This is a genomic window from Sphingomonas sp. LC-1, assembly GCF_025371035.1.
GTDB classification, from domain to species: domain Bacteria; phylum Pseudomonadota; class Alphaproteobacteria; order Sphingomonadales; family Sphingomonadaceae; genus Sphingomonas; species Sphingomonas sanguinis_E.
The window spans coordinates 277,873-335,543 of sequence record NZ_JANZXB010000002.1 but is presented as its reverse complement, the minus strand read 5'-3'; the positions used below and the strand labels follow the sequence as shown (position 1 = coordinate 335,543).

The window sequence follows — 57,671 nt, the reverse complement described above, 5'->3', positions numbered from 1 at the left end:
TGGCGTTCTGGCAACCGATCGTCGCGTGTTGCGTTGCACAACGGGTCGGACTTGGCGCAGCCACGGGGGATTGCCCGTCCATCGCAGGAGATGCTGGAACCGATGATCCACGCCAATCGTCGAGAGCTGGTCGCGGCCTTTGCCCTATTGGGCCTGTCCCCCGCATGGGCGGCCCGTGCCGCCGCGCAGGTCGCTTCGGGCGGGGCGAAGATGAGCACACCCAAGCCCTTTTCCTGGTCCGCGCTCCAGTCGCAGGCCGAAGCACTGGCCCGCCAGCCCTATCGCTCGCAGGCCAAGATCGAGGCCGCTGCCGCGATCGACTATGACGCGGTCGGGACGATCCGCTATCGCGACGACCGGACACTGGCCGGGGGAATCCGGCTGTTCCCGCTGGGTCGCTATGCGCCCCATCCGGTGGGGATCAACATCGTCGAGAATGGCCAGGCGCGCGCCGTGCCCTTTTCGCCTGGCCTGTTCACTGCCGAGGCGGGCCATGCGCCGCCACTCGGCATTGCCGGCTTCCGGGCGATGACGGCGGACGGCAAGAGCGACTGGCTGGCCTTTCAGGGCGCGTCCTATTTCCGGACGGCGGGCGCGCAGGACCAATATGGCCTGTCGGCGCGCGGCATCGCGATCGATACCGGCATCGACGGGCGCGAGGAATTTCCCGCCTTTACCGACTTCTGGATCGAGCGGACGGGCGCGCAGGCCTATACCGTCCATGCGCTGCTCGACGGGCCGAGCGTGACCGGCGCCTACAGGATCGAGTCGCAAAAGGGCGCGACCGGGGTCGAGCAGCGGGTGTCGGCCGTGCTGTTCTTCCGCCGCGATGTCGAGCGGCTGGGCATCGCGCCCGCGACCAGCATGTTCTGGTACGGCGAAGGCAATCGCGCGGCGGGCAGCGACTGGCGACCCGAGATTCACGATTCGGACGGCCTCGCGCTCCTCACCGGCGCGGGCGAGCGGCTGTGGCGGCCTTTGGTCAACCCGCCGCGCCCGACGTTGGACAGCTTCGCCGACACCAATCCGCGCGGCTTCGGCCTGCTCCAGCGCGACCGCGACTTCGACCATTATCAGGACGACGGGGCCTTTTACGACCGCCGCGCCAATTTGTGGGTCCAGCCGCAGGGGGATTGGGGCCGGGGCCAGGTGATGCTCTACGCCTTTCCCACCGCGTCGGAGACGGTCGACAATATCGTCGCCTTCTGGAACCCCGCCGACGCGCCCAGGGCGGGCCAGAAGCGGCAGTTCGATTACCGGTTGAGCTGGGGGTCGACCGACCCGACCTTGGTGCCCGCCGTCGCCCATGCGGTCGACCAGTGGACCGGCGCCGCTGGGCGGCCCGGAGCGGAACCCACGCCCGGCGCACGCAAGCTGGTGGTCGATTTCGTCGGCCCGGCACTGGCGGGGCTGGACCGGCAAAGCGGCGTCACCGCCGATATGTCCGTCACGCGCGGCAAGCTGCTGACCCAGGCCGCCTATCCAGTGGTCGGGCAGGTCAATCGCTGGCGAATCACCGCCGACATCGCGCCCGAAGGGCAAGGTCCCGCCGATGTCCGCCTGTTCCTGAAGCGCGGCAGCAAGGCGCTGACCGAGACGGTGCTGGCCCCTGTCTTCCTGCTATGACCGACTCGCGCGCCATGATGCCGCCGCCGGCCCCGCTGACCATGGTAGTCCAGCGGTTCGACGGCCCGCCCCCGCCCCATGATGCGCCCGAACCGCGCGCCGGGGTCAATCTGGCGCCCGACGACATATTGACGCGGCGTCTGCTGCTCGTGCTGCTGACCGGACTGCTCGCCACCGCCGCCTCCGCCTCGGTCAAGGAAGCGTTGCTCAGTGACGGGTTCAGCCTGCTCGACGGTGTGTTGCTGCTGCTGTTCTTTCCGCTTTTCGCCTGGATTTCGTTCGGCTTCGTGACGGCGGCGATCGGGTTCGTCCTGCTGATCTCGCGCGCGCATCCCGGCATCGTGGCGGCCCCGCGCCACGGATCGCCGCTGACCGCGCGCACAGCGGTGCTGGTGCCGGTGCATAACGAGGATGTCGACGCCGTCTTCGACCGGATCGCGCGGATGGCGGTCATGATCGACCGCGCCGGCGCCGCCGACCGCTTCGCCTTTTTCGTCCTGTCCGATTCGGGCGAGGCGGCGGAAGCGGAGGAACGCGCCGCCTGGGCCAGCCTCGCCCCCCGGCTGCGCGTGCCGCTCTATTATCGCCGCCGGACCGAGAATGTCGGCCGCAAGCCCGGCAATGTCGCCGACTGGATCCGCAACCAGGGTGCGGCCTACGACTTCATGCTGATGCTCGACGCCGACAGCCTGATGGGCGGTGATACCATCGTCGGCATGGCGCAGATCATGGAGCAGCGCCCCTCCATCGCGCTCCTCCAGACCGTACCGATGATCATCGGCGCGACGACCTTCTTCCAGCGCTGGATGCAGTTCGCCAGCCGTTTCTACGGGCCGATTTCGACGGCGGGCCTCGTCTGGTGGTCGGGGTCCGAATCGACCTTCTGGGGGCATAATGCGCTGATCCGCATTCAGGCCTTTGCCGAAAGCTGCGGCCTGCCCGACCTGCCCGGACGCCCGCCCTTTGGCGGCACGATCATGAGCCATGACATGGTCGAGGCCGCGCTGCTGCGGCGGCGCGGGTGGCGGCTCCACATGCTGATGGTCGAGGACAGTTTCGAGGAATTCCCCCCCACGCTGATCGACCAGGCGGTGCGCGACCGGCGCTGGGCGCAGGGCAATACCCAGCATCTCAAGCTACTGGGATCGAGCGGTTTTCATTGGATCAGCCGGTTGCAACTGTTCATCGGCGCGCTCGCCTATCTGATGTCGCCCGCCTGGTTGATCCTGATCGCCACCTCGATCACGCAAAGCCTGTCCGATGATGCCGCGACGGTACGCGCGGTCACCTCGACCCAGGTACTGGTGGTGACGTTGGTCCTGTTGTTCGGGCCGAAGATCCTCAGCATCATCTGGGCCGTGACGGACCGCGACCGGCGGGCGAGCTATGGCGGCGCACGGGGCATTTTCGCATCGGTGGCGCTCGACGTGCCGTTGTCGATCCTGACCGCACCCGCCATCGCGCTGACCCAGACGATCGACCTGATCAACATCGTGCGCGGCAAGCCGTCCGGCTGGAACCCGCAAAGCCGGGTGCGCGACGGGCTGGCGGCGGCGGACGCGATGCCGCGCTATCGCTGGCATCTGGGGGTGGGTGTGGTTCTGCTCGGCGTGTCGTTTTTGAACCCGATGCTAGGGGCGTGGCTGTCACCGGTGACCTTGGGGCTGTTGCTGGCACCGTGGCTGGCGATGCAGACGGCGAAGGTGCGGCCGGGCGAAAGGCTGGCGAAGAAGGGTGTTTTCGCCGTACCGGGGTCGGCGGTGGCGGAACCGGCGCGGCCATTGGCATTGGTGTGAAGGTGGGGCGTGGGCTTCGACTTCGCTCAGCCTGAACGGGGTTAAGGGACAAATCTCCGTTCAGCCTGAGCGAAGTCGAAGGCCACGCTACGCCATCTCAATCATCCTCATCCTCGAACCCCACCAAGGCCAAGGCTCGCGCCTTCATCTGCCGCGTCTCGCACCAGTGGACCAAGGCCTCCTCGCGCCCATGCGTCACCCACACCTCGCGCGGCGCGATCTCGGTCAGCGTGGTCGTCAGCTCATCCCAATCGGCATGGTCGGACAGGATCAGCGGCAGCTCGACATTCTTCTGCCGCGCGCGCTGGCGCACCCGCATCCAGCCGCTGGCCATGGCGGTGATCGGATCGGGCAGTCGCCGCGACCAGCGATCGTTGAGCGCCCCCGGCGGGCACATCACGACATGCCCCGCCATCTCCGCCTTGGGCGTGTCGGCCACCATGCGGAGCTCGCCCAGATCGACGCCCAATTCCTGATAGAGTGCACATAGCCGCGCCAGCGCACCGTGGAGATAAATGGGCGCCTCATGCCCCCGCACGCGGAGTTCGGCGATCACCCGTTGCGCCTTGCCCAGCGCATAGGCGCCGACCAGCACGCAGCGCGTCGGATTGGCGTGGAGCCGCGCGATCAGCTTGTCGATCTCGTCGCCCGTTTCGGGGTGGCGAAAGACGGGCAGCGCGAAGGTCGCCTCGGTGACGAACACGTCGCATTTCACCGGCTCGAAGGCGGCACAGGTCGGATCGGCGCGGCGCTTGTAATCGCCCGACACCACCACCCGCTCGCCCCGATAGTCGAGCACGATCTGCGCCGATCCCAGCACATGCCCGGCGGGGACGAAACTCACCTCCACGTCACCCAACCGGATCGTCTCGCCATACCCGACCGGCACGCCGGTCTGCGGGCCATAGCGCGCCTCCATGATCGCCAACGTCTCCGGCGTCGCCCAGACGGTGCCATGCCCGCCGCGTGCATGGTCGGCATGGCCATGGGTCACGAGCGCGCGTGGCTCGGGTTCGGAGGGATCGACCCACACATTGGCGGGGGCCACGTAAATCCCATGTTTATGGGGCTGTATCCAGTCGCCGAGCTTGGCCATGCTACCTATATCCTTGGATATGCCTCCCGGTTCCCTTCCGCCCGCCCTGACCGACTGGTTCGCCGCCAAGGGCTGGCACCCGCGCACCCATCAGCTGGCGATGCTGGAGGAAGCCCGCGCAGGCCGCCACGCGCTGCTGGTCGCGACCACGGGCGCGGGCAAGACGCTGGCGGGGTTCCTGCCAACCCTGACCGAGTTGATCGCGCAGCCGAGCGAGGGGCTGCACACCCTCTACGTCTCGCCGCTCAAGGCGCTGGCGGTCGACATTCGCCGCAACCTCGTGACCCCGATCGAGGAAATGGGCCTCGACATCCGGGTCGAGACGCGGACCGGTGACACCTCGTCGGACAAGAAGGCACGGCAGCGGGTGAAGCCGCCGCAGATATTGCTGACCACGCCGGAATCGCTGTCGCTGCTGCTCAGCTATCCCGATGCCGAAACGATGTTCGCCGGGCTGAAGACCATCGTGGTGGACGAGGTCCATGCCTTTGCCACCGGCAAGCGCGGCGACCTGCTGTCCTTGTGCATGGCGCGGTTGCAGCGGCTATCGCCCGGTCTGCGACGGGTCGCGCTGTCGGCGACGGTGGCGGACCCGGACGGCTATCGCGCCTGGCTCGCCCCCGATGGCGATATCGACGCGGTCGGCCTCGTCACCGGCGAACCCGGCGCACCGCCGGACATCTCCATTCTGCTGCCCGAGGACCGCGTCCCCTGGGCGGGCCATTCGGGCCGCTATGCCGCCGCGCAGGTCATGCGCGTCATCGAGGCGAACCGGACGACCATCGTCTTCTGCAACACGCGCAGCCTGGCCGAGCTGATCTTCCAGGATCTGTGGAAGGCGAACGACAAGAGCCTGCCGATCGGCGTCCATCACGGCTCGCTGTCCCTGGAAGCCCGCCAGAAGGTCGAGGCGGCGATGGCCGATGGGCAACTCCGCGCGCTGGTCGCGACCGCCAGCCTCGACCTGGGCGTCGACTGGGGCGATGTCGATTGCGTGATCCAGATGGGCGCGCCCAAGGGCTCGTCGCGCCTCCTGCAACGCATCGGTCGCGCCAATCACCGGCTGGACGAATCGAGCCGCGCGATCCTGGTCCCCGGCAACCGCTTCGAATATCTGGAGGCGCGCGCCGCGCTCGACGCGGTGGAGGCGGGCGAGCTGGACCCCGACCTCTTCCGCCCCGGCGCGCTCGACGTGCTGGCGCAGCATGTCATGGCCTGCGCCTGTGCCGCACCGTTCGAGCAGGGCGCGCTGCTCGACGAAATTCGTTCGGCCATGCCCTATTCGGCGTTGGACAATGCGACGTTCGACCGGGTGCTGCGCTTCATCGCCGACGGCGGCTATGCCTTGCGCGCCTATGACCGGTTCAAGCGGCTGGTGCAGCAGCCGGACGGGACGTGGCGCGTCACCCATCCACAGTTCGTCGCTCAGCACCGGCTGAACGCCGGGATCATCGTGGAAGCGACGATGCTGAAGGTCCGCTTCCGCAACGGCCGCCAGCTCGGTCGAGTCGAGGAGGGTTTCGCCGCGACCCTGGCACCCGGCGACACCTTCTTCTTCGCCGGATTGAGCCTGGAGGTGGAATCGATCGATGGCGAGGATTTGATCGTCCGCGCTACCTCCCGCCCTGCGCGCATCCCGACCTATGGCGGCAGCCGGATGCCGCTGTCGACCAGCCTCGCCGACCGAGTGCGGGAGTTTCTCGCCGACCGGGGCGAGTGGGATCGCTTCCCAGCGGACGTGCATGCCTGGCTGGAGATGCAGGATCGCCGCTCGGTCCTGCCCCGCCCCGGCCAGTTGCTGGTCGAGACCTTCCCGCGCGAGGGGCGGCATTACATGGTGGCCTACAGCTTCGAGGGGTGGAACGCGCACCAGTCGCTGGGGATGCTCGTCACAAGGCGGATGGAGGCGCAGGGGCTGAAACCGCTGGGCTTCGTCGCCAGCGACTATGCGCTGGCCTGTTACGGGCTGGAAAAGGTGACCGATCCGGCGAGCCTCTTCTCCCCCGACATCCTCGAAAACGAGTTCGTCGACTGGGTGCAGCAATCGCACCTCCTCAAGCGCGCCTTTCGCGAGGTGGCGGTGATCGGCGGGCTGGTCGACCGCCAGCATCCCGGCAAGCGCAAGACCGGGCGGCAGGTGACCTTTTCGACCGACCTGATCTACGACGTGCTGCGCAAGTACGAGCCTGGCCATCTGCTGCTTCAGGCGGCATGGGACGATGCCCGCGCGCGGATGACCGATGTGGGGCGACTGGCGAATTTGCTCGACCGGGCGGGCGGCACGATGCTGCATGTCGATCTGGAGCGGGTGAGCCCGCTCGCCGTGCCGGTGCTGGTGCTGATCGGGCGCGAGCGCGTGGCGACGGGGAGCGCGGACGACGACCTGTTGATCGAGGCGGAGGCTCTGGCGGCGGAGGCGATGGGAGACTGAGGCCGGTGGCCCTCAACCCAACAAATCATCCGATCACCCTGATCGCATCAAAAATCTTGCAATGCGTACCCCTACCCCGCAAATCTGATTTCGTGCTCCGCCAGTATGAACTCGTCGACCGCGTGCTCGACTATGACCCCCAGGCCGATGAGGCGCTGTTGAACCGCGCCTATGTCTTCTCGATGAAGGCGCATGGCAGCCAGAAACGTGCCTCTGGCGATCCCTATTTCAGCCATCCGATCGAGGTGGCCGGCATCCTGACCGACATCCATCTGGATGACGAGACGATCGCCACCGCCATCCTGCACGACACGATCGAGGATACGGTCGCGACCTATGAGGAGATCGAACGACTCTTCGGCCCCAATGTCGCGCGGCTGGTCGACGGCGTCACCAAGCTGTCCAAGATCGAGGCGCAGACCGAAAGCGAGCGCGCCGCCGAAAATCTGCGCAAGTTCCTGCTCGCCATGTCGGACGATATCCGCGTCCTCTTGGTGAAGCTGGCCGATCGCCTCCACAATATGCGCACCCTCCATCACATCGCGAAGCCGGAGAAACGCCGCCGCATCGCGAAGGAGACGATGGACATCTACGCCCCGCTCGCCGAGCGGATCGGCATGTACGAGTTCATGAAGGAGATGCAGATGCTCGCCTTCCAGCAACTCGAACCCGAGGCGTATGAGTCGATCACGCTGCGCCTCGCCCAGATGAAGGAGGGTGGCGGCGACCGGATTTCTCGGATCGCGTCGGGCCTGAAACTCCTCATGTCGCGCGGTGGCGTCGAGGCCGAGGTGACGGGGCGTGAGAAGTCCGCCTTCTCGATCTTCCGCAAGATGAACGAGCGGCACATCAGCTTCGAACAACTGTCCGACGTCATGGCCTTTCGCGCGATCGTGCCGACCGAGGAGGATTGCTACCGCGCTCTGGGGCTGATCCATCGCCGCTGGCCGATGGTGCCGGGGCGGTTCAAGGATTATATCTCGACGCCGAAGCGCAACGGATACCGATCGCTGCACACCAGCGTCATCCATGCCGACAATGCGCGTATCGAAATCCAGATCCGCACGCCGGAAATGCATGCCGAGGCCGATTTCGGTCTGGCGGCGCACTGGACCTATAAACAGGCGACGCGCCATGATGCGCAGGTCAGCTGGATTCGCGACCTGGTCGAAATCCTCGACACCTCGGACAGCCCCGAGGAGCTGATCGAACATACGAAGATGGCGATGTACCAGGATCGCATCTTCGCCTTCACCCCCAAGGGCGAGCTGATCCAGTTGCCCAAGGGCGCGACGCCGATCGACTTCGCCTATGCCGTCCATACCGATCTGGGCGACCAGGCGGTCGGGGCCAAGCTCAACGGCCGCGTGGTGCCGCTATCGACCGTCATCTCCAATGGCGACCAAGTGCAGATATTGCGCTCGGCCGGACAGACGCCGCAGGCTAACTGGCTGAACCTGGCGATCACCGGCAAGGCGCTGGCCGCGATCCGCCGTCACCTGCGCCATGCCGAGCGCGCCGAGCAGGTGACGCTGGGCACCAAGCTGTACGAGGACATCGTCCGCCGCCTGCCCGCCCAGATCGGGCCGGATGCGCTGACCCATGCGCTGCAACGGCTGAAGATGCCCGACGAGGCGCATCTGATGATCGCGATCGCCAGGCGTACCGTGTCCGACGCGGCGGTGATGGAGGCACTGATGCCCGGATCGGCGGGCGCGGATGTCGTCGCCCTGCCGCCGCAGTCGAGCGCGATCTCGATCAAGGGGCTGACCCCGGGCGTCGCCTATGACCTCGCGCAATGCTGTCACCCGGTGCCCGGCGACCGCATCGTGGGCCTGCGCCGCCCCGATGCGGGGATCGAGGTGCACGCCATCCAGTGCCCGGTGCTGGCCGAATTGGCGGATCGGACCGACGAGGAAACCGACTGGGTCGACGTGTCCTGGGGCGACGACAGTGAGGGCGCGACCGCGCGCATCTCGGTGATGGTCAAGAACGAACCCGGCGCGCTGGGCATCCTGGCGACGATCATCGGCCAGCATAAGGCGAACATCATCAACGTCCGGCTGGATACCCGCGACACGCGCTTCCATACGAACCTGATCGATGTGGAGGTGCATGACCTGCAACATCTGATGCGCCTGATCGCGGCCCTGCGCGCGGCGGATGTGGTGAGTTCGGTCGAGCGGGTTTAGGTTCGCGCGGAGGCGCGGAGAACGCAGAGAGGTCCGGCGCGCGGAAAGCGCGTCCTGTTATCTTCGACGCTGCATGATGACCGTCGCCAAGGTGGTTGAACGAACCCCCTCTGCGTCCTCCGCGCCTCTGCGCGAACTAAATCTTCTTCGTTCCCCGGCGAAGGCCGGGGCCCAGTAGGGGTGAATGATCGAGAACGCGGGGCGTTTGCCTCCCACGCATCGTTTCGCGCGCCTTTGGCCGCGGGGAAACTGGACCCCGGCCTTCGCCGGGGAACGATGCGGCATTGGATTTCCTGACACCCGGATGACGCCTGCGTAACAAAAAGCTGGAACCCCCGACGCGCCTGCGCTTTGGAGACCCCGAACAGGGGAGCCTTAACATGCGTTTCGTCACCGCCGCCGCCATGCTCGCGCTCGTCGCCACCCCCGTCGTTGCCCAGACGACGCGCGCCATCTCCGCCTCGGACAAGGCGCAGGGGGCACAGGCCAACCCGGAACTCGTGAAGCAATATGGCGGCCGCTACACCGGCCCGCAGGCCGCGTTCGTCGAGCGGGTTGGAAAGCGGGTCGCAGTCCAGTCCGGCCTGTCGAACGCGCAGGGCGACTTCACCGTCACGACGCTGAACTCGCCGGTCGAGAACGCCTTCGCCATTCCCGGCGGCTATATCTATGTCACCCGACAGCTTCTCGCGCTGATGAATTCCGAGGCCGAACTCGCCTCGGTGCTGGGCCATGAGGTCGGCCATGTCGCCGCGCGCCATTCGCAAAGCCGCAATACCCGCTCGACCATCGGCTCGATCCTGGCGGCGGGCGCGGGGCTGCTGACCGGCAGCAATATCGCCACCCAGTTGGTGGGCACCGGCGCGCAGCTCTACACGCTGAAATATGGCCGCGATCAGGAATATCAGGCCGACGGCCTCGGCATCCGCTACATGACCGCCGCGGGATATGATCCCTATGCCTCGGCCGACATGCTCGCCTCGCTGGCCGCGTCGAGCAACCTCGCGGCGCGCACATCCGGCAAGGACGCCAACGCCATTCCGACCTGGGCCTCGACCCATCCCAACAGCGCCGACCGGGTCCGCCGCGCCGCTTCGCTTGCACAGCAAACCGGCCGCCCGGAGACTACGCCGCCCCAGGACACGGCATTCCTGCGGATGCTCGACGGCATGCCTTACGGCGACGATCCCAAGGAAGGCATTATCGACGGCCAGACCTTCCGCCATCCCGGCCTCAAGCTGAAGTTCACCGCGCCCAGCGGCTATGCCATCGCCAATGGCAGTGATGCCGTGACCATCGTCGGCCAGGGCGGACAGGCGGAGATGCGCCTCGGGCAAGGCAGCGATCTGGGCCAGGCGATCACGCAGCGTTTCCGCCAGCTCGGCACCGGCACCCCCTCTGGCCAGTTGCAGAACGGGACGGCCAACGGCATCCCCTATGCCTATGTGACGACCCGCGCCGCCGCCAATAATCGCGCGGTGGATGCGACGGTGGTCGCCTATCGCTTCCCCGCCGCGACCTATACCTTCACGCTGGTCACCCCCGCTGGCAGCGGCATCGGGCCTTTCCAGCCGCTGCTCGCCTCCGTCGCGCCGCTCTCGACCGCCGAAGCCAATGGCATTCGTGGCAAGAAGATCAGCATCGTCACCGTCCGCCAGGGCGACACGATCGACAGCCTGTCGGCGCGCATGGCCTTTCCCGATTACAAGCGCGAGCGGTTCGTGACGCTGAACGGGCTCGATTCGGAACAAGCGCTGATGCCGGGTCGTTTGGTCAAGCTGGTCGTGAATGGGTGACGGACGCGCTCGACGCCGCTAAACCGGCGGCGTCATGAAGCGCCCTGCCCTGTCCGTTGTCGTCCCCTGCTATAACGAAGCCGCATGCCTGGACGTGCTGCACGCCCGTATCTCCGGCGCAGCGCGTGCGGCGGTGGGCGAGGATTATGAGATCGTCCTGATCAACGACGGCTCGCGCGACGATAGCTGGCCGGTGATGCAGCGGCTCGCCGCCGCCGATCCGCATCTGGTCGCGATCAACCTGTCGCGCAACCACGGCCACCAGCTGGCGCTGACTGCGGGTCTCGACCTGTGCGCGGGCGAGCAGATCCTGATCATCGACGCCGATCTTCAGGACCCGCCCGAACTCCTGACAGACATGCGCGCGACGATGGCGGCGCAGGGGGCGGACGTGGTCTATGCCGTGCGCCGCAAGCGGGCGGGCGAGACATTGTTCAAAAAGGCGACGGCGGCGATCTTCTACCGGATGCTCGACCGGCTGACCGACACGCCGATCCCGCTCGACACCGGCGATTTCCGCCTGATGAGCCGCCGTGCGCTCGACGCGTTGCAGTCGCTGCCCGAACAGGCGCGCTTCATTCGCGGCATGGTCGCCTGGGTCGGCTTCCGCCAGGTCCCCTTCCCCTATGACCGCGCCGAGCGCCATGCGGGCGAGACCCATTATCCGCTGGGCAAGATGATCGCGCTCGCCTTCGACGCGGTGACCGGTTTCTCGACCGCGCCGCTTCGCTGGGCCAGCCATATCGGCCTGGCGCTGACGGCGGCCTCGCTGTTGCTGCTGGTCTATATCGCGATCGGGTGGCTGACGGGGACGGCGGTGCAGGGCTGGACCTCGACCATGTTGGTCACCGTCATTCTGGGCGCGGTGCAGATGTTCGTGCTGGGCATGATCGGCGAATATCTGGGGCGGCTCTATATCGAATCGAAGCGGCGCCCGCTCTATCTGGTCGCCGATGTGGCAGGGCCAGTGCAGGGCCATGCCCGGCTAGGCTATAGCGCGCATGAGGGGGCGAAAGACCCGGCCTGACCGCCATCGCGCGGGTCCGGCGCGGGCGCTTCCGCTCCTGCGGGACTCCCCCGGCGTTCGTCGGGGTGGTGGTAGCAGGCTAACTTTCGGACGGGAATCTTGACTCCGGGACGCACGCGGCGGGGGTCGGGGCGTGGCCTTCGAATTCGCTCGGGCTGAAGGGTTTTTGGTGTCCAGGCCCATTCTCGACCGCCGTTCAGCCTGAGCGAAGTCGAAGGCCACGGGACGCTCCCAACGAAAAAGGGCCCGGGGTTTCCCCCGAGCCCTTGTCCGTCATCCGAAGATAAGGATCAGTCGCGATCGCCGGTCAGGAAGGCCGGAGCGGCGAATTCGGACGAACCGCCCTGCTCGCCGCCTTCGCGACGGGGACGGTCGCCACGGTCGCGACGCGGACCGCTGCGGCCTTCGCCACCGCGCTCACCACCACGGTCGCCACCGTCACGGCGCGGACCGCGACCGCCTTCACGGTCACCGCGCGGACCACGGTCACCGCGCGGTTCACGCGGTTCGCGGGCCGGACGATTGTCCTCCAGCTCGGCACCGGTTTCCTGGTCGACGACGCGCATCGACAGGCGGACCTTGCCGCGCGGATCGATCTCGAGGACCTTGACCTTGACTTCCTGGCCTTCGGTCAGGACGTCCGAGACCTTCTCGACGCGCTCGTTCTTGATCTCCGAGACGTGGACCAGACCGTCCTTGCCGCCCATGAAGTTCACGAACGCACCGAAATCGACCAGGTTGACGACCTTGCCGTTGTAGATCTTGCCGACCTCGGCCTCTTCGACGATGCCCTTGATCCAGTTCATCGCGGCTTCGATCTGCGCACCGTCCGACGAGCTGATCTTGATCACGCCCTCGTCGTCGATGTCGACCTTGGCGCCGGTCGTCGCGACGATCTCGCGGATCACCTTGCCGCCGGTGCCGATCACGTCGCGGATCTTCGACTTGTCGATCGTCATCGTCTCGATGCGCGGGGCATGGGCCGAGAGCTCGGTGCGGGTCTCGCCCAGCGCCTTGTTCATCTCGCCCAGGATGTGCGCGCGGCCTTCCTTGGCCTGCGCCAGCGCGACCTTCATGATCTCCTCGGTGATACCGGCGATCTTGATGTCCATCTGGAGCGAGGTGATGCCCTCGGAGGTGCCGGCGACCTTGAAGTCCATGTCGCCCAGGTGATCTTCGTCACCCAGGATGTCGGACAGGACCGCGAAGTCCTTGCCTTCCAGGATCAGGCCCATGGCGATGCCCGAGACCGGACGCTTCAGCGGAACGCCCGCATCCATCAGCGACAGCGAGCCGCCGCAGACGGTGGCCATCGACGACGAGCCGTTCGACTCGGTGATGTCGCTGGTCACGCGGATGGTGTAGGGGAATTCCTCCTTCGACGGCAGCACCGGGTGCAGCGCGCGCCAGGCCAGCTTGCCATGGCCGATCTCGCGACGGCCCGGCGCGCCGAAGCGGCCCACTTCGCCGACCGAATAGGGCGGGAAGTTATAGTGCAGCATGAAGTGCTGGTACGACAGGCCGTTCAGACCGTCGATCATCTGCTCGGCATCGCGGGTGCCCAGCGTCGTGGTCGCGATCGTCTGGGTCTCGCCGCGGGTGAACAGCGCCGAGCCGTGCGAACGCGGCAGGAAGTGAACCTCGGCCTCGATCGGGCGAATCTGCGTGGTCGAGCGACCGTCGATGCGGCGGCCGTCCTTCAGGATCGCGGTGCGGACGATCTCGGCTTCCAGCTTCTTGACGAGCTTGGCGGCGACGAGCTGCTCCTGCGGGGTGCGCTCGGCCATGGCGGCCTTCGCCTTGGCGCGGGCCTCGCCCAGCGCGGTCTGGCGCGCCTGCTTGTCGGTCAGCTTATAGGCGGCGGTGATGTCCTTGCCGACCAGCTTCTTCAGCTCGGCCTTCACGGTCTTCTGGTCGTCGCCGACCTTCAGCTCCCACGGGTCCTTGGCGGCCTGCTCGGCGAGATCGATGATCGCGTCGATGATCTGCTGCGACGCCTTGTGCGCAAACATGACCGCGCCCAGCATGACCTCTTCGGAAAGCTCCTTGGCTTCCGACTCGACCATCATCACCGCATTGTGGGTGGCGGCGACGACCAGGTCCAGGTCACCGGCCAGCGCCTCGGCGTCGGTCGGGTTCAGCTGATACTCGCCATCGACATAACCGACGCGCGCGGCGCCGATCGGGCCCATGAAGGGCACGCCCGAGATGGTGAGCGCGGCCGACGCGGCGACCAGCGCCAGGATGTCGGGCTCGTTCTCGCCGTCATAGGAGAGCACTTGGCAGATGCAGTTGATCTCGTTGTAGAAACCTTCGGGGAACAGCGGGCGGATCGGACGGTCGATCAGGCGGCTGATCAGCGTCTCACGCTCGGTCGCACCACGCTCGCGCTTGAAGAAACCGCCGGGGATACGGCCCGCCGACGAGAACTTTTCCTGATAGTGAACGGTCAGCGGGAAGAAGTCCTGCCCTTCCTTCACATTCTTCGCGGCCGTCACGGCGCACAGCACCACCGTCTCGCCCAGCGTCGCGATCACCGCGCCGTCGGCCTGACGGGCCACCTTGCCGGTTTCGAGGGTCAGCGTCTTGCCGCCCCACTCGATGGCCACTTTCTTGGTATTGAACATGGAATATCCTTCACTCCGACGGGCCTATCCCGCCGGGGCCTATGGGTTGAGCCAAAATTGGCTCTGGAGGTCGACCGAATTGCCGATCCTCCGATCCTACCCGACCCTGTCGTCGGGTTTCATGACATAGAGGCTTTGGGGATGCGCCTTTGCGGCATCCGGTCGGCCCGGTGCTTCATACACCAGCCGATAAAAAAAGGGCACCCCCGCAGGGGTGCCCTTTTTCGTGGCTTTCGCCCGTGGCTTACTTGCGCAGGCCGAGCTTGGCGATCAGCGCCAGATAGCGGTCGCCATCCTTGTGACGCAGATAGTCGAGCAGCGAGCGGCGCTTGTTGACCAGCATCAGCAGACCACGGCGCGAATGGTTGTCCTTCGCATGGGTCTTGAAGTGGCCGGTCAGGTTCTGGATCCGCTCGGTCAGGATCGCGACCTGGACTTCGGGCGAACCCGTGTCACCCTCGGCTCGGGCATGATCCTTGATGATTTCCTGGCGGCGTTCAGCGGTGATCGACATCGTGATCCTTTCTTCAATCGAGGTTGAAGCCGCGTACGACCCGGACGTTTCCTTCCAGCGCCTCTACCAGCGCCACCGGGGTATCCCCCAGCATCGCGAAATATTGGCCATCGTCCACGGCGATCCCGGCCAGCACACGCCCCTGACGGAGCGCCCCTGCCTGGTCGGGGTCGAGAGCAAGAGCCGGGATGTCGTCCAGCCCCGCCCTCAGCGGCAGGAGTATCTGTTCAAGGGTGCGCGCCTGCCCCATTTCGTTCAATTTGTCCAGCGATATTGCCGGGGCGAGGGTGAACGGCCCGGCCTTGATGCGGCGGAGCATGGTGACATGCCCCACGGTGCCCAGCGCGAGCGCGATGTCGCGGGCGAGCGAGCGGATATAGGTGCCCTTTGAGACGTGCGCGGTGAGGGTGATCTCCTCCAGCGCGCCATCGGCCGCCCCCTCCTGCACCGTTAGGGCGTGGATCGTTACCGCACGACTCGCCAGCACCACCTCTTCCCCCGCCCGCGCCAGGTCATAGGCACGCTCGCCGTCGATCTTCAACGCCGAATAGGCAGGCGGCACCTGTTCGATCGGCCCAGTGAAGCCCGGCAAGACCGCTTCCAGCGCGTCGCGAGTCGGGCGGACGTCGCTGGCCGTCACCACCTCGCCCTCCGCATCCAGCGTCGAGGTCTGCTCGCCGAAGCGGATGGTGAAGTCGTACACCTTGTCGCTGTCGAGCATCCGCCCGGCCAGCTTGGTCGCCTCGCCCACCGCGATCGGCAGCACGCCGGTCGCCAGCGGGTCGAGCGTGCCGCCATGGCCGACCTTGATCCCCTTGCCATAGCCGCCCTGGCGCAGCACGCGCTTGACCGCGCTCACCCCTTGCGTCGAGCCGAGCCCCAGCGGCTTGTCGAGTATGATCCATCCATGCATCGGACGGGCGTTAGTCGGGCTTGGCCCCTATCTCAAGGACGGCGCCTCAAGCACCGTGCCGCCCGCCAGCGCTTCGCCGAAATGGCGGCGGCACAAGGCGATGTAGCGGTCATTGCCGCCAATCTCGGTCTGCGCGCCCTCGGCGATCGCCTGGCCCTGGCCATCGACGCGCAGGTTCATCGTCGCCTTGGCGCCACAGACGCACACCGACTTGATCTCGCTGAGCGTGTCGGCGAGCGCCAGCAACCGCGCCGATCCGGGGAAGAGCTGGCCCTTGAAATCGGTCCTCAGGCCATAGCAGAGCACGGGAATCCGGTGCCGGTCGGCCAGCCGGGCCAGTTGATCGACCTGATCGGGCGTCAGGAACTGCGCCTCGTCGACCAGGATACAGGCGAGCGGCGTGCGGCCATGCCGGTCGAGCGCGCAGGACTCCAGATCGGTGGTCGCGTGGAACGGTGTCGCGGGCTGCGACAGGCCGATTCGCGAGGCGATGGTGCCATAGGCGAAGCGATCGTCGATCGCGGCGGTGAACAGCATCGTGTTCATCCCCCGCTCGCGATAGTTGAAATCGGCCTGCAGCAGCATGGTCGATTTCCCGGCATTCATGCTGGCATAGTAGAAATAGAGCTTGGCCATATCCCGCCCTTATCGGAAGGGAGCCGCCATTTCGAGCATGGGACGAACCGGCATGTGGATTGGCACGCGGATGGCGATGGCGGTGGTGGCCACAGGAATGGGTGGCGCCGGATCGGCAACCGTGCCTGGCTCGTTCGCCTATGGCATCGACCCCGCCCATGCGCGCGTGCAGGCCAAGGTCGGCTTTTTCGGACTGGGCAGCAAGACGGCGCGTTTTCCCCGGCTGGAGGGCCGCGTCGCCCTGTCGGAGCGGGATGCGCAAGCCGTGACGCTGGACGTGCGGATCGATGCGCAGGCGCTGGAGGCGGGGGATTCGCTGACCCGCTCCCGCCTGCGCGGTCCCGATTTCTTCGATGTCGAGCGATACCCCCGCGTGATCTTCCATGGCTCGACCATGACCCGGACCGGACCGCATAGCGCGCAGGTCGCAGGGACGATCACCGCGCGCGGCGTCACCCGTCCGGCGACACTGGCGGTCGACTTCTCACGCGACTTTTCCGCGATGACCGGCCGCGAGCCGGTGCATATCGCAGCGTCGACACGGATCGACCGGCGGGATTTCGGAATGATCGCCTATCCGCTGATCGTCGGGCGACAGGTGACGATTACGATCGATGCCGATCTGGTGCCGGGGCGGGATTAGGGCGGTTCCCGCCTTCCGTTTGTCGTGAGTCAGGTTCGCGCAGAGGCGCGGAGGGGTGGATCGCCCCCAACACCCCACCCCGGCGAAGGCCGGGGTCCAGTTGCCATGGACGGGCGGCGGCGCAGTACATCTGCCTCCCCCGCCTCGGCGCAGCGCGCCATCCACGGCACGGAGACTGGGCCCCGGCCTTCGCCGGGGTGGGGCGGAATTTAAACATTGGGCGCTTCTTCTCTGCGCCCCCTGCGCCTCTGCGCGAACCTTTCTCTTGGCCTTCGACTTCGCTCAGCCTGCATAGAGGCGGGGTGTCAGTCCTCGGCGGGCTCTCCCTCCTCCAGATCGCGCGCGACCTTGGGCGAGCGGAGGAGCGAGTCGATATGGCTTCCCTCGTCGAAGCTCTCGTCCGCCAAGAACTTCAGCTTGGCGGCATATTTCATCTTCACCCGTGTCGCGACCTCGCGCTGGAGATAGGCGGTGTTGGTGCGCAGCGCCTTGATCACCACCTCCTCGTCCTTGCCGAGCAGCGGCTTCACGAAGACGGTCGCGTGGCGCAGGTCGGGCGACATGCGCACTTCGGTCACGCTGACCATATGCTTGGCCAGCGTTTCGTCATGCACGTCGCCGCGCGCGAGGATTTCGGACAGGATATGACGCACCTGCTCGCCGACGCGGAGCAGGCGGACCGAGGGTTCGGCGGGGTTCTTGGCTTGGACCATGATAGTTCTTCTTCAAACGGAAATCGCGGCCGCCCGACGGGCGACCGCGATCATGTCCGGCAGAGGCGGGCGGCAGGAGTTATCCCACCACCCTGCCCGCATCAGAGCGAACGCTCGCGCAGTTCGACCTCGAAGGTTTCGAGATAGTCGCCCGCCTTGATGTCGGTGAAGTTCTGCGTGAACGTCACACCACATTCCAGGCCAGCGCGAACCTCGGCGACATCGTCCTTGAACCGGCGGAGCGAGTTGATCTCGCCCTGGTAGATGATGACGTCGTTGCGCGTGATGCGCGCCTTGAGCGCCTTGCGGATGACACCCTCGGTGACCAGCAGACCGGCGGCCTTGCCGGTCTTGCCCGCCGAGAAGACCTCGCGGATTTCGGCGCGGCCGACGACCGTTTCGAACGCCTCGGGGCCCAGCTCGCCAGCCATACCCGCGCGGATCTCGTCGATAAGGTCATAGATGACGTCGTAGTATTTGAGCGCCACCTTGTTCCGCTCGGCGATCTCACGCGCCTTGGCGTTCGCACGGACGTTGAAGCCGATGATCGGCGCACCGCTGGCGGCGGCGAGCGTCACGTCCGACTCGGTGATGCCACCGACGCCCGAGTGCAGGATACGCGCCTTGATGAGGTCGGACGCGATCTTGTTGATCGACGCCACGATCGCCTCGACCGTGCCCTGCGTATCCGCCTTGACGACCAGCGGATATTCCTTGGCCTGGTTCGCCTTCAGCGCCGAGAACATCGACTCCAGGCTGGCCGGGGCCGAAGTGGTGCGCTTCTGGAGCAGCACGCTCTGGCGATACTCGGCGACCTCGCGGGCACGCGCCTCGTTCTCGACGACCTGGAGGAGGTCGCCCGCCTGGGGCACGCCCGACAGGCCGAGCACCTCGACCGGCATCGCAGGCCCCGCTTCCTTCACCTGGCGACCCTTGTCGTCGACCAGCGCACGGACCTTGCCGCTTTCCGCGCCGACAACGAACACGTCGCCGACCTTCAGCGTGCCGCGCGTGACCAGCACGGTCGCGACCGGACCACGGCCCTTGTCGAGCTTGGCCTCGATCACGCTGCCTTCGGCCGGACGATCGGGGTTGGCGGCCAGTTCGAGCAGTTCGGCCTGAAGCTGAATCTTCTCGATCAGCGTATCCAGACCGATCTTCTTGAGCGCCGAGACTTCGACGTCCTGGGTTTCGCCGCCCATTTCCTCGACCTGCACGTCATGCTCGAGCAGACGCTCGCGGACGCGCTGGGGATTGGCGTCGTGCTTGTCGATCTTGTTGATCGCCACGATCATCGGCACGCCGGCCGCCTTGGTGTGGTTGATCGCCTCGATCGTCTGCGGCATCAGCCCGTCATCGGCCGCGACCACCAGCACCACGATGTCCGTGATGTCGGCGCCACGCGCCCGCATCTGGGTGAAGGCCTCGTGGCCCGGCGTGTCGAGGAAGGTGATCTTCGACTTGTCCTTCAGCGTGACCTGATAGGCGCCGATATGCTGGGTGATGCCACCCGCCTCGCCGCGCACCACATCGGTGCCGCGCAGCGCGTCGAGCAGCGAGGTCTTGCCATGGTCGACATGGCCCATGATCGTCACCACCGGTGCACGCGGCTTCAGCGATTCCGCCGCATCCTCGCTGGTGTCGAGCGCCAGATCGATGTCGCTGTCCGAGACGCGGACGATGTTGTGGCCGAACTCGGTCACCAGCAGCTCGGCCGTATCCTGGTCGATGGTCTGCGTCATGGTGACGGGCATGCCCATCTTGAACAGCGCCTTGACCAGATCCGCGCCCTTCTCGGCCATGCGGTTGGCCAGTTCCTGGACGGTGATCGCTTCAGGCACCTGCACGTCGCGGACCTGCTTGACCTGCGGCTCGCGCGGGCCGCCAAAGCCACGCTTTTCCTTTTCGCGGGCACGCTTCAGCGCGGCGAGCGAGCGGGCGCGGGCGCCGTCCTCGTTCAGCGCGCGGTTGACGGTCAGCTTGCCGCCACGACGCTCGTCACCCTTGCGGTCGCGCTGCTGCGGACGGCCCGGAGGCGCGTTGCGCGGCGTCGGCTGGCCCGAGGGCATCGAACGCGGTGCACCACCCGACGGAGCGGAGGCGGTGGTGTTGGTCGGCGCGCTGGCGGCCGGAGTCGCGGCTGCGGCGGGCGCAGGCGCGGGCTTGGGCGCAGGCTTCGGAATCTCGGGACGCTGCACCGGCGAGAAACGGCGCGGCGCGGGCATCGAGGGATCGCGACCCAGGACCGGCGGCGTCGGCACCACCGGAGCGGGCGCAGGCGCGGGCTTCGCCGCCACCGGAGCGGGGGCGGGCGTCGGGGCCGGCGCGGGGGTAGGAGCCGGTGCCGGGGCGGGTACCTCGACCTTGGGCTCTTCCGCCTTAGGCTGCGGCGCCGGGATTACCGGACGCTCGACCGGACGGAAGGGACGCGGCTGGACCGAGATGGTCGGCGCGGCCGGAGCCGGAGCGGGTTCCGCCGCAGCGACAGGCGCAGGTGCCGGGGTCGGCTCGGGCGCAGGCTCGGGTGCCGGTTCCGGCGCGGGCGGCGGGGCGGCGGCAGCCTCGGCGGCGGCACGCGCACGCTCTTCGGCCCGCACACGCTCGTCTTCGGCGCGCTGCTGACGCTCGGCGTCCTCGCGACGACGAATCTCTTCCTGCATGGCGAGGCGCTGTTCCTCCGCTTCACGCAGCAGGCGCGCTTGGCGCTCCTGTGCCGTCTCGTTCGACGGCACCGGGCGACGCGGTGCAACCGGCGCCGCGGCGACGGGCGCTGCGGGCACGGGTTCGGGGGCCTGCGCGGGGGCGGTCGTCTCCGGCGCTCCCCCCTGCGGGCCCAGGACGCGACGGCGCTTCGTCTCGACGATCACGGTGTTCGAGCGGCCGTGGCTGAAGCTCTGCTTCACCTTGCCGGTCTCGACCGTGCGCTTCAGCCCCAGGGGCTGGCGCATTCCGAGTTTCGGCTTGTCGTTGTCGGTCTCGCTCACTCAAAATCCTCGTGTACGGTCACGGCCGGTCGGTCACCAGTAAGGTCGGACGCCGATGCGCCTTGCGAGGCCGTTTCGCAAGGCGTTGCCACAGGGTCGGGTCCGATAAAATGCAGCCAGCGGTCGAGCGCTTCGCTCACCCGCTTTGCCGCGTTACGATCTGTCAGGCCGATGTGTACCACATTTTCGCGGCCCAACGCCAATGACAATATGGGGCGTGTGGCGGGCAGTGCCAACCCCTTCAGATCGGAACCTTCACGGTCCGATCCGACGCGCCACGCCTGCGCCAGCTTGCGACAGCCATCCTCGCCCGCATCGGCGGCGTGATAGAGCGCGTGCAGCTGTCCCGAGCGCGCCGCCGTCGCGATCTTGTCCGATCCGGTCAGCAGCATGCCCGAGCGCGACTCGAGGCCCAGCCGGTCGAGCGCATTGCGCTCCAAGGCGGCGGTGATCAGCGCGGGCAGGTCGTCGGGGATCGCAAACTCGCCCGTCTTGAACGCGCGCGCCAGTGCCCCCTTCAACCGCCCCTTCGCCATCGCGATTTCCAGCTCGGCGCGGGTCACGCCGATCCAGCCGCCCCGTCCCGGCGCCTTGGCGCGGACATCGGGCAGCACCCGCCCGTCGGGCGCGAGCGCCAGACGAATCAGATGCGGGCGCGCGTCATGCTCGCCCGACAGGATGCAGCGGCGGACCGGTCCATCGATCGAATCGCGGGCCGCTTTCGCCGAAGCTCTGGGGCTCCGGCCCTTGGGGGCCGGAGCGGTGTTTACGCCACCGCGCTCATTGTCCCGGTTCCGCATGCGCGTCTCCCCGGGTGCTAGGAGCGTCACGGTCGGCGATCAACTGACCGCCAGCCCCGTAATTTTCGGTGGAGACCTCCTCGATCACGATCTGGACGGCGGCCGGATTCTTGCCCAGCCGCTCCACCAGCGAACGCGTCACGTCGGCGACGATCTCGGCCTTTTGCTGCTTGGTGGCGGTTCCCGCCATACGGATCGAGACGAACGGCATCAGGCTTCGTCGCCCTCCGCGTCGGCAGCCTCGGCGGCCACGGGCTCTTCCTCATCGGCGAACCAGTGGGCGCGCGCGGCCATGATGATCTCGTTGCCCTGCTCGTCGCTCAGGCCATATTCGGCCAGGATGCCGCCCTTGGGCGCGGCACGCGGGGTATCGTCGCCACGACGACGCGGCTCGGCGCGCTTCTTCTCGACCAGTTCGTCGGTCGCCAGATCGGCGAGATCGTCGAGCGTCTTGATGCCCGCCTTGCCCAGCGTGACCAGCATCGCCTCGGTCAGATAGGGAATGTCGGCCAGCGCGTCCTCGACGCCCAGGCCACGACGCTCGTCGCGTGCAGCCTGTTCGCGGCGGTCCAGCGCTTCCTGCGCACGGCTCTGGAGCTCCTGCGCCAAGTCCTCGTCGAAGCCCTCGATCGCGGCCAGCTCGTCGAGCTCGACATAGGCGACCTCTTCCAAAGCACCGAAGCCTTCGGCGACCAGCAGCTGGGCCAGCGTCTCGTCCACGTCCAGTTCGTTCTGGAACATCTCGGAGTTGGCCACGAATTCCTTCTGGCGCTTCTCGGACGCGTCGGCCTCGGTCAGGATGTCGATCGCCTTGGCGGTCAGCTGGCTGGCGAGGCGGACATTCTGGCCGCGACGGCCGATGGCGAGGCTGAGCTGATCGTCGGGGACGACGACCTCGATCCGGTCCTCTTCCTCGTCGATCACGACGCGGCTGACGTTCGCGGGCTGAAGCGCGTTCACCACGAAGGTCGCGGTATCGGGCGACCAGGGGATGATGTCGATCTTTTCGCCCTGCATTTCCTGCACGACGGCCTGGACGCGGCTGCCCTTCATGCCGACGCAGGCGCCGACCGGGTCGATCGACGAGTCGTGGCTGATCACGCCGATCTTGGCGCGGCTGCCCGGATCGCGCGCGGCGGCCTTGATCTCGATGATGCCGTCATAGATTTCGGGCACTTCCTGCGCGAACAGCTTCTTCATGAAGTCGGGGTGCGCGCGGGACAGGAAGATCTGCGGCCCGCGATTCTCGCGGCGCACGTTCAGGATCAGCGAGCGGATGCGGTCGTTCACGCGGACGACTTCGCGCGGGATCTGCTGATCGCGACGGATCACGCCCTCGGCGCGGCCGAGATCGACGACGATGTGACCAAACTCCACACGCTTGACGACGCCGGTGATGATCTCGCCCTGGCGGTCCTTGAACTCGTCATACTGACGATCGCGCTCGGCGTCGCGGACCTTCTGGAAGATGACCTGCTTGGCCGCCTGCGCCGCGATGCGACCGAATTCGATCGGGGGCAGCGGGTCGACGATGAAGTCGCCGATCGCGGCACCCTTTTGCAGCTTCTCGGCGCCCTTGAGGTCGATCTGCTTATAATAATCGTCGACCTGCTCGACCACCTCGACGACGCGCCACAGACGCAGGTCGCCCGAGTTGGGATCGAGCTTCGCGCGAATGTCGTTCTCGGCACCATAGCGGGCACGGGCGGCGCGCTGGATCGCGTCCTCCATCGCCTCGATGACGATGCCCTTGTCGATCATCTTTTCCGAGGCGACCGCATTCGCGATCGCGATCAGTTCCGCCTTATTGGCGGAAATGGCGGTAGCCATCAGTGCCGTCCTTCCGTCGTGGCGCCGTCCGTGTCGGGCGCGTCCTGATAATAAACCTCTTCCGCGCCATCCAGGGACAGCGGCACCGTCGCGGCGATCAGCCGGTCGGTCATGACGAGCTTGGCGTCCTCGATCGCCGCGAAGGGCAGTTCGTGGCGAACCTCTTCCCCGTCAACGATGATGACGGTCTCGCCCTCGACCCCGGCCAGATCACCCTTGAACTGCTTGCGGCCGTTCAGCTTCTCGGCGAGCGTGATCCGCGCCTCATGCCCCGCCCAGTCGGCGAAGTCCTTCAGTCGGGTCAGCGGACGGTCGATACCGGGCGAGGACACCTCCAGCCGATAGGCATGGTCGATCGGGTCGCGGCCCTGCTCCTCCAGCGCGTCCATCACGTCCGAGATTCGGCGCGACAGATCGGCACAGTCGTCGATGTTGAGCTGGCGCGTATCGGGACGCTCGGCCATCACCTGGAGCGTCGGGTCCGACGTGCCGCCATACATCTTCACGCGCACGAGTTCGAAACCAAGCGCTTTCGCCTCAGGTTCGATGAGTTGCGTCAGAAGGGCGATGTCCGCCATGAAAGCTCCAGATGTGCCGGATCGGTGCCGCGGAACCCGTCCCGCAGCCTCTTTCACCCGACGATGTAAGAGAATGTCGCAGTATATACGCGCAACGCTCTTGCGAAACAAGCACGCATATCGAAACGTTAGCCCGGATGATCGGGACCTTTCCAGGCCCCGGACGGGAGAGACGACCATGAAATTGCCGCTGCTCGCCACCCTTCCGGTGGCGCTGATCGCCTGTTCGGGCAATGGCCCCGCCCCCGACGAGACGGGCAGCACGCCCCCCGTCGCAATATCGCCGGGCGGCACGCCCTCCCCCTCACCCTCCGCATCCGCCACGCCGCCCGCGACGGTGGTCGACGGCCAGCCCTTTGGCCGGACCGTCATCGCCGATTTCGACGCGCCCTGGGCGATGACCTTCCTGCCCGACCGGCGTATGCTGGTGACCGAGAAGGACGGGCGGATGCTCCTGGTCAGCGCGGACGGGCAGCAGCGGCAGGTGATCGCGCGCATCGGTGTCGATTCGGCGGGCCAGGGCGGACTGATGGACGTGGTCCTCGCCCCCGATTTCGCTCGGTCGGGCCATGTCTATTTCAGCTATTCGGCCGCGACCGAGGGCGGCAAGCATGTCGTGCTGGCGCGCGGCGCGCTGCGCGAAACGAACGGTACCGCGCAACTGACCGGGATCGAGACCTTGTGGGGCGCGAGCCCCGCCGTCACCGGCGACGGCCATTATTCAGGCCGCATCGCCTTCTCGCCCGATGGCCAATATCTGTTCTTCACGGCGGGCGAGCGGCAGAAATTCACCCCTGCCCAGGATGCCAAGGCGACGCTGGGCAAAGTCCTGCGCCTGACCCCGGACGGCAAGCCCGCGAACAATCCGCTGGCGGCGCAGGGCTTCGATCCGGCGGTCTGGTCCTATGGGCACCGCAACCTGCTCGGCATCGCCTTCGACGCGAGCGGCAATCTGTGGGAACAGGAAATGGGCCCCAAGGGCGGCGACGAGCTCAACCTGATCCTGCCGGGGCGCAATTATGGCTGGCCCAACGCCTCCAACGGATCGCATTATGACGGACGCGACATTCCCGACCACCGGGCGGGCGATGGCTATGAGGCGCCCAAGGTCTGGTGGAACCCGGTGATCTCGCCGGGCGGGCTGATGATCTATTCGGGATCGCTGTTCCCGCAATGGCGCGGCGACGCCTTTATCGGCGGCCTGTCGAGCAAGTCGCTGGTCCGCGTCGACCTGAACGGCACCAGCGCGACCAAGGGCGATCAATGGGGCATGGGCGCGCGCATTCGCGAGGTCGAGCAGGGGCCGGACGGCGCCATCTATGTGCTTGAGGATGGCGGCGATTCGCAGGGACGCCTCATCAAGCTGACTCCGGCCACCGCATCCTGACCGCTTTGCCGCCCCTTCCCACCCGTCGGGGCGGCCATATTGGTCCGACAATTCACTTGACCGCCACCGACGGCAGGTCGATCCTGTCCGCGGGAGGAGAGGGACGATAAAGCTTCGCTCCACCAATATGGGGGAGACGAGCCAGATGCCATCGCCGCACCGAATGTCGCCTGGACGCGCGCGCGCCGTCGAGGCGCATTCGCGCGATGCGCGACTGTCGCGCGGCCTGTCGGGCACGAATTTGGAGCGCGCGGGCGACTATAATCTGCGCACCGTGCTCCAGGTGATTCGCCTTCACCGCGAAACGACCCGAATCGCCATCGCCAACCAGACCGGACTGACCCCGCCGACTATCGCCAACATCACCGGGCGGCTGACCGAAATGGGGCTGATCCGCACCGCCGGGCGGCTGCACAGCGGGCGTGGCCAGCCGGCGCTGAAGATCGAGCTTTGCCCCGATGGTGCGTTCGGCATCGGCCTGACCATCGATCGCGACCATCTGGCGATCGCGATCCTGGACCTGAGCGGCACGGTGCGCGCCCGCGCCACGCGGGAGATCGGTTTCGCGAGCCCCGACGACGTGCTGGCCTTCATCCGCGACACGCTCGACCCTGCTTTGGTCGAAGGAGGGATCGACCGGTCGCGCGTGCTGGGGGTCGGGGTGGCGATGCCGGACGGGCTCGATCGCTCGCTGCCCAATCAGACGCGGGGCTATGATGCCTGGGTCGGGGTGGACTTGAACGCGCTGCTCGCCCCGCTCCTGCCCTGGCCGATCCACCGCGACAATGATGCCGCCGCCGCCGCTTTGGGCGAGGCGCAATATGACCAGGACTTCGAATGCCCCAGTTTCTTCTACCTGCTGATCACGGCGGGCCTGGGGGGCAGCCTGGTCATCGACCGCAGCTATCATCGCGGCGCGCATCGCCGGTCGGGCGAGATCGGGCTGATGCCCGACCCCACCGCCGACCGCCCCGGCGCGGTGGTGCAGGACACGGTATCGCTGGCGGGGCTCCAGGTACGGCTGGCCGCGGCGGGACACAGGCTGGAATCACCCGAGACGCTGGGCGAGCGCGACGATCCGAAGCTGTCCGCCATACTCGACCCGTGGATCGCGGATTCGATCGCCTCGCTCGTCCAGCCGTTCGTCGCGGTCACCACCCTGTTCGATCCGCACGCCATCCTGATTGGCGGGCGGCTTCCCGCATGGCTGCTCGACCGGCTGGCGGAGGGGTTGCGACAGGCGCTGGCGGGGATCGAACTGCCCGCCCGCCCGATCATCCGCGCCGCCCGCACCGCGCAGGACGCGCCTGCGATCGGCGCGGCGATGCTGCCGTTCATGGACCGGCTGCTGCCCTCCGACTCGATCCTGATCCAGGCCGGGCGCGGGTAAACGCCCTTCTCATTCCCCTCATCCGTTCAGCCAGGACGGACGAGAAGGCCAAGCGCGCAGCGTCAAAAAAAGGCCCGCCTCCCATAGGGAAGCGGGCCTCAAGGGTATCTCGCATGTTCGGGGCTATCAGCCCGCCATGTCCTCCAACTCACGACCGCGCGTTTCGTTGACCATCGCGCGGACAAAGAAGAACGAAGCCGCCGCAAAGAAGGCATAACCGAAATAGGTCACGCTCAACCCCGGCGACACGGCGAGCGCCGGGAAGCTGACCGAGATGGCGGCATTGGCGATCCACTGCGCGAAGCCCGACACCGCCAGGCCCGAGCCGCGAATCTGGTTCGGGAACATCTCACCCAGCATGACCCACATGACCGGGCCCCAGCTGGCGTTGAAGAAGATGACGTAGAGGTTCGCCGCGACCAGCGCGATCACGCCGTTGTTGCCGGGCAGGGTCACGCCGCCGTTCGCGCCGGTGACGGCGGTCGAGAAGGCATAGGCGACGATCGCCAGCGTCACCGCCATGCCCGCCGAACCGATCAGCAGCAGCGGCTTGCGCCCGATCTTGTCGACGGTCGCGATGGTGAACAGACACGCCGCGATCGACAGCACACCCGACAGGATGTTGGTCTGAAGCGCATAGTCTTCCGAAAAGCCGACCGCTTCCCACAGGGTCGCACCATAATAGAAGACGACGTTGATGCCGACCAGCTGCTGGAAGATGGCCAGGCCGATACCGGCCCACAAAATGGGGCGGATCTTGCCCGTGGTCTTGTCGACCAGATCGGACAGCTTGGGCTTGTGGTGATCAGCGGCCAGGCTCGCGCGGATTTCGGAGACCTTGCGAGTCGCCTCCGCCTCACCGAACAGGCGGGTCAGCACGGTATGTGCCTCGGCATCGCGGCCCTTGGCGACCAGGAAGCGCGGGCTTTCCGGGATGATCGACAGCGCCGCGAAATAGACCGCCGCCGGGATCGCCTGAAGCCAGAACATCCAGCGCCAGGCGGGATAGCCCAGCCAGAATTCGGCGGTCGAACCACCGGCATAGCGCGCCAGCGCGAAGTTCGCGACGAAGGCGCCGGTCAGGCCGGTGATGATCATCACCTGCTGTACGCTCGACAGGCGTCCGCGAATCGCGGCGGGGGTGACTTCGGAGATATAGACGGGCGAGATGACGCTGGCCGCGCCGACGCCCAGGCCGCCGATGATGCGCGCGAAGATGAAGACGGCCGAACTGCCCGCCGCACCGGCCAGCAGCGCGCTGACCAGGAACAGCGCGGCGGCCAGCATCATGACGTTGCGGCGACCGATCGCGTCCGCCAGGCGGCCCGCACCGAACGCGCCGATCGCCGATCCGACCAGGATCGCGCCGACATTGACGCCCACGCCCAGGCGGCCGAGGTCGAATGCGGCCTCCAGCCCCTTCTGGGTGCCATTGATGACGCCTGAGTCATAGCCGAACATGAAACCGCCGATGGTCGCAACGGCGACGATCGCGGTGATGAAACCATGATTGACGCTGCCAGCGTCCAATCCCCTTGTCGTATCGGTCACCTCGGGCCCTCTCCTGATCCGTGCATGGCGTCTTCGCCTATCCGCACGGCAATGTCCTGTCACCGGCGCAATATGCCACCGGTTATCAATGGTAACGCTATCTTAAAACACCGCGCCGTCAAGCATGTGGATTCGCGCCCCATCCCCGATTGCGACGGAATGCGCCCCCGCATCAGATTTCGCGCGGGCGGCGGCGCGGCGCGGCATCCGACTGGCGGCGGATCAGGCTGTAATCGAGCCGCCGATGCGGGGCGGCGTCGAGATTCTTCTGGCGGATGACGGTCGCCATCATCTCCACCGCCGCGCGCGCCATGTCGGCGATCGGCTGGTGAATCGTGGTCAGTTCGGGCCAGATCGTCGTCGACAGGGTGGTATCGTCGAACCCGCAGACCGTCAGGTCGCTGGGCACGTCCAGCCCGCGCCGATGCGCCACCGCGACGCTGGCCGCCGCCATGTCGTCATTGGAGGCGATGATCGCGGTCGGCGGCTCGGGCAGGTCGAGCAGCCGTTCGGCGGCGTCCAGCCCGGAGCGATAGGTATACAGACCCGGTACGACCAGATCCTCGTCGAACGGCACGCCTACCGCCTCCAGCGCGGCACGGAATCCTTCATATCGCCGCGCACTGGCGGTCAGATTGGGGTTGCCGCAGATGAAACCGATCCGGCGATGGCCCAGCGTCATGACGTGCCGGGTCATCTCCTCCGCCGCCGCCCGGTCGTCGATCTGCACCGCCATGGTGGTGTCGGGCATGTCCTCGGGCGCGCGGCCGGTCGCCACCACCACCGAGGGGACCCCCGCCTCGCGCAGCAGCGTCAGCACCGCCTCCGCCTCGCACAGCGGCGGGGGAAGGATGACGCCGTCAATCCCGCCGGCGATCAGGTGGCGCGCCACCTCCACCTCGTGATCGCCGATCTCGCACTTCTCGACCACCATCTGCACGTCCAGCCGCGACGCCTGGTCCAGCGTGCCGAGCAGGAATTCGCTGAGGAAACCCTGGCTGGGGTTGCTGTAGAGCATGCCGATGCGGATCTGCGCCGCCCCCGCCAGGCTGCGCGCGGCAGGATTGGGGGCATAGTTCAGCTGGGCGATCGCCGCCTCCACCTTTTCACGGGTGGCGGGGCGGACATTGGCCTCGTTGTTGATCACGCGGGAGACGGTCATCAACGAAACACCGGCGGCGCGGGCGACGTCGCTGATCGTGGGAGCGCTGCTGCCGCGGCGCGAAGTCCTGATGCTCATAACGTTTACGCTTCCAACTTTCGGGCGCGAGACGCAATGCTTTGCGGCACGACGCGCATGTTTCTGTAACGGGCACCCCTATGGTAATGCTTGATTCCTCCCGGCCGGGCGACTAGGGGCGGCCTCAGCATCAAGAGTCGGGCCGTCGCCCGGCACCAACCTGCCTCCCGGCAAGGTGGTGCCTCTCCGACACGGAGGGGGATGTGGCCAGACCGGCAACAACGGGACGATCAGCCACCTTCTCCTTCATCCGCCTCGCCAGACCGGACGAAGGATATGCAATGACCGTGGCCCCCCAGCAATTTGCGAGCGACAATTACGCGGGCATCTGTCCCGAAGCCTGGGCCGCGATGGACGAGGCCAATCGCGGCTATGTCCCCGCTTATGGCGAGGACCCCTATACCGACCGCGCCGCCGACGCCTTTCGCACGCTGTTCGAGACCCAGTGCGAGGTGTTCTTTGCCTTCAACGGCACGGCGGCCAATTCGCTGGCGCTGGCCGCGCTCTGCCAAAGCTATCACAGCGTCATCTGCTCGGCCTCCGCGCATGTCGAGACCGACGAGTGCGGCGCGCCCGAATTCTTCTCGAACGGCTCCAAGCTGCTGGTCGCGCAGACCGAGGACGGCAAGCTGACCCCGGAGGCCGTGCGCGCGCTGGCCACCGGCCGGTCGGACATCCATTTCCCCAAGCCGCGCGCCGTGACCATCACCCAGCCGACCGAGACCGGACAGGTCTATACGCTGGCCGAAATCCACGCCCTGTCGGCGACATGCCGCGAACTGGGGCTGCGGCTGCATATGGACGGGGCACGCTTCGCCAATGCCTGCGCCGCGCTGGGTTGCTCGGCCGCCGATATGACGTGGCGAGCCGGAGTCGACGTGCTGTGCTTCGGCGGCACCAAGAACGGCATGGCCGTCGGTGAGGCGATCCTGTTCTTCGACCCCGCGCTGGCGGAGGATTTCGATTATCGCTGCAAACAGGCCGGACAGCTGGCGTCCAAGATGCGCTATCTGGCCGCCCCGTGGATCGGGATGCTGGAAAGCGGGGCGTGGCTGTCCAACGCCGCGCATGCCAATGGCTGTGCGCAGCGGCTGGCCACGCGGGTCGCCGGGCTGCCCGGCATCGCCCCGATGTTCCCGGTCGAGGCGAATGCGGTGTTCCTCAGCGCGTCGCCCGCCATTCTGGACGCATTGCGGGCGCGAGGCTGGCGATTCTATACGTTCATCGGCGGCGGTGCGCGCTTCATGTTCGCCTGGGACGCCGACCCGGCGCGGGTCGACGAGCTCGCCGACGATATTGCCGCCGTGGCGATGGAGACGTTGCAGGCGGCGTGACGCGGATCCGGCCGGGCGGCGCGCGTCGCCCGGTCAAATGCTTGATAAGTCTGAAATACTGTCGCATTATCCCGATCGTTGAGGGAGGAACATCGGAATGAAGCGTCATTGGGCAGCGGTCGCTATGACCGCCATCATCCTGTCTGCCGTGCCGGCGGGCGCACAATCGACCGAAACCCCTCCCCAGCCCAAGGAAAAGAAGACGTGTCGCCGGCTGATGCCGACGGGCTCTTTCCTGCCCACGCGCATGTGCAATACCGAGGCGCAATGGCGTGAGTTCGACGGCGTCAATCAGCAGGGCGTGGGGGAATTCCGCCGCGCCCTCAACATGACCAGCACCAACGAACGCAACCGGCCCCGGTAACGGGTGCTACGGGCCGGGGACGGATCGGCATTCGATCAGATCGCCGCGCCGCAGGTCCGACGGGGGCATGGGATAACTGTCCGCATGCCCATCCGAGCTGAAGACTATGGGCGATCGGCGGACGCCAGCGCGATTTCCACCCGGCGATTGCGCGCACGGCCTGCGCTATCGTCGCTGCCGTCGGGGCGCGCATTGGGGGCGATGGGCCGCGTCTCGCCCAGCGCGATGACCGTCATGGCAGTGCGCGCGATACCCTTGCCCGCCAGATAGTCGCGCACCGCCTCAGCCCGTTTGCGCGACATGCGGCGATTGGCCTCGTCATCCCCTTCGCTGTCCGAATGACCGCGCAGCACGATACGGCCGCTCCTGACCCTGGGATCGGCGGCAACCCGGTCGAGCGCTGTGCGCGCCTCACGATCCAGCGCGTCGCCCCCTTGCGGGAAACCGATGGTCGACAGGCTCGCCCCCGGATTGGCCGCGACTTCGCCCGGCAGCGTATCGGGCCCGGCCGGGGTGGGAGAGGCCGTGTCGGCCGAAGGCGACGGGTCGGGGACGGGCAACTCGATCGATGCCCCATTGGCCCCCGCCGCACGGGCGACCGTGGTGTCGCGGGAGTCGCAACCGGTCAGCGCCAGCCCGGCGATCGCCACCAAGGCCATCGGTCGCATCCGGATTCCCATTCGCCCGCCCCATCGATCCTGCCCGTTCGGCGCGGGACCATAGGGAGGCGATTGCTGCGGCGCAAACCGGTCATCACGTCCCGGCGGGTGGGATCACGCCGCGTTCCTCGCTCAGGATCCGCCATCCCGCCAGGAACAGCGCGGCGACCACCGGGCCGACGACGATGCCGCTCAGCCCCAGCAACTCGATTCCGCCCAGGGTGGTCAGCAACACGATCCAGTCGGGCAGACCGGTGTCGCGCCCCACCAAAATGGGACGCAGGATATTGTCGGCCAGTCCGATGACCAGCACGCCCGAGGCAACGACCACGGCCCCCTGCCAGATCGCACCGGTCGCCAGCAGATAGATCGCCACCGGCCCCCAGATGATCGCCGGACCGATCGCGGGCAGCAGCGCCGCGATCGCCATCAACAGGCCCCAGAGAAGGGCGGCAGGCAGTCCGACGATCCAGAAGGTGATCGCGCCCAGCCCACCCTGCACCAGTCCGACGATGACCGAGCCCTTGATCGTGGCGCGGACGACCGCGACGAAGGTTTCGACCAGCCGCTTCGCCACGCCATGATCGAGCGGGAGCGCGCGGACGAAATCGGGGCCCAGCCGGTCACCGTCGCGGATCAGGAAGAAGGCGACATACAGCCCGACGCCAAAGGCCAGCGCGAAGGCGAAGGCGTTGCGCCCGATCGACAGCGCCTGGGTCGCAATCTGGCTGACGCTGCTGCTGAGCGTGCGCGAGATGCGCGATTGCAGCCCTTCGAAACTCCCGACGCCCGAACTGTCCATCGCCTGACGGAGGCGGTTGGGCAAGGCGTCGCGGACCTGTTGGAAATATTGCGCGAAGTCGATCTGGCCGCTGCGCATCTTCATATAGACGCCCGATGCCTGATCCACGACCATGCTGCCGATCAACAGGGTCGGCACCACCACCGCGAAGGTGATGATGAGCATGGTCAACCCCGCCGCCAGGTTGCGCCGTCCTCCGGTCTTCTCCAGCAGCCATTGGAACAGCGACCGGAACAGGATCGCCGCCAGTCCTGCCCAGAGCAGTGCGAGCAGAAAGCCCGAGATGACCGCGATCAGGCCGATCGTAATCAGTGCGAGGAAGAGGATGAATCCCCCTCGCTCGATCCTCTGGCGGTCGATGTTCATATGGCCCTCCCCTAAATGCATCGCGGCGTAACCGTCACGATCACGCAACGGTTCCGCGATCCCTGTCGGCGGGATAACGGGGATGTCAGGATGGAAAAGGCTCTTGCCCTGCCCCGCAGCCCGCCGCCCCGTTCAGCCTGAACGGAGTGCGTCGCTATCCCTCCCCTGCAAGGGGAGGTGGCAGCCCTAAGGGCTGACGGAGGGGTGTCGCGCTCTCGATAGGGTGACACCCCTCCACCATGCTGCGCATGGTCCCCCTCCCCTTACGGGGGAGGAAGAATATAGCCCGTTACTCCGCCGCGACCGCCTCGACGCTGTCATCGAGCGGGTGGGCCAGGCGGGTCAGCATTTCCTTCGGGCAGACCTGCCAGAAATGACCCGCGACCCGGTCCCAGTCCTCCAGCAGACCCTTGGACCATTTGCTGTCGGTCGCGGCGGCATGCTGTTCGATCAGGTCGCGCAGCACGCCTTCCCAATGGGCGGAGGCCAGGCGCTGCCACACGATATTCTCGGGGTTGGCGCGGCGGGCGAAGCGGTCCTCGGCGTCGTAGATGAACGCCATGCCGCCGGTCATGCCCGCGCCGAAATTCGCGCCGACCTGACCCAGCACCACCGCGACGCCGCCGGTCATATATTCGCAGCCATTCGCGCCGCAGCCCTCGACCACCACGGTCGCGCCCGAGTTGCGAACCGCGAAACGCTCGCCCGCCTGGCCCGCCGCGAACAGCTTTCCGTTCGTCGCGCCGTAGAGGACGGTGTTGCCGATGATCGTGTTGTTCTGGCTGGCCAGCGGCGAGCTGACCGCCGGGCGCACGATGATGGTGCCGCCCGACAGGCCCTTGCCGACATAGTCATTGGCATCGCCGAACACTTCCAGCGTCACGCCCTTGCAAAGGAACGCGCCCAGCGACTGGCCTGCCGAGCCGCGCAGCCGCACGGTGACATGCCCGTCGGCCAGCTTGCTCATGCCGAACTTGCGGGTGATCTCCGACGACAGGCGGGTGCCGACCGCGCGGTGCGTGTTGCGCACCGAATAGGTCAGCTGCATCTTCTCGCCGCGCGAGAAGACGGCCGAGGCGTCCTTGATGATCTGCGCATCCAGGCTGTCGGGCACTTCGTTGCGGAAGGTCGACAGGCTGAACCGCCGCTCGGCATCGGTCGCATCGACCTTGGCCAGAACGGGATTGAGGTCGAGATCGTCGAGATGCTCGGCACCCCGGCTGACCTGGCGCAGCAGCTCGGTCCGCCCGATCACCTCGTCCAGCGAGCGTACGCCGAGGCGCGCCAGGATGTCGCGGACTTCCTCGGCGATGAAGGTCATCAGGTTGATGACCTTTTCCGGCGTGCCGGTGAACTTGGCGCGAAGCCGCTCGTCCTGCACGCAGACACCGACCGGGCAGGTGTTGCTATGGCACTGGCGCACCATGATGCAGCCCATCGCGACGAGGCTCAGCGTGCCGATGCCGAACTCCTCGGCACCCAGGATCGCCGCGATCACGATGTCGCGCCCGGTCTTGAGGCCGCCGTCCGCACGCAGGCGGATACGCCCGCGCAGGCCGTTGAGGGTCAGCGTCTGGTTGACCTCCGACAGACCCATTTCCCATGGCGTGCCCGCATACTTGATCGAGGTCTGAGGGCTGGCGCCGGTGCCGCCGACATGGCCCGACACCAGGATGACGTCGGCATGGGCCTTGGCCACGCCCGCCGCGACCGTACCGATGCCCGCCGAGCTGACCAGCTTCACGCAGACGCGCGCACGCGGGTTGATCTGCTTGCAGTCATAGATGAGCTGCGCAAGATCCTCGATCGAGTAGATGTCGTGGTGCGGCGGCGGCGAGATCAGCGTCACGCCGGGCGTCGCATGACGCAGCTTGGCGATGAACTCGGTCACCTTGAAGCCGGGCAGCTGCCCGCCCTCGCCGGGCTTGGCACCCTGCGCGACCTTGATCTCGATCTCGTCGCAGGCGTTCAGATATTCCGCCGTGACGCCAAAGCGACCGCTCGCGATCTGCTTGATCGTCGAATTGGCATTGTCGCCATTGTCATAGGGCTGATAGCGCAGCTTGTCCTCGCCGCCCTCGCCCGACACCGCCTTCGCGCCGATCCGGTTCATCGCGATCGCCAGCGTTTCGTGCGCTTCCGGGCTCAGCGCGCCCAGCGACATGCCCGGCGTCACGAAGCGCTTGCGAATCTCGGTGATCGCCTCGACCTGATCGACCGGCACGCCCTCGTTCGGGAAGTTGAACTGGAGCAGGTCGCGCAAATAGACCGGCGGCAGGTCGCCGACGCCGCGCGCGAATTGCAGGTACGTCGAATAGCTGTCGGTCGCCACCGCCGTCTGGAGCAGGTGCATCAGCTGCGCCGAATAGGCATGGGTCTCGCCGCCATCGCGCTGGCGATAGAAGCCGCCGATCGGCAGCGTGGCGACATGCTGATCCCAAGCCGCTTCGTGACGGACCATCGCCGAGTAATGGAGCGAGTTATAGCCCTCGCCCGAAATCTTGGCGGGCATGCCGGGGAACAGGTCATTGACCAGCGCACGGGACAGGCCGACCGCCTCGAAGTTGTAGCCGCCGCGATAGCTGGAGATCACCGCGATCCCCATCTTCGCCATGATCTTGAGCAGCCCGTCCTCGATCGCGGTGCGATGGTTGGCCAGGCACCTGTCGATGGTCATGTCGCCGAACAGGCCACGGCCATGGCGGTCGACGATCGCGGCTTCGGCCAGATAGGCGTTCACCGTGGTCGCACCGACACCGATCAGCACCGCATAATAATGGGTGTCGAGGCATTCGGCCGAGCGGACGTTGATCGACGCATAGGAGCGCAGCCCCCGGCGAACGAGATGCGTATGCACCGCCGCCGCCGCCAGCACGCCCGCGATCGCGACACGGTCTTCGGAGACATGCTCGTCGGTCAGGAACAGCTCGGACCGGCCCTCGCGCACGGCCTGTTCGGCCTGGTTGCGGATACGCTGGATCGCGGCGCGCAGCCGGTCGGGACCGCCATCTGCCTCGAAGGTGCAGTCGATTTCCGCCGCCGAACGGCCGAAATGCGTCTTCAGCCTGTGCCAGTCCGCGCCAGTCAGGACCGGGGACGGCAGGACTAGCACCCGCTCGCGCCGATCCTCGGTGTCGAGGATGTTGGCGAGATTGCCGAACCGGGTCTTCAGCGACATCACATAGCGTTCGCGAAGCGAGTCGATCGGCGGGTTCGTCACCTGGCTGAAGTTCTGGCGGAAGAACTGGCTGATCAGGCGCGGCTTGTCGGAAATGACGGCCAACGGCGTGTCGTCGCCCATCGAGCCGATCGCTTCCTTACCGCCCTCGGCCATGGGGGACAGGATCAGCTCCATATCCTCCATGGTCTGGCCGGCGGCGACCTGACGGCGCAGCATTTCCGCACGCGGCATCCGCACCAGCGCTTCCTCTTCAGACGGCGCGGGCAACTGGTCCATGGTCAGGAACTCGCCGATCATCGCGGCATAGTCCTGCTCGCCCGAGATCTGGTCCTTGATCGCACGGTCGTCGTACAGCTTGCCTTCGGCCAGATCGACCGCGATCATCTGCCCCGGCCCCAACCGGCCCTTGGCGGTGACGGTCGCCTCGGGCACCACCACCATGCCGCTTTCCGACCCGACGATCAGCAGCCCGTCGGCGGTCAGCGTATAGCGAAGCGGGCGCAGCGCGTTGCGGTCCATGCCCGCCACCGCCCAGCGGCCATCGGTCATCGCCAGCGCGGCCGGGCCGTCCCACGGCTCCATGACGGAGGCGAGATACTGGTACATGTCGGCATGCGCCTTGGGCGCGTCGAGGTCCTTCTGCCACGCCTCGGGCACCAGCATCAGCTTGGCGGTCGGCGCGTCGCGGCCGGAGCGGCAGATCGCCTCGAACACCGCGTCGAGCGCGGCGGTATCGGACGCGCCCGCCGGGATCACCGGCTTGATGTCCTCCGAATTGTCGCCGAACGCGATCGAGGCCATCCGGATCTCGTGGCTGAGCATCCAGTTCTTGTTGCCACGGATCGTGTTGATCTCGCCGTTATGCGCCAGGCAGCGGAAGGGCTGCGCCAGCCACCATTGCGGGAAGGTGTTGGTCGAATAACGCTGGTGGAAGATCGCCACGCGGCTCTCGAACCGGTGATCCTGCAGGTCGGGATAGAAGACCGACAGGCTCTCGGCGAGGAACAGCCCCTTGTAGATGATCGAGCGGCAGGACAGCGAACAGATATAGAATCCGCTGATCTGCGCCGCGATCACCCGCTTTTCGATGCGGCGGCGGACGAGATACAGGTTCTTCTCGAACTCGGCGGCATCGACCTCGTCGGGCATTGGCCCGGCGATCATGATCTGCTCGATCTCCGGCCGGGTCGCCTGGGCCTTCATGCCGATGACCGAGACGTCGACCGGCACCTGGCGCCAGCCGTAGATGGTGTAGCCCGCCTCGATGATGACGCTCTCGACGATGGTGCGGCAAGTCTCCTGCGCGCCCAGATCGGTGCGCGGCATGAAGATCATGCCGACCGCCAGCCGGTTCGGCAGCACCTTGTGCCCCGACGCGGCGATGGCGTCGTCGAAGAAGCGATGCGGCAGGTCGACATGCAGGCCCGCGCCGTCGCCGGTCTTCCCGTCGGCATCGACCGCGCCGCGATGCCACACGGCCTTCAACGCGTCGATTGCCGACTGAACGACCCGCCGCGAGGGCTGGCCATCGGTGGCCGCGACCATGCCGACGCCGCACGCATCGCCCTCGAACTCGGGGCGGTACATGCCATGTTCGGCGAGATATTGGCGCTGGTCGGTCATCACTTCTTGTCCTGCTGGGTCGCTTCGATGTCCTTGGCCATCGCGGCGATATCGTCCTGCATGTTGGTCATCGCCTGGCTCATCAGCTTGCGCTGCCAAGCGGCGATGTCGGGGTCGGCCATGATCGAGAAGGAGTTGGCCACATAGGCCTGGCCGCTCGGGGTCGCAAAAAACCGCTTCAGGTCATCCAGTTGGGCGATGTCGAAGCGGCGGGCATAGGCGCGCGACATCGCATCGACCATGCCGGGAAGCGATTCCCGCAACATCGTTCCGGTCCGCGCATCCTGCTTCGCCAGGAACCGGTCGAACACGGCCTTCGCCTTCAGGTTACCCAACGCCTTTTGCATGCCCGGAGACTGCATGATGCCCTGACGCATATTGGCCTGCATCGGAGTCAGCATCGACTGGATCATGGCTTCGCGGGTCGCGGGCGGCATGATCTGGTCGAGCAACTGCCGGGCCGAGGCAAGGCGCGCCGCATCGGGTTCGGCGGCCACGACCGCCGGGGCGGCCTGAGCAAAGGCCACGCTAGGCGTGAGGATCGCGGTCAGCGCGATCAGAAGAGCGCTGCGCATCACGCTGCCACCTTCTCACGCGCACCCGTCTTGGCGCGAGCCTTCAGCCACTGGTGCATCGCCTTGGCCACATCGCGGCCGTCACGGATCGCCCACACCACCAGCGAGGCACCGCGCACGATGTCACCGGCCGCGAACACGCCGTCCAAGCTGGTCATCAGCGTGCGGCCGTCGACCAGCACCGTGCCCCAGCGGCTGACGCCCAGTTCGGCGGTGCCGAACAGGCTGGGCAGGTCCTCGGCGTCGAAGCCCAGCGCCTTGATGACCATGTCCGCCTCGAGCAGATGGTCGGCACCCGGCTCGGCTTCCGGCGCACGGCGGCCGCTGGCGTCGGGCGCGCCCAGGCGCATCTTGGCGGCGCGCACACCCGTCACCGTCTCGCCACCCTCGAAGCCCAAAGGCGCGGAGAGCCAGACGAACTCGGCGCCTTCCTCTTCCGCATTGGCGACTTCGCGCTGCGAGCCGGGCATGTTCGCACGGTCGCGGCGATAGAGGCACTTCACCGACTTGGCGCCCTGGCGGATCGCGGTGCGGACGCAGTCCATCGCGGTGTCGCCGCCGCCGATCACGACGACATTCTTGCCCTCGGCATTGAGCGAGCCATTCTCGAACGCCTCGACCGTATCGCCGAAGCTCTTGCGGTTGGACGCGGTCAGATAGTCGAGCGCGGCAATCACGCCATTGGCGCCCGCACCGTCCACATCGACATTGCGCGCCTTATAAACGCCGGTCGCGATCAGCACCGCGTCATGACGGCGGCGCAGATCCTCCAGCGTGGCATCCTCGCCCACCGCAAAGCCTTCGTGGAAGACGATGCCGCCTGCCTTCAGCCGCTCGACCCGGCGCATGACGACGGGCTTTTCCAGCTTGAAGCCGGGGATGCCATAGGTCAGCAGCCCGCCCGCCCGGTCGTGCCGGTCATAGACATGGACCTCATAGCCCGACACGCGCAGATATTCGGCCGCCGTCAGGCCCGCAGGCCCCGCGCCGATCACCGCGACCGACTGGCCGCGCGCGGGTCCGGGGGCCAGCGGCTCGACCCAACCCTCTTCCCAGGCGGTGTCGGTGATGAATTTCTCGACCGATCCGATCGTGACCGCGCCGTGGCCCGAAAACTCGATGACGCAATTGCCCTCGCACAGCCGGTCCTGCGGGCAGATGCGGCCGCAAATCTCGGGCATGGTCGAGGTCGCGTTGGACAGCTCATAGGCCTCGCGCAGACGCCCTTCGGCGGTCAGGCGCAGCCAGTCGGGAATATGATTGTGCAGCGGGCAATGGACCGAGCAATAGGGCACGCCGCATTGCGAGCAGCGCCCCGCCTGATCCTCCGCCGCCGGGGGCGCATAACGCTCGGCGATCTCGCGGAAATCGTCCGCGCGGTCCGATGCGGCACGTTTGGCCGGATAGGCCTGATCACGTGCCACGAATTTCAGCATAGAATCGTTCGCCATATGCGCCTCCAAGGAGCCGGATATTGCGCAAACGATCCCATGTCACGGCGGAATCGACATTTAGGTAAGCAATGATGCCGCAGTTTTAGGGGAATCGCACCGCCGAACCCCCTTATTGCGAGCGGCCCGCAATAAATTGGGACCGATACGGTATCAATGCATGGTCAGCAGGGCGAGCGCGATGCTCCCAGCCACGATTCGGTACCAGGCAAAGGGGCCGAATCCATGCTTGCCGACGATCCCGACAAACCACCGCACCACCAGCAGGGCGACGACGAACGCCACCACGAACCCGATCGCGATCTCCAGAGGCCCGACGCTATTGCCTGCGCGCATCGTGTCGAGATGCCCGGCCGTCTCCACGACGCTTGCGCCCAGCATGGTGGGAATGGCGAGGAAGAAGCTGAACTCCGCCGCCGTCCGCCGCTCGACCCCCAGGGTCAGCGCGCCCAGGATCGTCGCGCCCGATCGGCTGACGCCCGGGATCATGGCCAGACATTGCAGGAAGCCGACGCCCAGCGCCGTCCTGGCGGGGACCGCCGCGATGCCGCGCGTATTGCCCGGCTTGACCAGCCGCTCGATCACCAGGATCGCGACGCCGCCGACGATCAGCGCAATCGCGACGACCTTGGGCTGGAGCAGCAGCGCCTCGATATGTTTCTTGGCCAGCACACCGATCACGGCGGCGGGGATGAAGGCGATCAACAGGTTGCGCACGAAGCGGATCGAACCCGGATCGCGCCGCGCCAGGCCGACCAGCACCGTCCAGAAGGTCCGCCAATACAGGACCACGACCGCCATGATCGCGCCCAGCTGGATGACGATGTTGAACATCTGCCACCGCGCATCGTCGTATCCGAGCAGCGCGCCCGCCAGGATCAGATGCCCGGTGGACGATACCGGAAGGAATTCGGTGACCCCCTCGACAATGCCGAGGATGATGGCCGCTATCAGATCGTTCACGCGAGTCCCCAAAAAATAAGCCCCGCCGCCATAGGGCGACGGGGCCGTCAGCGAAACGACAAACAGGCCGAACGCGGGACGACTTAAGCCGCCAGCGTCTCGGTCCGTCGTCCGAACCGGCCCGCCTTGCGGAAGCGGACGAGATATTCGGGCGCGATCGCCGCAAGCGGTTCGGCGGTAACGCCCAGTTCGGCCAGGCCCGGCGCACCAGCGGCGACGACATTGTCCTGTTGCAGCATCAGCCACTGATCCCGGCTGATCGGCGAGCCCGGCAGCCGGGCCAGCATCGCCCCCGCAAAGTCCGGCAACTCGACGAAATTGGGCTTGCGGCCCAGCGTCTTGGCGATCCAGCGGACGAGTTCACCCATCGCAATCACGTCCGGCCCGCCCAGCTCGTAGGTGCGGCCGCCATGCGATTCGGGATCGCGCAACGCTGCGGTCACCGCCTCGCCCACGTCACCCGCAAAGACCGGCTGGAATTTCACGCCCGCGCGCAGGATCGGCACGATCGGCGCCGAGACCATACCCGCGAAGCGGTTCACGAACTGATCCTCGCGCCCGAACACGATCGAGGGACGAAGGATGGTGGCGTTCGGGAAAGCCTGGCGCACGGCCGCCTCGCCCTGCCCCTTGGAGCGGGCATAGGCCGCCGCGCCATTCTCGTCCGCGCCGATCGCCGAGACATGGACCAGCGCGCCGGCACCGGCGTTGCGCGCTGCCTCCGCCACCGCACGCGCACCATCGACATGGATGCGCTGCATGTTGCCGCCCATCACGCCGACCAGATTGACGACGGCATCCGCCCCCTCGACCGCGCGCGCCACCGTTTCCGGGCGAGCGATGTCGACCGCGACGAACTGGGTCTGACCGAGCCCCCCTTGCGTGCGCAGGAAATAGGCCTGGCGCGGATCGCGCTGCGCTATCCGCACCCGCGTCCCGTCGCGCATCAACTCGCGTGCGACATAGCGGCCCAGAAAGCCCCCGCCGCCGATCAGCGTCACCAGCTTGTTCGTCATGACCGTCCTTATTCGCCAGATTTTTTGTGCACCGCCCCTTTGCCTCGCAAAAAAGCCGTTGACAAGGATTCGAACCCTCCCCTAAAGGCGCGGGCCTACCCCGTGCCCAGATGGCGGAATTGGTAGACGCACCAGCTTCAGGTGCTGGCGATCGCAAGGTCGTGGAGGTTCGAGTCCTCTTCTGGGCACCATTTCTTCGCATAGCGATGAAATCGCTCGGAGATCACCCAACGGATGGTCTCCGAGAGCGTCTGCTACGGGAAATAGCCCGTCGTCAGGCCGCAAGTCCCGGAAAATCGTCCAGATCGAGAGCGGCGACTGCTACAGCAAGCCGCTACGCGATCTTTCCAGAGCCTGACCGGATCAGGTTGGCGAACTGCTCATTACGACCTGTCGCCCCATGCTGCGATCCATGTCCCGCATAGTCGAGAGGCGATGCTCCGCCTCAACGATGCACCCATCGCGGAGTAGCCGGACGCGATCGCCACCGCACGGCGGAGCGCGGGCGAAACTACCGCTACCATCGCCGATCCGGAACGGGAGCGCTTGGCGGGCACCATCGACCGTCCCCGACAGATGCCTCGTCTCCGGCCGGCGCGGCGAGATCGGCCCTGTCCGGCGCGGCTTACTTCGCCATCGCGTTGACGTTGCGTGATACGCTGCTGTCGGTCAGTTGCTCGGGATGCGGTACGATGGGGGCTTTGCGCGTCGCCACCACGACCTCGCCATCGCCGAGATCGAAGCGACGCCGGGTCACGCGATAGTCACCGCCTCCCACCGTCCGCAACAGGATCGCGCTATGCGGATAGGCATCGCGGGCCCGGTCGCGAACGATCACCGCGCCCGCCACGCCGATCCGGTCGAGGATCGCCGCCGCCTGCTCCGGGGTCCGGGCGATCAGTTGATAGCCTCGGCCCATGAAATCGCTGCCCGACAGCCATTGCGATGCGCGCGCCGCCCAAAGCCTGTGTCGCCCACGATCCTGATAAGCGGCTTCGGCGATGATTGCCCCCTCGCCGCCCGCACGCCCATCGACCAACCAGATGCCAGGCGAGATGCGCATCGTCGTGACGATGGCGGGGGCGCCCATATCGCGCTTCGGGACCAGACGGGTCAGCGCCGTCACGGGGGGGATCAGTATGGCCATGCCCAGCGTCACCGCAGCGATGCGCCCCAGGCGCCCGTGCCGCCAGACGATCAGGATCGCCATTGCGACCAGCGTCACCGCCCAGGGAATGACCGGCAGGATGTAGCGCGGATCGAGCGCGACCGGGATGATCGACTGGAACGCCAGGGTGGCGACGATGACGGCCAGCGCGAGCCGCACGACCGGCCTCGCACGCGCATCACGCCATCCGAGCGCCGCTCCCGCTACCATCAGGACGATACCGAGCCATCCCAGATCGGCGATCAACGCCCCGATATTGGCCGACAGGGCAGTCCAGGCATAATCGAGCCCCGGCGCATAGTTGAACCCCCCTGCCGAAATCCGGAACGACACCGCATACCAGGGCGCAACGACCATCAGGGTCGTGGCCGCCACCACCCATAAGCGCCGGTCGCGCAGGATCGCCCAGCGCCGCGCCAGCAGGATTTCGATCACGGGCACCAGAGCGATCAGTGCGCCATTGCCCTTCACCAGCGGTGCAAAGGTCGCCAGGGCGCCGAACAGCCCGAACCGCCGCCAGCCCGGCACTTCCGTCGCCCGGAGCCAGGCGATCGCGCCTAGTCCGACGACCAGCGCCACCGGCTGATCGAGCAGGAAGTTCCACGCGCTATCGATCACCAATGGCGAGACCAGCATGGCGAACGCCGCCGCCAGCCCGAGCCGCCAAGCGCCGATCCGGTTCAAGGCCCACAGGATCAGGACAGCGGGAAGGCCCGCAACGAACGCACTGAAGATCGCCGCCGCGAAGGGCGAAGGCCATAGCAAGGCGAAGAAGGGCGCCAGCATCGCATACCAGCCCGGCGGCCAATGCCCGATCGAAAGCTTGGGGTAATGGGCATAAAAGTCGCGCGCGAACGCCATCGGGCTGGGCAATCCGGCGCGCAGCCAGTCGGCAAGGAACAGCGTGTTGACATAATGGGCCGATTCGTCGGGGCCCAGAAAGCTGTGCGTGATCCCGCCGGTCGCCCATGCCAGCGCCAGCGACGCCAGCCCCAGCATCACGGCCACGCCGACCGCCCCCGCATATCGAACCATAGACCTTCGATCCCCCGTCACATGACGAGCGATAAAGCGGTGCGGTCCGGCGATATAGGGAAATCTGGATGCCCCGTGAGGATTCGAACCTCAATTAACGGAGTCAGAGTCCGTGGTCTTACCTTTAGACGACGGGGCATCGAACAGGGGCGTGCCTCTAGGCGGGCGAATCAAGCTTGTCAACCGGATTTCCGCCGATCGGGGTCGCGGCGTCTTGTCGCGCGGGCGCCGACTCGCTACCTTGGTCTTCAAGCACCGGCGGACGCTCATGTCCGTGACGGATAGAACAGAATAAGCGAGATACGGCGATGGGGGATGTTCCCACCCGAAGGCCGTACCGGCAGGCCAAACCCCCTGCCCGTTCGGCACCGCCCCGGCCCCAGCGCGGCCGCTGGTCCGATGCGCAGGCCTATGCCGCGCTCGACCTGGGCACCAACAATTGCCGCCTGCTGATTGCGCGGCCGCAGGGCGGCGGCTTTGCGGTGGTCGATGCCTTTTCGCGCATCGTTCGGCTGGGCGAAGGGCTGGCTACGACCGGACGGCTGTCCGACGCCGCGATCGACCGTACCATCGCCGCGCTGCGCGTCTGTGCGGACAAGCTGAAGCGGCGCAACGTCACCTTGTCGCGCGCGGTCGCGACCGAGGCGTGCCGCCGTGCCGCCAACGGCCCCGCCTTCATCGCGCGCGCGCTGGCGGAGACGGGCATTCACCTCGACATCATTTCCGCCGAGGAAGAAGCGCGGCTCGCCGTGCTGGGCTGTCATGCGTTGATCGAGCCGGGGGAGGACCCCGCGCTGGTCTTCGACATTGGCGGGGGATCGACCGAACTGGTGCTTGTCGACACGCATGGGCCGGTCCCGCGCATCCTGGACTGGCATTCGGCCCCCTGGGGTGTCGTCTCGTTGACCGAAAGCGCGGGCGGCGGCGAGGGAGAGGCGGGGCGGCTGGCCGCCTATGCTCGGATGCGCGGGATCGTGGCGGACAGCTTCGCCGATTTCGCCGCGCGCCTGCCGCGCGAGTTGAAGCGGCCCCGGCTGCTCGGCACCAGCGGCACGGTGACGACCTTGGGCAGCGTCCATCTGGGGCTCAGCCAATATGACCGGGCCGCGGTCGACGGGCTGATCGTACCCACCGCCGCAATGCGCGAGATCAGCGCCAGCCTGTCACGCAAGAGCCTGGCGGCGCGCGGCAAGGTGGCGTGCATCGGCCCCGAACGCGCCGATCTGGTGGTGGCGGGCTGCGCCATCCTGGAGACGATATTGGACCTTTGGCCCGCCGAGCGGCTAGGGATTGCAGACCGTGGGATTCGCGAGGGAATCCTGCGCCGTTTGATGGGAATCGCCAGACCGTGAGCAGAGGAAATTCGGGCCTGCACCAGCGGGTGCGCACCGCCCGGAACCGCACCGCCCAATCGACCCGCTGGCTGGAGCGCCAGCTGAACGATCCCTATGTCCGCCGCGCCAAGGCGGAGGGGTTTCGCAGCCGTGCAGCGTACAAGCTGATCGAGCTGGACGAGCGGTTCGGGTTCTTGCGCGGCAAGAAGCGGATCATCGACCTGGGGCTGGCGCCGGGCGGCTGGAGCCAGGTGGTGCGGCGCAAGCTGCCGAACGCCAGCGTGGTCGGCATCGACCTGTTGCCGGTCGATCCGATTGACGGCGTCACCATCTTCGAGAAGGACTTCATGGACGATGCCGCGCCCGACACGCTGATGGAGGCGCTGGGCGGCGCGCCCGATCTGGTCATGTCGGACATGGCGGCCAACACCGTCGGCCATCCACAAACCGATGCGCTGCGCACCATGGGTCTGGTGGAAACGGCCTTCGCCTTTGCCTGCGACGTGTTGTCGCCGGGCGGGGTGTTCGTGTCGAAGGTGTTTGCGGGCGGCGCCGACTCGCAACTGGTCGCCGAGATGAAGCGCCACTTCGCCACCGTGAAGCACGCCAAGCCGCCGTCCAGCCGCAAGGGTTCGGTGGAATGGTTCGTCGTGGCGCAGGGGTTCAAGGGGCGGAAGGCCGTGGCGGTGGAGGATTGAGCGTAGTGCGGTGGGGTCCGCTAACGCTCACCTGCGGGCATTTAGAACTACCGGCGCGTTGGACATAATTTTACGGGCTTAAGCGTTCCCCGATACGGCCTGCTCGAGAGGGATTGAAATCAACCTTTCTTGGCCGACCATCAGACTTCGTCTCTGCAACTCGCACATATGCTTGCAGAAGTACGCCATAGGTAGTCCCACCGACCTTCGTTTGTGCCTCTTCCGGGGAAATATCGAAAGCGTAAACGATTTCGGGGCCTTCCAAGCCTCGGTCAAAGTCTATTGCCATGAAGAACTGCCTAACCCTGCTACTATCCATGCAAAGGTCGATCAGCGTCCCTTGGCGTATTGACGCGCTGCGCAATTCAAGATGCCCTTCCTTGGACCGCCATGCATGTGCGTCGACCTTGACGAGTTCGATCGAGCTCTCGTCCGGTTTGACCCTGCATTCTTCAAGGACTGCCGCCGCCTCCAAATCCTTGGCCAACTGCTGCAGCACGCGCTGCGCGCCGCCTCGCGCCATACCATCAAACGTAGGGTCGGACTTACTCTCGATGGCCCTTGATTGGGCTACGCGCGCAACGCGGCGGAGGGTCTCTGGATCAAGATGCGGCATAGTTTTCTCGTACATCAATATAAGGCACGCATCCAAAAATTCACGTGCGATCGGCCTCCAGCACCAAGCCTCGCCGAATGCGGCCAGCCCGCTTCACGCCCAAAGTAGACATTGGCTCCATTCCTACCTCCGTTCAGCCTGAGCGAAGTCGAAGGCCACGAGATGACGTTCGTGACGGAGGTTCGGGGCGTGCACTTCGACTTCGCTCAGTGCGAACGGAGGGTGGCAAGCGGGGCGAACGTAGGCAGGGCAAGCCCCCCCTCACAACAACGCGTTCACCGCCTCCATGAAGCGCATCAGGCTGATCGGCTTCGACACATAGGCGTCCGCCCCCGCCGCACGGATCCGGTCCTCGTCGTCGCGGCCGGCATAGGCGGTCACCGCCATCACCGGGATGCGGCGCAGGTCCTCGTCGGCCTTCAGCTCCAGGATCAGTTCGTAGCCGGTCACATGCGGCATCTGGATGTCCATGATGATCAGGTCGGGCTGTACCTCCCGCGCGCGCGCCACGGCCTCGCGCCCGTCGCGCACCGGCTCGGCGATGAAGCCGTGCGCGCGCAGCAGGTCGCAGAAGAGTTTCAGATTGAGTTCGTTGTCCTCGACAACGAGCACCTTTCTTGTCACGCGGGCTCCACCATTAGCGAGGGGACGATAGGCAATGCCCGGACCGGATACAATCGAGCGCGCGACGCCGCTGGCGCTTCAGGCACTGGTCTGGACGCTGCAAAGCCCGTCGCGGGCCGAGCGGCTGCTGGCGCTGACCGGCCTGTCGGTCGAGGAACTGCGCGGCGGGGCGGGCGAGCCGGGCGTGCTGGCCGCGATCCTGTCGTTTCTGGAGGGCCATGAGGCCGACCTGATCGAATGTGCCGATTCGCTGGGCGTCCGCCCGGAGGCGCTGGTCGCCGCGCGTCGCATGCTGGAGGGTGCATGAAACCGCTGCTGATCTGTGATTGTGACGAGGTGCTGGTCCATATGGTGCGGCATTTCCGCGCCTGGCTGGACGAAGCGCATGACATCGATTTCGCGCTGGATCGCCACGACTTTTTCGGGGCGATGACGCGGCGGGACGGCGGGTCCGCGCTCAGCCAGAGCGAGGCATGGGATTTGCTGCACGGCTTTTTCCCCGGTCAGATGGACCGCCAGACGCTGGTCCCCCATGCTGCCGAAGCGCTGGCCGAGCTGGCGAAGACCGCCAACATCGTCATCCTCACCAATTTGATCGAGGAATGCCGCCAGCCGCGCATCGAGCAACTCGCGCGTTTCGGCATCGCGCACCATGTCCAGTGCAACAATGGCGGCAAGGGCGAACCGGTGGCCCGGCTGGTCGCCGAGCATGGCAATCCCGTCACCGTCTTCGTCGACGATCTGCCGCAGCATCACGCCTCGGTCGCGGAACATGCGCCGCAGGTTCACCGGCTGCACATGGTGTCGGAGCCGGAAATGGCCCCGCACGTCCCCCCGGCTCCCGATGCCCATGCGCGGATCGACGACTGGCGCCGGGCGGAGGCGTGGATTGCCGCACGATTTGCCGGGGGGCACGCCGCCACCGCTTGACCGGTACCGCCCGCCCGCGCCATGTCTCGCCCATGACCACCCATATCGATCGCGCGCTCGAGCAGCTCGGCCTCGCCTTGCCGGAGGCTGCCGCCCCCGTCGCCGCCTATGTCCCCGTCGTCGAGGCGGGCGGGCTTCTCCACATTTCGGGCCAGCTGCCCTTCGTCGATGGCCAGCTCGTCACCGGGCGGCTGGGCGAAGGCGTCTCGCTGGAAGACGGGCAGAAGGCGGCGCAGGCATGCGGCCTGATGCTGGTCGCGCAGATCAAGAAATATCTGGGCGGCGACCTGTCGCGCGTCGGCCGCATCGTGAAGCTGGGCGTATTCGTAAACTCGGCCGCCGACTTCACCGACCAGCCCAAGGTCGCCAATGGCGCGTCGGAGCTGATGGTTTCGCTGTTCGGCGAATCGGGCCGCCATGCCCGTTCGGCCGTCGGCGTGCCGGTGCTGCCGCTGGGCGCCGCCGTCGAGGTCGATGCGATCGTCGCGCTCGCCTGATCGCAACCGTCGCCCCGGCGCAGGCCGGGGCCTTTGGCGGTAAGGGGCCTGCCGTTCGCGATTCTCGGCCTTCGCCGGATCGAGCCATCGATGGGCAGCCCCTTGTCCCGCTCCGCTTCGAACCGCATATTCGACGGCGATGACCACCGCCATCGCGCGTATCCTGTCCGGCGTCGCCGCCCTGTCCCCCGAAGAGTGGGACGCCTGCGCGGGGACGGCCAATCCCTTTATCGGCCATGGCTTCCTCACCGCGCTGGAGGATTCTCACAGCGTCGGCGGGCGGTCGGGATGGACCCCCGCCCCGATCGTTATCGACGGAGCGGATGGCCGCCCCGCCGCCATCGCCCCCGCCTATCTGAAGGCGCATAGCCAAGGCGAATATGTCTTCGACCATGGCTGGGCCGATGCGTGGGAGCGGGCCGGCGGGCGTTATTATCCCAAGCTTCAGATCGCGGCGCCCTTCTCGCCCGTGCCGGGCCCGCGGCTATTGCTGCGCGATCCCGCGCTCGCCCCCGCGCTGATCGCCGCGATCGAGGCGGTGACCGACCAGAACGAGCTGTCGTCGGCGCATGTCACCTTCGTCGCGCCCGACCAGCTGCCGCATTTCGAGGCGGCGGGCTGGCTGATCCGGGAGGGGGTGCAGTTCCACTGGCGCAATGAGGGCTATGCCCGCTTCGACGATTTCCTGGACGCGCTCGCCAGCCGCAAGCGCAAGGCGATTCGCAAGGAACGCGCGGCCGCGGTCCAGGGGCTGACCATCCGCCATCTGAGCGGCCCCGACATTCGGCCGGAGCATTGGGACGCCTTCTGGACCTTCTATCAGGATACGGGCAGCCGCAAATGGGGCCAGCCCTATCTGACCCGCGCCGCCTTTGACCGGATCGGCGAGCGTCTGGGGGACAAGGTGCTGCTGATCCTGGCCGAGCGGGACGGCGTGCCGATCGCGGGGGCGCTCAACCTGATCGGGGAGGATACGCTCTTCGGCCGCTATTGGGGCGCGACCGAGGAGGTGCCCTTCCTCCATTTCGAGCTTTGCTATTATCAGGCGATCGACGCGGCCATCGCGCGCGGGCTGTCAACGGTCGAGGCCGGAGCACAGGGCGAGCACAAGCTCGCGCGCGGCTATGGTCCGGTGCCGACCTGGTCGGCGCACTATATCCCCCACCCCGCCTTCCGCCGTGCCGTCGCCGAGTTCGTCAACCGCGAGCGCGAGGCGATAGAGGCGGAAAGCGCGTTTCTGGACGAACTCACCCCGTTCCGGCGGGGCTAGAGCGGTCTCCGATCAGCCTAGTCGAAGATCGCCCTGGTCCTTAGTCCCCGTTCTTGTCCGGCGGCGTGCTGCGCCGCGCGGGCGGGGCGCGGCGGTCATCGCCGGGCGAGGGACGGCTGAGCAGTTCATAGGCCGCCGGATCGATGATCGGGCGGCGATCGTCGATCCGGTAGAGCACATCGCGTCCCGACCGCCAGATCGGCGTCAGGCCGCGCGTAAGGCTTTCGTCATAGCGCGGCGGATGGACCAGCCAGACATAATCGAACGCATCGCGCGGCAATAGCTTGAGCGCGGTATCGACCGGGCGCCACCACTGGCCCCGGCACCGCCGCTGGGTCACGATCTCGGACGGATCATGCGCGAACCGCTTGGCGGGGGCGTAGCGCACCGTCAGCAATTGCCCACCCGCCATCGACCATTGGTCGTTGGCATAGGCCAGCTTGCGCTCCAGCGCGAGGCCGGCGACATGCTCCAACCGGCTCGACGGCCAGACATCGGCGCAATATTGGCGGCCGACAAAGGTCAGCAACCGGGCGCGCGGCGGCACATGATCGAGCGCGGCGAGCACCCGGTCATAGTCGTTGCTGTACATCACATAGCTGACCGTGGTCGCGCCGATCCGCACCACGAAGAACAACAGGCCGACCACCGCGAGCGTCGATGCCCCGCGCAGCGACAGCCCCCGCCGGGGCCGCAGCGCGATCAGCGCGATGGCGAGGACGTACGGCGCCAGCCGCATATCGGCATAGGCCGAACCGAAGACGATGCGCGGCAGCAGCAGATAGACCACCGCCAGGAACGCCGCCGACAGCACCAGATTGCGCGAATATTCGACCCGCTCGTCGCGCACGCCCTTGAGCAGCACCAGGAACAGCACCGTGACCGAGGCGAGGTCGAACGCCATCCAGCGATCGCGCAGCGCCATCGTCACCCAGTTGATCTTCCACCGCCAGTTGAACCAGTCGGTGGTCTGGCCGGTGACATCGGCCCCCGATCGCCACAGCACCATCAGCACCATGGGCAGCGCCAGCGGGATACAGCCGATCCCGGCATGGAAAGCCGAGACGATCCAGCCCTTCACGCCCCGCGCGCCCTTGGCTCGGCGAACATCGTGCTGGCGGATCAACTCGGCGGAAAAGGCCAGCACGCCGAGCACGCCCCAGCCAAAGGTATGCGCGACCCACAGGATGCAGGACAGCGGCACGAAGAGCCATGCGCGCCGCCGCACCGTGCCCAGCCGCCCCATGCGCAGCCAGAGCGCGAACAGGTTGAGCGCCAGCGCCATCGCCAGCGCGAAATTCACGAAACCGAACTGGAAGGGGTAGCTATAGGCCAGCGGCAGCGCGAACAGCGCGGTCGCGGGGATCCGCCCCTGCACCTCGCGCGCGATCCAGAGCAGGCCGGTGACGGTCAGCACCGGGATGGCGATGACGATCAGCTTGACCGCCAGCTCCAGCCCGAAGATCGGCGTCAGCGGCTCGATCAGCAGGTCGATGCCCAGATTGCCGATCATCTGCCATTCGAAATGATACCAATTGGCCAGCCAGGGCTGATGAGCATATTCCAACTGGACCCGGTACCGGCCCATATGGCCCGGCAGGTCGACCAGCGGCGGCACCGTCGGCCAGAGCAGCGGCAGCGCGGCGAGCAGGGCCATCGCCACCACGAACCACCGCGTCTGCCACCAGTTGAGCTTTCCCCCATTCATGGCGAAAGTGCCTAGCGGACCGAAGGGGCGTCCGACAAGCATCGGTCGCGCCGAACGCGATAGACGGCGGAATCGCGGTCGGACCATGTGCGGATCAGGTCGGGCGACTTCGCCCGCCCCGCCGGGAAACCGATCGTCCACACCGCATCGAAGGCGCAGCGATCGAAGTCGCGGATCGCGGCGTCGAAATCGACCCATCCGCCCAGACTGCCCGGCGCGAAGACCAGGCTGGAGGGATCGCCGTCATAGGGCGCGGCCCCGGCGACCCGGGGCCGGATCAGATGCTGGCCGGGCACGCTCCACTGGGTATTGGTGAACACACGCCGCCGCGCGATCGCGATCCCCGCAATATGCCAGCGCCGGGGACCGCCCCAGCCGCCTTCCGCCTCGGCATCGGTCAGCACCAGTACCCGGCCGCCCGGCGGCAAGGCCGACAGCGCCCGCCAGTCGCGCTCCTGCGCCGCCGCCAGCTGGGCGAAGGCGATGGTGGTGCCGATAATACGAACGAGGAAGAAGCCGGTCGTCGCCGCCGCGATGCGCCCATGATCGCGGCCAGGCGACACGCGCACCGACAGGATCGCCAGGATCACCGCCGGACACAGCATCCGCATGTCGAGATAGGCGCCGCCGCGATAGACATAGGGCAGGATCAGGAAGATCAGGAAGCCCAGCCCCGCCGGTATCGCCAGAAGCGGCAGGACCGACAGACGGCGCGACCGGATCACCGCATAGCCGAAGAGCAGTATGACGATCAGCGCCGCAATGTCCCAGATCGCCCATTGCTCGCGGAACAGCGTCAGGATCCAGCGCATCTTGTAGACCATGAACCAGCCGCCGGTATCGCCCGCCACCTGGTCCCCGCCGCCCTTCAGCATCAACAAGGCTGGCGAGGCCATCGGCGCCACCGCCAATCCGGCTCGCAGCATCGCCTGCCTCCAGGACCGCCCCGTGCCGCTCAGCCGCGTCGCCTCCATCGCAAAGACATTGGTCAGCAACAGCGCCCAGCCCAGCGCATGGGTCAGCCAGATCACCGGCGCGATCAGCGCGAAGAGCAGGATTCGCCAGCCGGCGCTCCACCGCCGCGCCAGATACAGCCACAGCGCCATGGCGAGCAGCACCAGCGCCTGGGCCAGGCTGAAATTGACGAACCCCATCTGGAGCGAGGGGCCATAGGCCAGCGGAAGGGCGAGCATCGCGGTCGCCGGAATCCGCCCATGCGCAGCGCGCGCCAAGGCGAAGATTCCCGCGACCGTCAGCGGCGGGATCGCCAGTACGACCAGCTTGGCCGCCGGTTCGATGTCGAGGTCAAACAGGCGGTGGAGCGCCAGCACCAACCCCTCGACCCCCAAATTGCCGACCGCGGCCCAATGCACGTCGTAATGACGCCCCAACGGTCCGCGCCCCGCCTCGGCCAGGATGCGATAGCTGCCGATATGGTCGCCCATGTCACTCAGCGGCGGCACGGCGGGCCAGAGCAGCGGCACCGCCGATACGATCACGCACAGCCACAAAAAGAGGCGAGACTGCCACCACAGCCCCGCCTCTTCGTCAGTTCTTCCGTCCCGTCGGCGATCCATGGCGATGGCTCCTGTCAGGACGGGATCGGATCAGGCCCGGTCGCGACGGCCCAGCAGGCGCAGGCGCAGCGCGTTGAGCTTGATGAAGCCCGCCGCGTCGCGCTGGTCATACGCGCCCTGATCGTCCTCGAAGGTGACGACCTTTTCCGAATACAGGCTGTAAGGCGACTTGCGCCCCGTCACGATCGCCTGGCCCTTGTACAGCTTCAGGCGGACGGTGCCGGTCACCTTCTCCTGGCTGTAGTTGACGGCGGCCTGCAGCATCTCGCGCTCCGGCGAGAACCAGAAGCCGTTATAGACCAGCTCGGCATAACGCGGCGCCAGTTCGTCCTTCAGATGCGCGGCGCCGCGATCGAGCGTGATCTGCTCGATGCCGCGATGCGCCAGCGCATAGATGGTGCCGCCCGGCGTCTCGTACATGCCGCGGCTCTTCATGCCGACGAAGCGGTTCTCGACCAGGTCGAGGCGGCCGATGCCGTGCTTGCGGCCCAGCTCGTTGAGCTTGGTCAGCAGCGTGGCGGGCGAGCACGCCTCGCCGTTCAGCGCGACGCCGTCGCCACGCTCGAAATCGATGGTGATCGTCTCGGGGACGTCGGGCGCGTCCTCCGGGTTGACGGTGCGCGAATAGACGTAATCGGGGACCTCATCCCACGGATCCTCCAGCACCTTGCCCTCGGACGAGGTGTGCAGCAGGTTCGCGTCGGTCGAGAAGGGCGCTTCGCCGCGCTTGTCCTTCGACACCGGGATCTGGTGCGCCTCAGCGAATTCGATCAGCTTGGTGCGGCTGGTCAGGTCCCATTCGCGCCACGGTGCGATGACCTTGATGTCGGGGTTCAGCGCATAATAGCCCAGCTCGAAGCGGACCTGGTCGTTGCCCTTGCCGGTCGCGCCGTGGCTGACCGCGTCGGCGTTCACCATCTTGGCGATCTCGATCTGGCGCTTGGCTATCAGCGGCCGCGCGATCGAGGTGCCGAGCAGGTACAGCCCCTCGTAGAGCGCGTTGGCGCGCATCATCGGGAACACGTAATCCTTGACGAACTCCTCGCGCAGATCGTCGATGAAGATATGCTCGGGCTTTACGCCCGCCATCTCCGCCTTCTTGCGCGCGGGCTCCAACTCCTCGCCCTGGCCCAGATCGGCGGTGAAGGTCACGACCTCGCAGCCATAATGCTGCTGCAGCCACTTGAGGATGACGCTGGTGTCGAGGCCGCCCGAATAGGCGAGGACGACGCGCTTGATATCTTCGCTCATGGCAAAGTCCTTGATGAAGAGGGGATGGATTTGCCCCGCGCCCTATGCGCTGTGGCGGCCGCACGCAACCTTCGCTTGGGGTCGTTCATTGCCCCGACAGCCAAAGGCCGTCAGGAGCGGCCATGATGTCCCGTTCAGGAGTGTCCCGCATGACCCGTTTCCTCGTCGCCGGCCTGATCGCCGCCACGCTCGCCGTGCCCGCCGCCCCCGTCCTGGCGCAGCAGGACACGCGCGCGTCGGCCGCCGCCAAATTCTCCCGCGAGTTCAAGGCGCGCGACACCAATCACGACGGCGCACTGACCAAGGCCGAGGTGAAGGCTGCCATCATGAAGATGGGCAACGGCCAGAAGAAGATCGACGACGTCCATGCCGGACGCCTCGCCGATCTGTGGTTCGGCAAGGCCGATGCAAACAAGGACGGCAAGGTGACCGAGGCGGAGGCGCAGGCGCTGCTGTCGCGCACCTTCGACGAATATGAAGCGGCCAAGGCGGCCCAGCGGTCGCAGCAACCGGCGGGTCCGAAGGGGCGGTAAGCGCCCCAACCCACGACCCTGCCACCGCCGTTCAACCTACCGAACCTCCGTTCAGCCTGAGCGAAGTCGAAGGCCACGCCCCACCCTCCGGGTAAGCGAATCCCGTGCACTTCGACTTCGCTCAGTGCGAACGGAGGTTGATACTATCCCGAGACGTCCCGGCAGAGGCGGGGGCAGCGCCCCCTCCTCCCCGCCAACATAAAAAAGGCCCGGTGCGTTACCGCACCGGGCTTAGGTCGTCCGCAGGAGGAACGTCGTGGGGTGCGGGGGTCTCTCGCCCCGCTCCCGATCAGTTGTAGGCGCGCTCGCCGTGCTCGCCGAGGTCGAGGCCTTCCTGCTCGACTTCCTTCGAGACCCGCAGGCCGGTCAGGGCCTTGGCGACGAACATGGCGATGACGGTGCCGATGGTGGCCCAGACGATCGTGGTGGCGACCGCGCCAAGCTGTACCAGCAGCTTCGGCCCGATCGCATAGTCGGCCGCACCCGGACCGCCCAACGAGGGAGCGTAGACCACGGCGGTGCCGATCGCGCCGATCATGCCGCCGATGCCGTGCACGCCGAAGGCGTCGAGCGCATCGTCATAGCCGAGCTTGGGCTTGAGGACCGACACCGCATAGAAGCAGACCACGCTGGCGATCGCACCCAGCACGATCGCACCGAACGGACCGGAGTTACCAGCGGCCGGGGTCACCGCGACCAGGCCGGCGACGATGCCCGAGCAGAAGCCCAGCGCCGAACCCTTATGACCCGCCAGACGCTCGGCGAGCATCCAGAACAGGCCGCCCGACGCCGTCGCGACGAAGGTGTTGATCATCGCCAGACCCGCCGAGCCATTGGCCTCCAGCGCGGAGCCCGCGTTGAACCCGAACCAGCCGACCCACAGCAGGCCGGTGCCCACGCCGGTCAGCGTCAGCGAGTGCGGGGGCATCGGGGTCGTCGGATAGCCCATGCGCTTACCCAGGATCAGCGCGGCGACCAGCGCCGAGACGCCGGCGTTGATGTGCACCACGGTGCCGCCCGCAAAGTCGAGCGCGCCCGCCTTGAAGAACAGGCCCGACGATGCCCACACCATGTGCGCGATCGGGAAATAGACGATGGTCAGCCACACGGCGGTGAACGCCATGACCGCCGAGAATTTCATCCGCTCGACGACCGAGCCGAGCACCAGCGCGGCGGTGATCGCGGCGAAGGTCATCTGGAAGCAGATGAAGACATATTCGGGGATTTCGACGCCAGCGGTAAAGGTCGCCGCCTGGCTGGCGGGCGTGACGCCCGAGAGGAACGCCTTGCCCAGCCCGGAGATGAAGTTGGACGCGCCCCCCGACACGTCCGGCCCGAAGGCCAGGCTATAGCCGTACATCACCCAGATCAGCATCGCGAGACATGCGGCCGCGCCGATCTGCGTCATGGTGGACAGCATGTTCTTCGCGCGGGTCAGACCGCCATAGAACAGCGCCAGGCCCGGCAGGATCATCATCATGACCAGCACGGTCGAGGTGAGCATCCAGGCGGTGTCGCCCTTGTTCACGGTCGCGGCCGGCGCGGCGGCGGCGGGCGACTGGAGCGCGGCGGCATCCTGGGCCCAGGCGGGCAGCGCGGCGAAGAGCGCCAGGCCGAGGCCCGTCGCGCCGGTCGCCAATTTGGTGACATGCTTCATCGAAATCCCCCCCTCTCTCAGAGCGCCGATTCGTCGGTTTCGCCGGTGCGGATGCGCACGGCCTGGCCGACATCGAGCATGAAGATCTTGCCGTCGCCGATCGCGCCGGTATTGGCGGCGGCCTGGATCGATTCGACGACGCGGTCGGCAATCTCGGACGCGCAAACGACCTCGATCTTGATCTTGGGCACCATGTTGGTGCTGTATTCGGCACCGCGATAGATTTCGGTCTGGCCCTTTTGCCGCCCGAAACCCTTCACCTCGGTCACCGTCATGCCCGCCACGCCCAAAGTGGTGAGCGCCTCGCGCACCTCGTCGAGCTTGAACGGCTTGATGATAGCGATGATCAGCTTCACCTGTGCCCCCTTTGCGTTTCCCGCCAACAAGCTTTGCAAAGGGTGTGCCAGTTACGATTTCGCGACTTTTTCGCGCTATGATGGTCCGGCGCGATCCTTTTCGCCTGCCGGACGGCATCAATTTTTAGGCATTGGCAAGGATATGCTTAAATTTTGGGCAGCCTTTCCTCCCCTGTAAGGAGGGGGGACCCGCTATCGAGAGCGTGACACCCCTCCGTCAGGCCTGCGGCCTGCCACCTTCCCCTTCTAGGGGAGGAAGGGAAATCACGCCGCCAGCGCGGTGCCGCCGACGGTCAGCCCTTCGACCAGCAGG

At 66.8% G+C, this 57,671-nt stretch carries 47 protein-coding genes, 2 tRNA genes and 1 riboswitch (1 of these 50 running past the window's edge); of the genes, 19 read left to right on the top strand and 30 right to left on the bottom strand.

Annotated features, from left to right (window positions below; genetic code table 11):
• Positions 1 to 90: 90 nt before the first annotated feature.
• Positions 91 to 1,626, top strand: coding sequence for a glucan biosynthesis protein (locus NZL82_RS04320; protein ID WP_261268533.1), 1,536 nt, complete (start codon positions 91 to 93; stop codon positions 1,624 to 1,626).
• Entirely contained in the window at positions 1,623 to 3,422 is a 1,800-nt protein-coding gene (gene mdoH / locus NZL82_RS04315) for a glucans biosynthesis glucosyltransferase MdoH (RefSeq protein WP_261268532.1), read from the top strand. The genes NZL82_RS04320 and mdoH overlap by 4 nt, the downstream gene beginning before the upstream one ends.
• Before the next feature lie 97 nt (positions 3,423 to 3,519).
• Here mdoH and NZL82_RS04310 read toward each other — a convergent pair whose 3' ends face one another.
• Positions 3,520 to 4,518 carry a ligase-associated DNA damage response exonuclease gene (locus NZL82_RS04310; protein WP_261268531.1) on the bottom strand — a complete coding sequence of 333 codons (999 nt, stop codon included), beginning with the start codon at positions 4,516 to 4,518 and terminating at the stop codon, positions 3,520 to 3,522.
• A 19-nt stretch (positions 4,519 to 4,537) separates the two neighbouring features.
• Between NZL82_RS04310 and NZL82_RS04305 the strand changes: the two genes are divergently transcribed.
• The 4 genes from NZL82_RS04305 (at position 4,538) to NZL82_RS04290 (ending at position 11,964) form a co-directional block, all read left to right on the top strand.
• Positions 4,538 to 6,949, top strand: a complete 2,412-nt coding sequence (locus NZL82_RS04305; RefSeq protein ID WP_261268530.1) for a ligase-associated DNA damage response DEXH box helicase — start codon at positions 4,538 to 4,540, stop codon at positions 6,947 to 6,949.
• A 92-nt stretch (positions 6,950 to 7,041) separates the two neighbouring features.
• The gene (locus NZL82_RS04300) at positions 7,042 to 9,141 is read left to right on the top strand and encodes a bifunctional (p)ppGpp synthetase/guanosine-3',5'-bis(diphosphate) 3'-pyrophosphohydrolase (protein WP_261268529.1); all 2,100 of its coding nucleotides are present in this window, start codon (positions 7,042 to 7,044) and stop codon (positions 9,139 to 9,141) included.
• Positions 9,142 to 9,521: 380 nt separating this feature from the next.
• Complete coding sequence (locus NZL82_RS04295; RefSeq protein WP_261268528.1) at positions 9,522 to 10,937, top strand: M48 family metalloprotease; 1,416 nt, start codon at positions 9,522 to 9,524, stop codon at positions 10,935 to 10,937.
• Between the two features lie 34 nt (positions 10,938 to 10,971).
• Positions 10,972 to 11,964 (top strand): glycosyltransferase family 2 protein, encoded by a 993-nt coding sequence (locus NZL82_RS04290; protein WP_261268527.1) that lies wholly within the window; start codon positions 10,972 to 10,974, stop codon positions 11,962 to 11,964.
• A 290-nt stretch (positions 11,965 to 12,254) separates the two neighbouring features.
• On the opposite strand, the gene pnp is transcribed toward NZL82_RS04290, so the two are convergent.
• From pnp to NZL82_RS04270, 4 genes are all read right to left on the bottom strand, one after another.
• Positions 12,255 to 14,591: a polyribonucleotide nucleotidyltransferase gene (gene pnp, locus NZL82_RS04285; RefSeq protein WP_261268526.1), complete on the bottom strand. Its 2,337-nt coding sequence runs from the start codon at positions 14,589 to 14,591 to the stop codon at positions 12,255 to 12,257.
• A gap of 244 nt (positions 14,592 to 14,835) precedes the next feature.
• Positions 14,836 to 15,105 (bottom strand): 30S ribosomal protein S15, encoded by a 270-nt coding sequence (rpsO, locus tag NZL82_RS04280; RefSeq protein WP_261268525.1) that lies wholly within the window; start codon positions 15,103 to 15,105, stop codon positions 14,836 to 14,838.
• A gap of 13 nt (positions 15,106 to 15,118) precedes the next feature.
• The gene (truB, locus tag NZL82_RS04275; protein ID WP_261268524.1) at positions 15,119 to 16,018 is read right to left on the bottom strand and encodes a tRNA pseudouridine(55) synthase TruB; all 900 of its coding nucleotides are present in this window, start codon (positions 16,016 to 16,018) and stop codon (positions 15,119 to 15,121) included.
• Between the two features lie 27 nt (positions 16,019 to 16,045).
• Positions 16,046 to 16,654 (bottom strand): thymidine kinase, encoded by a 609-nt coding sequence (locus NZL82_RS04270; protein ID WP_261268523.1) that lies wholly within the window; start codon positions 16,652 to 16,654, stop codon positions 16,046 to 16,048.
• A gap of 52 nt (positions 16,655 to 16,706) precedes the next feature.
• On the opposite strand from NZL82_RS04270, the gene NZL82_RS04265 reads away from it, so the two are divergent.
• Complete coding sequence (locus tag NZL82_RS04265; protein WP_261268522.1) at positions 16,707 to 17,297, top strand: YceI family protein; 591 nt, start codon at positions 16,707 to 16,709, stop codon at positions 17,295 to 17,297.
• 305 nt (positions 17,298 to 17,602) lie between these two features.
• Here the strand turns inward: NZL82_RS04265 and rbfA are convergent, their stop codons facing one another.
• From rbfA to rimP, 6 genes are all read right to left on the bottom strand, one after another.
• Entirely contained in the window at positions 17,603 to 18,010 is a 408-nt protein-coding gene (rbfA, locus tag NZL82_RS04260) for a 30S ribosome-binding factor RbfA (protein ID WP_261268521.1), read from the bottom strand.
• A gap of 101 nt (positions 18,011 to 18,111) precedes the next feature.
• Positions 18,112 to 20,994, bottom strand: a complete 2,883-nt coding sequence (gene infB / locus NZL82_RS04255; protein WP_261268520.1) for a translation initiation factor IF-2 — start codon at positions 20,992 to 20,994, stop codon at positions 18,112 to 18,114.
• The gene (locus tag NZL82_RS04250) at positions 20,991 to 21,794 is read right to left on the bottom strand and encodes a DUF448 domain-containing protein (protein WP_405051343.1); all 804 of its coding nucleotides are present in this window, start codon (positions 21,792 to 21,794) and stop codon (positions 20,991 to 20,993) included. Before NZL82_RS04250 ends, infB begins: the two co-directional genes overlap by 4 nt.
• Positions 21,775 to 22,005, bottom strand: coding sequence for a 4-oxalocrotonate tautomerase family protein (locus tag NZL82_RS04245; RefSeq protein WP_261268519.1), 231 nt, complete (start codon positions 22,003 to 22,005; stop codon positions 21,775 to 21,777). Before NZL82_RS04245 ends, NZL82_RS04250 begins: the two co-directional genes overlap by 20 nt.
• Positions 22,005 to 23,624, bottom strand: coding sequence for a transcription termination factor NusA (gene nusA / locus NZL82_RS04240; RefSeq protein WP_261268518.1), 1,620 nt, complete (start codon positions 23,622 to 23,624; stop codon positions 22,005 to 22,007). The genes NZL82_RS04245 and nusA overlap by 1 nt, the downstream gene beginning before the upstream one ends.
• Complete coding sequence (gene rimP / locus NZL82_RS04235) at positions 23,624 to 24,202, bottom strand: ribosome maturation protein RimP (protein WP_261268517.1); 579 nt, start codon at positions 24,200 to 24,202, stop codon at positions 23,624 to 23,626. Before rimP ends, nusA begins: the two co-directional genes overlap by 1 nt.
• Positions 24,203 to 24,380: 178 nt before the next feature.
• Here rimP and NZL82_RS04230 point away from each other — a divergent pair, with 178 nt between their 5' ends.
• Both NZL82_RS04230 and NZL82_RS04225 read left to right on the top strand, forming a co-directional pair.
• Positions 24,381 to 25,589, top strand: coding sequence for a PQQ-dependent sugar dehydrogenase (locus tag NZL82_RS04230; protein ID WP_261268516.1), 1,209 nt, complete (start codon positions 24,381 to 24,383; stop codon positions 25,587 to 25,589).
• A gap of 163 nt (positions 25,590 to 25,752) precedes the next feature.
• The gene (locus NZL82_RS04225) at positions 25,753 to 26,979 is read left to right on the top strand and encodes an ROK family transcriptional regulator (RefSeq protein WP_261268515.1); all 1,227 of its coding nucleotides are present in this window, start codon (positions 25,753 to 25,755) and stop codon (positions 26,977 to 26,979) included.
• A 126-nt stretch (positions 26,980 to 27,105) separates the two neighbouring features.
• Here the strand turns inward: NZL82_RS04225 and NZL82_RS04220 are convergent, their stop codons facing one another.
• Complete coding sequence (locus NZL82_RS04220) at positions 27,106 to 28,530, bottom strand: sugar porter family MFS transporter (protein WP_261268514.1); 1,425 nt, start codon at positions 28,528 to 28,530, stop codon at positions 27,106 to 27,108.
• Positions 28,531 to 28,702: 172 nt separating this feature from the next.
• Complete coding sequence (locus NZL82_RS04215; RefSeq protein WP_261268513.1) at positions 28,703 to 29,770, bottom strand: LacI family DNA-binding transcriptional regulator; 1,068 nt, start codon at positions 29,768 to 29,770, stop codon at positions 28,703 to 28,705.
• A gap of 122 nt (positions 29,771 to 29,892) precedes the next feature.
• Positions 29,893 to 30,003, top strand: a riboswitch (SAM-I-IV-variant riboswitch).
• A gap of 48 nt (positions 30,004 to 30,051) precedes the next feature.
• On the opposite strand from NZL82_RS04215, the gene NZL82_RS04210 reads away from it, so the two are divergent.
• Positions 30,052 to 31,104 (top strand): low specificity L-threonine aldolase, encoded by a 1,053-nt coding sequence (locus NZL82_RS04210; protein ID WP_261268512.1) that lies wholly within the window; start codon positions 30,052 to 30,054, stop codon positions 31,102 to 31,104.
• Between the two features lie 124 nt (positions 31,105 to 31,228).
• Complete coding sequence (locus NZL82_RS04205) at positions 31,229 to 31,468, top strand: hypothetical protein (protein WP_261268511.1); 240 nt, start codon at positions 31,229 to 31,231, stop codon at positions 31,466 to 31,468.
• Positions 31,469 to 31,572: 104 nt separating this feature from the next.
• Here the strand turns inward: NZL82_RS04205 and NZL82_RS04200 are convergent, their stop codons facing one another.
• From NZL82_RS04200 to NZL82_RS04170, 7 genes are all read right to left on the bottom strand, one after another.
• Complete coding sequence (locus tag NZL82_RS04200) at positions 31,573 to 32,136, bottom strand: OmpA family protein (protein WP_261268510.1); 564 nt, start codon at positions 32,134 to 32,136, stop codon at positions 31,573 to 31,575.
• A gap of 85 nt (positions 32,137 to 32,221) precedes the next feature.
• Positions 32,222 to 33,295 (bottom strand): AI-2E family transporter, encoded by a 1,074-nt coding sequence (locus tag NZL82_RS04195; protein ID WP_261268509.1) that lies wholly within the window; start codon positions 33,293 to 33,295, stop codon positions 32,222 to 32,224.
• A gap of 289 nt (positions 33,296 to 33,584) precedes the next feature.
• A complete protein-coding gene (gene gltB, locus NZL82_RS04190) occupies positions 33,585 to 38,099 on the bottom strand; it encodes a glutamate synthase large subunit (protein ID WP_261268508.1) in 4,515 nt (1,504 codons plus the stop codon).
• Entirely contained in the window at positions 38,099 to 38,674 is a 576-nt protein-coding gene (locus tag NZL82_RS04185; RefSeq protein WP_261268507.1) for a DUF2059 domain-containing protein, read from the bottom strand. Before NZL82_RS04185 ends, gltB begins: the two co-directional genes overlap by 1 nt.
• Complete coding sequence (locus tag NZL82_RS04180) at positions 38,674 to 40,125, bottom strand: NAD(P)-dependent oxidoreductase (RefSeq protein WP_261268506.1); 1,452 nt, start codon at positions 40,123 to 40,125, stop codon at positions 38,674 to 38,676. Before NZL82_RS04180 ends, NZL82_RS04185 begins: the two co-directional genes overlap by 1 nt.
• Before the next feature lie 153 nt (positions 40,126 to 40,278).
• Positions 40,279 to 41,088: an undecaprenyl-diphosphate phosphatase gene (locus NZL82_RS04175; protein ID WP_261268505.1), complete on the bottom strand. Its 810-nt coding sequence runs from the start codon at positions 41,086 to 41,088 to the stop codon at positions 40,279 to 40,281.
• Positions 41,089 to 41,171: 83 nt separating this feature from the next.
• A complete protein-coding gene (locus NZL82_RS04170) occupies positions 41,172 to 42,104 on the bottom strand; it encodes a complex I NDUFA9 subunit family protein (protein WP_261268504.1) in 933 nt (310 codons plus the stop codon).
• A gap of 104 nt (positions 42,105 to 42,208) precedes the next feature.
• Between NZL82_RS04170 and NZL82_RS04165 the strand changes: the two genes are divergently transcribed.
• Positions 42,209 to 42,295 (top strand) — tRNA-Leu (locus tag NZL82_RS04165).
• 434 nt (positions 42,296 to 42,729) lie between these two features.
• Here NZL82_RS04165 and NZL82_RS04160 read toward each other — a convergent pair.
• Both NZL82_RS04160 and NZL82_RS04155 read right to left on the bottom strand, forming a co-directional pair.
• Positions 42,730 to 44,307 carry a glycosyltransferase family 39 protein gene (locus NZL82_RS04160; RefSeq protein ID WP_261268503.1) on the bottom strand — a complete coding sequence of 526 codons (1,578 nt, stop codon included), beginning with the start codon at positions 44,305 to 44,307 and terminating at the stop codon, positions 42,730 to 42,732.
• 65 nt (positions 44,308 to 44,372) lie between these two features.
• Positions 44,373 to 44,446 (bottom strand) — tRNA-Gln (locus NZL82_RS04155).
• A gap of 169 nt (positions 44,447 to 44,615) precedes the next feature.
• Here NZL82_RS04155 and NZL82_RS04150 point away from each other — a divergent pair.
• Positions 44,616 to 45,659: a Ppx/GppA phosphatase family protein gene (locus NZL82_RS04150; protein WP_261268502.1), complete on the top strand. Its 1,044-nt coding sequence runs from the start codon at positions 44,616 to 44,618 to the stop codon at positions 45,657 to 45,659.
• Positions 45,656 to 46,339: an RlmE family RNA methyltransferase gene (locus NZL82_RS04145; protein ID WP_261268501.1), complete on the top strand. Its 684-nt coding sequence runs from the start codon at positions 45,656 to 45,658 to the stop codon at positions 46,337 to 46,339. The genes NZL82_RS04150 and NZL82_RS04145 overlap by 4 nt, the downstream gene beginning before the upstream one ends.
• Before the next feature lie 70 nt (positions 46,340 to 46,409).
• Here NZL82_RS04145 and NZL82_RS04140 read toward each other — a convergent pair whose 3' ends face one another.
• Positions 46,410 to 46,970: a hypothetical protein gene (locus NZL82_RS04140; protein WP_261268500.1), complete on the bottom strand. Its 561-nt coding sequence runs from the start codon at positions 46,968 to 46,970 to the stop codon at positions 46,410 to 46,412.
• A 246-nt stretch (positions 46,971 to 47,216) separates the two neighbouring features.
• On the bottom strand, positions 47,217 to 47,579 hold the full coding sequence (locus tag NZL82_RS04135) for a response regulator (protein ID WP_261268499.1): 363 nt from the start codon (positions 47,577 to 47,579) through the stop codon (positions 47,217 to 47,219).
• Between the two features lie 34 nt (positions 47,580 to 47,613).
• Between NZL82_RS04135 and NZL82_RS04130 the strand changes: the two genes are divergently transcribed.
• The 4 genes from NZL82_RS04130 to NZL82_RS04115 all read left to right on the top strand — a co-directional run bounded on the left by NZL82_RS04130 (position 47,614) and on the right by NZL82_RS04115 (position 50,276).
• A complete protein-coding gene (locus NZL82_RS04130) occupies positions 47,614 to 47,886 on the top strand; it encodes a DUF3572 domain-containing protein (RefSeq protein ID WP_261268498.1) in 273 nt (90 codons plus the stop codon).
• Entirely contained in the window at positions 47,883 to 48,509 is a 627-nt protein-coding gene (locus NZL82_RS04125) for an HAD family hydrolase (RefSeq protein WP_261268497.1), read from the top strand. Before NZL82_RS04130 ends, NZL82_RS04125 begins: the two co-directional genes overlap by 4 nt.
• A gap of 32 nt (positions 48,510 to 48,541) precedes the next feature.
• Complete coding sequence (locus NZL82_RS04120) at positions 48,542 to 49,006, top strand: RidA family protein (protein WP_261268496.1); 465 nt, start codon at positions 48,542 to 48,544, stop codon at positions 49,004 to 49,006.
• A 139-nt stretch (positions 49,007 to 49,145) separates the two neighbouring features.
• The gene (locus tag NZL82_RS04115) at positions 49,146 to 50,276 is read left to right on the top strand and encodes a GNAT family N-acetyltransferase (protein ID WP_261268495.1); all 1,131 of its coding nucleotides are present in this window, start codon (positions 49,146 to 49,148) and stop codon (positions 50,274 to 50,276) included.
• A 40-nt stretch (positions 50,277 to 50,316) separates the two neighbouring features.
• Here NZL82_RS04115 and NZL82_RS04110 read toward each other — a convergent pair whose 3' ends face one another.
• Genes NZL82_RS04110 through NZL82_RS04100 form a run of 3 tightly spaced genes read right to left on the bottom strand, consistent with a single transcriptional unit; the run spans position 50,317 to position 54,812 of the window.
• The gene (locus tag NZL82_RS04110) at positions 50,317 to 51,984 is read right to left on the bottom strand and encodes a hypothetical protein (RefSeq protein WP_261268494.1); all 1,668 of its coding nucleotides are present in this window, start codon (positions 51,982 to 51,984) and stop codon (positions 50,317 to 50,319) included.
• An 11-nt stretch (positions 51,985 to 51,995) separates the two neighbouring features.
• On the bottom strand, positions 51,996 to 53,561 hold the full coding sequence (locus tag NZL82_RS04105; protein WP_261268493.1) for a hypothetical protein: 1,566 nt from the start codon (positions 53,559 to 53,561) through the stop codon (positions 51,996 to 51,998).
• A gap of 30 nt (positions 53,562 to 53,591) precedes the next feature.
• A complete protein-coding gene (locus NZL82_RS04100) occupies positions 53,592 to 54,812 on the bottom strand; it encodes an argininosuccinate synthase (protein ID WP_261268492.1) in 1,221 nt (406 codons plus the stop codon).
• Positions 54,813 to 54,961: 149 nt separating this feature from the next.
• Between NZL82_RS04100 and NZL82_RS04095 the strand changes: the two genes are divergently transcribed.
• The gene (locus NZL82_RS04095; RefSeq protein ID WP_261268491.1) at positions 54,962 to 55,345 is read left to right on the top strand and encodes an EF-hand domain-containing protein; all 384 of its coding nucleotides are present in this window, start codon (positions 54,962 to 54,964) and stop codon (positions 55,343 to 55,345) included.
• A 289-nt stretch (positions 55,346 to 55,634) separates the two neighbouring features.
• On the opposite strand, the gene NZL82_RS04090 is transcribed toward NZL82_RS04095, so the two are convergent.
• From NZL82_RS04090 to tldD, 3 genes are all read right to left on the bottom strand, one after another.
• Complete coding sequence (locus tag NZL82_RS04090) at positions 55,635 to 57,002, bottom strand: ammonium transporter (protein WP_261268490.1); 1,368 nt, start codon at positions 57,000 to 57,002, stop codon at positions 55,635 to 55,637.
• Between the two features lie 17 nt (positions 57,003 to 57,019).
• Positions 57,020 to 57,358 carry a P-II family nitrogen regulator gene (locus NZL82_RS04085; protein WP_042488306.1) on the bottom strand — a complete coding sequence of 113 codons (339 nt, stop codon included), beginning with the start codon at positions 57,356 to 57,358 and terminating at the stop codon, positions 57,020 to 57,022.
• Positions 57,359 to 57,622: 264 nt separating this feature from the next.
• Positions 57,623 to 57,671 carry the 3' end of a metalloprotease TldD gene (tldD, locus tag NZL82_RS04080; protein WP_261268489.1) on the bottom strand. 1,385 nt of this gene lie beyond the right edge of the window, so only the last 49 of its 1,434 coding nucleotides appear in the window; the start codon falls outside the window, past its right edge — the gene reads right to left on this strand; its stop codon occupies positions 57,623 to 57,625.

Coding starts and splice junctions, on each gene's coding strand:
- NZL82_RS04320 (WP_261268533.1), top strand. CDS start 91: ATGCTGGAACCGATGATCCACGCCAATCGTCGAGAGCTGGTCGCGGCC.
- mdoH (WP_261268532.1), top strand. CDS start 1,623: ATGACCGACTCGCGCGCCATGATGCCGCCGCCGGCCCCGCTGACCATG.
- NZL82_RS04310 (WP_261268531.1), bottom strand. CDS start 4,518: ATGGCCAAGCTCGGCGACTGGATACAGCCCCATAAACATGGGATTTAC.
- NZL82_RS04305 (WP_261268530.1), top strand. CDS start 4,538: ATGCCTCCCGGTTCCCTTCCGCCCGCCCTGACCGACTGGTTCGCCGCC.
- NZL82_RS04295 (WP_261268528.1), top strand. CDS start 9,522: ATGCGTTTCGTCACCGCCGCCGCCATGCTCGCGCTCGTCGCCACCCCC.
- NZL82_RS04290 (WP_261268527.1), top strand. CDS start 10,972: ATGAAGCGCCCTGCCCTGTCCGTTGTCGTCCCCTGCTATAACGAAGCC.
- pnp (WP_261268526.1), bottom strand. CDS start 14,591: ATGTTCAATACCAAGAAAGTGGCCATCGAGTGGGGCGGCAAGACGCTG.
- rpsO (WP_261268525.1), bottom strand. CDS start 15,105: ATGTCGATCACCGCTGAACGCCGCCAGGAAATCATCAAGGATCATGCC.
- truB (WP_261268524.1), bottom strand. CDS start 16,018: ATGCATGGATGGATCATACTCGACAAGCCGCTGGGGCTCGGCTCGACG.
- NZL82_RS04270 (WP_261268523.1), bottom strand. CDS start 16,654: ATGGCCAAGCTCTATTTCTACTATGCCAGCATGAATGCCGGGAAATCG.
- NZL82_RS04265 (WP_261268522.1), top strand. CDS start 16,707: ATGTGGATTGGCACGCGGATGGCGATGGCGGTGGTGGCCACAGGAATG.
- rbfA (WP_261268521.1), bottom strand. CDS start 18,010: ATGGTCCAAGCCAAGAACCCCGCCGAACCCTCGGTCCGCCTGCTCCGC.
- NZL82_RS04250 (WP_405051343.1), bottom strand. CDS start 21,794: ATGCGGAACCGGGACAATGAGCGCGGTGGCGTAAACACCGCTCCGGCC.
- NZL82_RS04245 (WP_261268519.1), bottom strand. CDS start 22,005: ATGCCGTTCGTCTCGATCCGTATGGCGGGAACCGCCACCAAGCAGCAA.
- nusA (WP_261268518.1), bottom strand. CDS start 23,624: ATGGCTACCGCCATTTCCGCCAATAAGGCGGAACTGATCGCGATCGCG.
- rimP (WP_261268517.1), bottom strand. CDS start 24,202: ATGGCGGACATCGCCCTTCTGACGCAACTCATCGAACCTGAGGCGAAA.
- NZL82_RS04230 (WP_261268516.1), top strand. CDS start 24,381: ATGAAATTGCCGCTGCTCGCCACCCTTCCGGTGGCGCTGATCGCCTGT.
- NZL82_RS04225 (WP_261268515.1), top strand. CDS start 25,753: ATGTCGCCTGGACGCGCGCGCGCCGTCGAGGCGCATTCGCGCGATGCG.
- NZL82_RS04215 (WP_261268513.1), bottom strand. CDS start 29,770: ATGAGCATCAGGACTTCGCGCCGCGGCAGCAGCGCTCCCACGATCAGC.
- NZL82_RS04210 (WP_261268512.1), top strand. CDS start 30,052: ATGACCGTGGCCCCCCAGCAATTTGCGAGCGACAATTACGCGGGCATC.
- NZL82_RS04205 (WP_261268511.1), top strand. CDS start 31,229: ATGACCGCCATCATCCTGTCTGCCGTGCCGGCGGGCGCACAATCGACC.
- NZL82_RS04200 (WP_261268510.1), bottom strand. CDS start 32,136: ATGCGACCGATGGCCTTGGTGGCGATCGCCGGGCTGGCGCTGACCGGT.
- NZL82_RS04195 (WP_261268509.1), bottom strand. CDS start 33,295: ATGAACATCGACCGCCAGAGGATCGAGCGAGGGGGATTCATCCTCTTC.
- gltB (WP_261268508.1), bottom strand. CDS start 38,099: ATGACCGACCAGCGCCAATATCTCGCCGAACATGGCATGTACCGCCCC.
- NZL82_RS04185 (WP_261268507.1), bottom strand. CDS start 38,674: ATGCGCAGCGCTCTTCTGATCGCGCTGACCGCGATCCTCACGCCTAGC.
- NZL82_RS04180 (WP_261268506.1), bottom strand. CDS start 40,125: ATGGCGAACGATTCTATGCTGAAATTCGTGGCACGTGATCAGGCCTAT.
- NZL82_RS04170 (WP_261268504.1), bottom strand. CDS start 42,104: ATGACGAACAAGCTGGTGACGCTGATCGGCGGCGGGGGCTTTCTGGGC.
- NZL82_RS04160 (WP_261268503.1), bottom strand. CDS start 44,307: ATGGTTCGATATGCGGGGGCGGTCGGCGTGGCCGTGATGCTGGGGCTG.
- NZL82_RS04150 (WP_261268502.1), top strand. CDS start 44,616: ATGGGGGATGTTCCCACCCGAAGGCCGTACCGGCAGGCCAAACCCCCT.
- NZL82_RS04140 (WP_261268500.1), bottom strand. CDS start 46,970: ATGTACGAGAAAACTATGCCGCATCTTGATCCAGAGACCCTCCGCCGC.
- NZL82_RS04130 (WP_261268498.1), top strand. CDS start 47,614: ATGCCCGGACCGGATACAATCGAGCGCGCGACGCCGCTGGCGCTTCAG.
- NZL82_RS04125 (WP_261268497.1), top strand. CDS start 47,883: ATGAAACCGCTGCTGATCTGTGATTGTGACGAGGTGCTGGTCCATATG.
- NZL82_RS04120 (WP_261268496.1), top strand. CDS start 48,542: ATGACCACCCATATCGATCGCGCGCTCGAGCAGCTCGGCCTCGCCTTG.
- NZL82_RS04115 (WP_261268495.1), top strand. CDS start 49,146: ATGACCACCGCCATCGCGCGTATCCTGTCCGGCGTCGCCGCCCTGTCC.
- NZL82_RS04110 (WP_261268494.1), bottom strand. CDS start 51,984: ATGAATGGGGGAAAGCTCAACTGGTGGCAGACGCGGTGGTTCGTGGTG.
- NZL82_RS04105 (WP_261268493.1), bottom strand. CDS start 53,561: ATGGATCGCCGACGGGACGGAAGAACTGACGAAGAGGCGGGGCTGTGG.
- NZL82_RS04100 (WP_261268492.1), bottom strand. CDS start 54,812: ATGAGCGAAGATATCAAGCGCGTCGTCCTCGCCTATTCGGGCGGCCTC.
- NZL82_RS04095 (WP_261268491.1), top strand. CDS start 54,962: ATGACCCGTTTCCTCGTCGCCGGCCTGATCGCCGCCACGCTCGCCGTG.
- NZL82_RS04090 (WP_261268490.1), bottom strand. CDS start 57,002: ATGAAGCATGTCACCAAATTGGCGACCGGCGCGACGGGCCTCGGCCTG.